This is a genomic window from Bilifractor sp. LCP21S3_F8 (assembly GCF_052117805.1).
Classification (GTDB): domain Bacteria; phylum Bacillota; class Clostridia; order Lachnospirales; family Lachnospiraceae; genus Bilifractor.
Map to the genome: position 1 here is coordinate 115344 of NZ_JBQKIK010000006.1, position 44469 is coordinate 159812.

Annotated in this window: 33 protein-coding genes, 1 tRNA gene and 1 rRNA gene; 34 read left to right on the top strand and 1 reads right to left on the bottom strand. The window is 50.7% G+C overall.

Translation table 11 applies throughout. From position 1 onward, the window contains the following. Positions 1–295 precede the first annotated feature (295 nt). The 18 genes from scfA to ACTQ3A_RS04870 all read left to right on the top strand — a co-directional run bounded on the left by scfA (position 296) and on the right by ACTQ3A_RS04870 (position 25378). Positions 296–442, top strand: coding sequence for a six-cysteine ranthipeptide SCIFF (gene scfA / locus ACTQ3A_RS04785; protein ID WP_441098732.1), 147 nt, complete (start codon positions 296–298; stop codon positions 440–442). 102 nt (positions 443–544) lie between these two features. Continuing rightward, entirely contained in the window at positions 545–1939 is a 1395-nt protein-coding gene (gene scfB / locus ACTQ3A_RS04790; RefSeq protein WP_441494184.1) for a thioether cross-link-forming SCIFF peptide maturase, read from the top strand. Between the two features lie 31 nt (positions 1940–1970). Next, on the top strand, positions 1971–4280 hold the full coding sequence (gene secD / locus ACTQ3A_RS04795) for a protein translocase subunit SecD (protein ID WP_441494185.1): 2310 nt from the start codon (positions 1971–1973) through the stop codon (positions 4278–4280). 334 nt (positions 4281–4614) lie between these two features. Then, positions 4615–6357 (top strand): single-stranded-DNA-specific exonuclease RecJ, encoded by a 1743-nt coding sequence (gene recJ, locus ACTQ3A_RS04800; RefSeq protein WP_441494186.1) that lies wholly within the window; start codon positions 4615–4617, stop codon positions 6355–6357. A 240-nt stretch (positions 6358–6597) separates the two neighbouring features. Next, entirely contained in the window at positions 6598–7122 is a 525-nt protein-coding gene (locus ACTQ3A_RS04805; RefSeq protein WP_441098728.1) for an adenine phosphoribosyltransferase, read from the top strand. Positions 7123–7227: 105 nt separating this feature from the next. Then, entirely contained in the window at positions 7228–9582 is a 2355-nt protein-coding gene (locus ACTQ3A_RS04810) for a RelA/SpoT family protein (protein ID WP_441494187.1), read from the top strand. A gap of 129 nt (positions 9583–9711) precedes the next feature. Next, positions 9712–10344 (top strand): MBL fold metallo-hydrolase, encoded by a 633-nt coding sequence (locus ACTQ3A_RS04815; RefSeq protein WP_441098726.1) that lies wholly within the window; start codon positions 9712–9714, stop codon positions 10342–10344. An 18-nt stretch (positions 10345–10362) separates the two neighbouring features. Next, positions 10363–11826 carry a coproporphyrinogen dehydrogenase HemZ gene (gene hemZ / locus ACTQ3A_RS04820; RefSeq protein ID WP_441494188.1) on the top strand — a complete coding sequence of 488 codons (1464 nt, stop codon included), beginning with the start codon at positions 10363–10365 and terminating at the stop codon, positions 11824–11826. Positions 11827–11835: 9 nt separating this feature from the next. Next, entirely contained in the window at positions 11836–12666 is an 831-nt protein-coding gene (locus tag ACTQ3A_RS04825) for an HD-GYP domain-containing protein (protein ID WP_441098724.1), read from the top strand. Continuing rightward, the gene (gene hisS, locus ACTQ3A_RS04830) at positions 12663–13913 is read left to right on the top strand and encodes a histidine--tRNA ligase (RefSeq protein ID WP_441494189.1); all 1251 of its coding nucleotides are present in this window, start codon (positions 12663–12665) and stop codon (positions 13911–13913) included. Before ACTQ3A_RS04825 ends, hisS begins: the two co-directional genes overlap by 4 nt. 238 nt (positions 13914–14151) lie before the next feature. Beyond that, positions 14152–15942, top strand: a complete 1791-nt coding sequence (gene aspS, locus ACTQ3A_RS04835; protein WP_441494190.1) for an aspartate--tRNA ligase — start codon at positions 14152–14154, stop codon at positions 15940–15942. Between the two features lie 207 nt (positions 15943–16149). Continuing rightward, positions 16150–16524, top strand: coding sequence for a GntR family transcriptional regulator (locus tag ACTQ3A_RS04840; protein WP_441098721.1), 375 nt, complete (start codon positions 16150–16152; stop codon positions 16522–16524). Then, the gene (locus tag ACTQ3A_RS04845; protein ID WP_441494191.1) at positions 16521–17423 is read left to right on the top strand and encodes an ATP-binding cassette domain-containing protein; all 903 of its coding nucleotides are present in this window, start codon (positions 16521–16523) and stop codon (positions 17421–17423) included. Before ACTQ3A_RS04840 ends, ACTQ3A_RS04845 begins: the two co-directional genes overlap by 4 nt. Then, positions 17398–19569, top strand: a complete 2172-nt coding sequence (locus ACTQ3A_RS04850) for a hypothetical protein (RefSeq protein ID WP_441494192.1) — start codon at positions 17398–17400, stop codon at positions 19567–19569. Before ACTQ3A_RS04845 ends, ACTQ3A_RS04850 begins: the two co-directional genes overlap by 26 nt. A gap of 51 nt (positions 19570–19620) precedes the next feature. Then, a complete protein-coding gene (locus ACTQ3A_RS04855; protein ID WP_441098718.1) occupies positions 19621–21048 on the top strand; it encodes an efflux RND transporter periplasmic adaptor subunit in 1428 nt (475 codons plus the stop codon). Positions 21049–21060: 12 nt separating this feature from the next. Continuing rightward, positions 21061–21846 (top strand): ABC transporter ATP-binding protein, encoded by a 786-nt coding sequence (locus ACTQ3A_RS04860; RefSeq protein ID WP_441098717.1) that lies wholly within the window; start codon positions 21061–21063, stop codon positions 21844–21846. Then, complete coding sequence (locus ACTQ3A_RS04865) at positions 21836–24061, top strand: hypothetical protein (protein ID WP_441494193.1); 2226 nt, start codon at positions 21836–21838, stop codon at positions 24059–24061. The genes ACTQ3A_RS04860 and ACTQ3A_RS04865 overlap by 11 nt, the downstream gene beginning before the upstream one ends. 42 nt (positions 24062–24103) lie before the next feature. Beyond that, positions 24104–25378, top strand: coding sequence for an ABC transporter permease (locus tag ACTQ3A_RS04870; protein WP_441494194.1), 1275 nt, complete (start codon positions 24104–24106; stop codon positions 25376–25378). A 141-nt stretch (positions 25379–25519) separates the two neighbouring features. On the opposite strand, the gene ACTQ3A_RS04875 is transcribed toward ACTQ3A_RS04870, so the two are convergent. After that, entirely contained in the window at positions 25520–26155 is a 636-nt protein-coding gene (locus ACTQ3A_RS04875) for a lactate utilization protein (protein ID WP_441494195.1), read from the bottom strand. Between the two features lie 203 nt (positions 26156–26358). On the opposite strand from ACTQ3A_RS04875, the gene ACTQ3A_RS04880 reads away from it, so the two are divergent. The 16 genes from ACTQ3A_RS04880 to ACTQ3A_RS04955 all read left to right on the top strand — a co-directional run. Further along, complete coding sequence (locus tag ACTQ3A_RS04880) at positions 26359–26844, top strand: CBS domain-containing protein (protein ID WP_441098713.1); 486 nt, start codon at positions 26359–26361, stop codon at positions 26842–26844. Then, positions 26841–28607: an arginine--tRNA ligase gene (gene argS / locus ACTQ3A_RS04885; RefSeq protein WP_441494196.1), complete on the top strand. Its 1767-nt coding sequence runs from the start codon at positions 26841–26843 to the stop codon at positions 28605–28607. The genes ACTQ3A_RS04880 and argS overlap by 4 nt, the downstream gene beginning before the upstream one ends. Positions 28608–28662: 55 nt before the next feature. Continuing rightward, positions 28663–29364 (top strand): HAD hydrolase-like protein, encoded by a 702-nt coding sequence (locus ACTQ3A_RS04890; RefSeq protein WP_441494197.1) that lies wholly within the window; start codon positions 28663–28665, stop codon positions 29362–29364. A 39-nt stretch (positions 29365–29403) separates the two neighbouring features. Further along, positions 29404–30198 (top strand): CPBP family intramembrane glutamic endopeptidase, encoded by a 795-nt coding sequence (locus ACTQ3A_RS04895; protein ID WP_441494198.1) that lies wholly within the window; start codon positions 29404–29406, stop codon positions 30196–30198. 126 nt (positions 30199–30324) lie between these two features. After that, positions 30325–30397 (top strand) — tRNA-Gln (locus ACTQ3A_RS04900). A 376-nt stretch (positions 30398–30773) separates the two neighbouring features. Beyond that, complete coding sequence (locus ACTQ3A_RS04905; RefSeq protein WP_441494199.1) at positions 30774–31487, top strand: acyl-[acyl-carrier-protein] thioesterase; 714 nt, start codon at positions 30774–30776, stop codon at positions 31485–31487. Between the two features lie 81 nt (positions 31488–31568). Then, positions 31569–32411 (top strand): CvfB family protein, encoded by an 843-nt coding sequence (locus ACTQ3A_RS04910; RefSeq protein WP_441494200.1) that lies wholly within the window; start codon positions 31569–31571, stop codon positions 32409–32411. Positions 32412–32416: 5 nt separating this feature from the next. Continuing rightward, the gene (locus ACTQ3A_RS04915; RefSeq protein WP_441494201.1) at positions 32417–35887 is read left to right on the top strand and encodes a DNA polymerase III subunit alpha; all 3471 of its coding nucleotides are present in this window, start codon (positions 32417–32419) and stop codon (positions 35885–35887) included. A gap of 151 nt (positions 35888–36038) precedes the next feature. Next, positions 36039–37031, top strand: coding sequence for a 6-phosphofructokinase (pfkA, locus tag ACTQ3A_RS04920; RefSeq protein ID WP_441101501.1), 993 nt, complete (start codon positions 36039–36041; stop codon positions 37029–37031). Between the two features lie 453 nt (positions 37032–37484). Next, positions 37485–38267 carry a TrmH family RNA methyltransferase gene (locus tag ACTQ3A_RS04925; RefSeq protein ID WP_441101505.1) on the top strand — a complete coding sequence of 261 codons (783 nt, stop codon included), beginning with the start codon at positions 37485–37487 and terminating at the stop codon, positions 38265–38267. A gap of 671 nt (positions 38268–38938) precedes the next feature. Then, positions 38939–39910, top strand: a complete 972-nt coding sequence (locus tag ACTQ3A_RS04930; RefSeq protein ID WP_441494202.1) for a cell wall hydrolase — start codon at positions 38939–38941, stop codon at positions 39908–39910. 173 nt (positions 39911–40083) lie between these two features. Next, a complete protein-coding gene (argF, locus tag ACTQ3A_RS04935) occupies positions 40084–41088 on the top strand; it encodes an ornithine carbamoyltransferase (protein WP_441494203.1) in 1005 nt (334 codons plus the stop codon). Positions 41089–41302: 214 nt separating this feature from the next. Then, entirely contained in the window at positions 41303–42109 is an 807-nt protein-coding gene (locus tag ACTQ3A_RS04940) for a biotin--[acetyl-CoA-carboxylase] ligase (RefSeq protein ID WP_441101498.1), read from the top strand. 217 nt (positions 42110–42326) lie between these two features. Next, positions 42327–42665, top strand: a complete 339-nt coding sequence (locus tag ACTQ3A_RS04945) for a DUF6145 family protein (RefSeq protein WP_441101497.1) — start codon at positions 42327–42329, stop codon at positions 42663–42665. Further along, complete coding sequence (gene dusB / locus ACTQ3A_RS04950) at positions 42665–43636, top strand: tRNA dihydrouridine synthase DusB (protein ID WP_441101496.1); 972 nt, start codon at positions 42665–42667, stop codon at positions 43634–43636. The genes ACTQ3A_RS04945 and dusB overlap by 1 nt, the downstream gene beginning before the upstream one ends. Before the next feature lie 619 nt (positions 43637–44255). Further along, positions 44256–44469, top strand: a 16S ribosomal RNA gene (locus ACTQ3A_RS04955); the annotation flags it as partial.

The following is a 44469-nucleotide window of genomic DNA, read 5'->3' on the forward strand; positions in this document are numbered from 1 at the left end:
CACAGCTGATTTTGCTTCTGCGTCAATATCCGGGTGCCTTCCATGAACGATCTTCAACTCGCGTGAAATTTTTAAAATGCACCTGAATTTATTCGAATTCTAACATAGGCTATAGTAAATAACAAGTCGTATGAACTGCCCCTTCCATTGAGCGGAGGCTTACCGGAAGGAGGCTTGTTAACCCGGATGAACCCGGATGAAGCATAGATAAAAAAACCTTTTAAAACAGTCTTTGCTATGATATAATCAATTGGAAATACCGGAAACAGGTATGCGAATAACGAGGAGGCAGAAAATGAAGCATATTAAAACATTAAATACAAGAAATCTTCAGAACTCAGTTAAGGACGGCGGATGTGGCGAGTGCCAGACATCCTGTCAGTCTGCATGCAAGACATCCTGCACAGTAGGCAATCAGACCTGCGAGCATGCAGCGAAGTAATTTTTGCATAACCGAACAAGTACAATGATGAGGTGTTCCTGTTCCAGCCGGAGCGGGAACACCTTCTTCTTGTAAGACCAGATGAAAGTTAGGAGAGCATTTTTGATACATTTATATAAAAACAACGGATACAATATCTGCCTGGACGTGAACAGCGGATCGGTTCATGTCATTGATGATCTCACCTACGATGTCCTTGAACGGATGGATCAGGGAAAGAGTGCGGATGAGATCCAGCAGGAGCTTTCCGGAAGATATGATACGTCAGATATCTCGGAGGCAATCAGCGAATGTGATATGCTGAAACGCCAGGGAATGCTGTTTTCAGAGGATTCCTACCGGGGAGCCATCGAGCATTTTTCGGAGCGTCCTACTGTAGTGAAGGCTCTGTGCCTTCAGATCGCTCACGACTGTAACCTCGCCTGCCGCTACTGTTTTGCGGATGAAGGCGAATATCACGGAAAGCGCGGACTGATGTCATACGAGGTCGGACGGAAGGCTCTGGATTTTCTGATCCGAAGCTCCGGAAACCGGCACAATCTTGAGGTGGATTTCTTCGGCGGAGAACCGACCATGAACTGGCAGGTGGTCAAGGACCTCGTTGCATATGGCAGATCCAGAGAGAAGGAATGCAACAAGAAGTTCCGGTTCACGCTGACCACGAATGGTGTCCTTGTCAATGAAGAAATCATGGATTTCTGTGACCGTGAGATGGGCAATGTGGTAATGTCCGTAGATGGCAGGAAATCGGTTCATGATCACATGCGCCCCTTCCGCGGGGGAAAGGGAAGCTATGATGTCATCATCCCGAAATTCCAGGAATGGGCGGAGAGAAGACATCAGGACAAGTACTATGTAAGAGGGACCTTTACTCATTATAATCTTGACTTTGCGGCGGATGTTCTTTCTCTTGCGGATCTCGGCTTCAAGCAGATCTCGATGGAGCCGGTTGTGGCACCGCCAACCGAGGATTATGCAATTCGTGAAGAGGATATTCCGAAGATCTGCGAGCAGTATGACATTCTCGCAAAGGAGATGATCCGGCGCGCGAAGGAGGGAAGAGGCTTCAATTTCTTCCACTTCATGATTGATCTCTCCGGCGGGCCCTGTGTATACAAGAGGCTCTCAGGCTGCGGATCCGGAGGAGAATATCTGGCGGTTTCCCCTTGGGGAGAGCTCTATCCCTGTCATCAGTTCGACGGCAATCCGGACTTTATTCTGGGAAATGTGGATGAGGGAATTCTCCGCCCGGATCTTGTACAGGAATTCAAGAAGGTAAATGTATATTCCAAGCCGGAATGCACGGCGTGCTTCTCAAGATTTTACTGTTCCGGCGGCTGCGCGGCGAATTCCTATAATTTTACCGGGGGAATCAACGACGTTTACAGAATCGGCTGCGAGCTTCAGAGAAAGCGGGTAGAGTGCGCACTGATGATCAAGGCCGCTCTCGCGGATGACGAGGGCAACACCGAGATGAAGATAGACGGGACAGATTGATAAAAGAAATTGTAACAAGAGGGAAAAAGAGATGAAAAAGAAACAGAGCATAGCGGTGCTGATTATCACAGCCGTTCTAACAGTGCTTCTCGGATATACGGTAATATTCGGATGGGGAAGCCACCACACAGGAGCAATGAAGAATATCCGGACCGGACTTGATCTTTCCGGAGGCGTCAGCATCACATATGAGGCGACGGAATCTAATCCGTCCGCGGAGGACATGTCGGACACCATCTACAAACTTCAGCAGAGGGTGACCACATACAGCACCGAGGCGAATGTATATCAGCAGGGTCTTAACCGGATCAACGTCGAAATTCCGGGCGTCACAAACGCGAATGAGATTCTGGACGCACTCGGAACACCGGGTTCCCTGACATTCCAGGACGGGAGCGGCAACACGGTGCTCGAGGGTACGGATATCGCGGACGCACAGGGTGTGTCCACGACGAAGCAGAGCACGGGCGCGCGAGAGTATGTCGTTGAGCTGACAATGACAAGCGCGGGAGCAGAGAAATTCCAGAAGGCGACCGCTGCGAACATAGGCAAGCAGATTTCCATTATCTACGATGGTCAGACGGTAAGCTCGCCGACCGTACAGAATGAAATCAGCGGCGGAAAGGCACAGATCACCGGCATGAGTTCCCTGGAGGAGGCACAGAAGCTTGCGTCCTTCATCCGTATCGGTTCTCTGTCCCTGGAACTGAAGGAGATTTACTCGAACGTAGTCGGAGCGTCTCTCGGTCAGGAGGCACTGACAACGAGTATTACTGCCGGCATCATCGGACTTCTGCTGGTGGCGCTGTTTATGATCATCATTTTCCGGATGTCGGGTGTGGCGGCCGCCTGGGCTCTGGTCATCTTCACCTTCCTTGACCTCGGCTTCATGAACGCCTTTGATCTGACACTTACGCTGCCTGGTATCGCGGGTCTGATTCTGACCATAGGAATGGCAGTGGACGCGAATGTCATCATTTACACGCGTGTAAGAGAAGAGCTGGCAACCGGTGTAACTCTCTATCGGGCGCTGAAGGCCGGCTTCCACAAGGCGTTTTCCGCAATTTTTGACGGACAGATCACTACTCTGATCGCGGCTGCTGTGCTTTATATTATGGGAACCGGTACGATCCGCGGATTCGCTACGACACTGGCAATCGGAACAATCCTTTCCATGTTCACGGCTCTTGCGATCTCCAGATGGCTGAGCTACGCATTTTACGGGGTCGGAATCCGGAATACGCGCTTCTACGGAACAACGACACACAAGAAAAACTTCCGTTTCGTTGAGAAGAGAGCCGTTACCATGACCATCGGCCTTATCCTGATGATTTCTGTACCGGTCGGCATGATCATGTACAGTGCAAAGGGAAAGCGCGCGATGAATTACAGCCTGGATTTCATCGGTGGAACTGCTACTACGGTTGATTTCGGAAAGGAGATGAGTCTGACCGATCTGGACAATGAAGTCGCTCCGGTGGTTTCGAAAGTAACCGGCAACAGCGACGTACAGTTCCAGAAGATATCCGGCAGCAACCAGGTCGTGATCAAGACCACAGAGCTTGATGCCGACGAAAGGCAGGCACTGAATGATGCTCTTGCCAAGAACTTCAGCACGATCGATGAGTCAAAGATTACAGCGGAGAATATTTCTTCCACGATTTCCGGAGAAATGAGGAGAAATGCGATTCTTGCGGTTATCATATCCGTTATCTGCATGCTCTTCTATATCTTTGTCCGGTTCCGTGATATCCGTTTCGCATCCAGCGCGGTTCTGGCGCTGTGTCATGATATCCTGGTAGTCGTTGCCTTTTATGTGTGGTCAAGAGCTGCGGTGGGAAGTACATTCATCGCCGTCATGCTTACGATCCTCGGATATTCCATTAACTCGACCATCGTTATCTTTGATCGTGTCCGTGAGAATATCCCGATCATGAGGGGAACCAGCTACAAGGAAATCGTTAACGCGTCCATTACACAGACGCTGACCCGAAGCCTGTACTCCAACATCACAACTCTTATCACCATTGTGGTGCTGTTTATCATGGGAGTAAGCTCGGTGCGTTCGTTTGCGCTTCCGATCATTATCGGTCTGGTAGCCGGCGCGTATTCTTCCATCTTTATCACCGGACCGCTCTGGTACATGATGAAGACCAGGAATGGAAGGAACGATCTTGCACCCGCCGCACAGGGAGCGTCAGGCAGGACCGCAGGAGGAGAGAAGAAGGCATCGGGAGATTCTTCAGATGTTCCCGGGACCGGCAGAAAGAAACATGTCAAAAAGGACAGGAGTGAGCTTTCAAGCGTGAAGCCGAAGAAAGGCAGAAACAGAAAGTTCTGAATCATAAAACTCTGAGAGGACGAGGGCAGTGGCTTCCGTCCGACGGCAGAACAGACGGCAGGCATCCGGACAGGGTCCGGGTGCCTGTCTTACTGTATAAGTCCAGTCGCAATGTTTTTGACCCACGGGGAGCTTGCTCACCAGTGGGCAAGAATATTAGCGACGACAACAGGTATGAGCACGAAGTGACGCGTAAGCGGCACGGAAGTGTGAATGCCTGTTAGCGGCACGGAAGCTGCGAAGCAGCGAAGTGACGCGGGGACTTATACAGTGTGTGGCACGACTTATCGTATGGCCGTTACTGTACACAAACAATCCCCGAAAGGAAAGAAGAATGGAAGAGAAGTGGGTGGTCGCCGCAAAACGGGCGGATTTTGGCGGTATCGGGAGAAGACTTCATCTGGATCCGGTTATCGTGCGGCTGATTCGTAATCGCGATGTCTTTACGGAGAAGGATGATCCGGAAGTTGCGGATAGAAAAATCCGGAAATATCTGGACGGAGGGCTGTCTGACCTGTATGATCCGTCACGCATGAAGGACATGGAGAGAGGCAGCGGAGTCATCTTTGACGCAATACGAGACAGGCAGAAGATCCGGATTATCGGAGACTATGACATCGATGGGATCATGTCGTCCTGCATTTTGGTCACCGGTCTCAGAATACTGGGAGCGGATGTGTCGGTGAGAATACCGGACCGTATCCGGAACGGATATGGTCTGAATGAAAGCCTTGTGCGGGACGCTCATGAGGACGGCATTAATCTGATTGTTACCTGTGATAATGGGATCGCCGCGGCAGAACAGATCCGTCTGGCCCATGAACTTGGAATGAAAGCTGTTGTGACGGATCATCATGCCATCCCATTTCGGGAGACGGAGAATGGAGAAATGGAATATCTGCTTCCTCCGGCAGATGCGGTGATCAATCCGCACCGCGCAGATGATTCTTATCCCTTTGACGGTCTCTGCGGAGCAGGAGTTGCATTTAAGCTGATCTGTTACATGTACGACCAGGCAGATATTGCGAACCGTGAGGAGGAGAAAGACAAGCTTCTGGAATTCGCGGCGATTGCAACCGTCGGTGATGTGATGGATCTGAGAGATGAAAACCGTATTTTGGTGCGGGAGGGACTGAAACGTCTGCATCGGACTGCAAATCCGGGCCTCTGTGCACTCGCAGAGCAATGCGGGCTGGAAAAGGAGGAAATCGGAACCTATCACATCGGTTTTATCCTCGGACCATGCCTGAACGCGAGTGGCAGGCTGGACAGCGCCGAGCGGGCACTTCGGATGCTCCTGACGGACAGCCGGAAGGAAGCGGAAGAGCTGGCAGCCGATCTGGTCAGCCTGAATGCCAGCCGAAAGGATATGACGGCAGAAGGACTGGAGACGGCACTCGAGATGGTGGAGAGCTCCGATCTGAAGAAGGACAGGGTTCTTGTCGTATATCTTCCGGAATGCCATCAGAGCCTGGCCGGCATCATCGCCGGACGGCTTAGGGAGCATTACTACAGGCCGGCTTTTGTACTTACCGGCACCGATGAGGTCAAAGGATCCGGACGTTCCATTGAAACCTATTCGATGTATGAGGAACTCTGCAGGGTTCGCGATGTATTTACAAAATTCGGCGGGCACCCCATGGCTGCAGGCGTGTCTCTTCCTGCAGAAAAGGTCGGGGAATTCCGCAGAAGAATTAACGAGGTCTGTACCCTCACCCCGGAGCAGCTGACGCCAAAGACGGTCATCGATGTTGCAATGCCGGTTTCCTACATACGGGAGGATCTGATCCGGCAGATGAAAATGCTGGAGCCGTGCGGCAAGGGGAATAGTCGGCCTGTTTTCGCGGAGAGTCAGATGCAAATTCAGTCGCCCAGAGTATTCGGGAAAAACCGGAATGTGTGCAAGATGAAGCTGTCAGACCGGAACGGATACAGGATTGACGCCGTCTGGTTCGGTGATGCAGACGAGTTCGTCCGCAGCGCGTCCGGACGGACGATATCGGTTACCTATTATCCGGAGATTGATACCTGGCAGGGAAGAAACCGTCTTCAGGTACGTATTCTGTCTTATCGGTGAGGATAATGACTGTTTTATTTACGCGAACAGTGAGCCGCAGCCGAATGCGAAGTATTAGTGTGCGGCGAGCGTCACGATAGCGAGATAAAACTCGCGCAGCGTGTTTTATCTCGTTACAGAAACAGTAACAACGGTAACGGCGTGTGTACGTGAGGGCAGTAAATATTGCGGCGGCAGAAATTTGATGCTATACTGAGGTTTACGGTCACCCGAAGAAGACAGAACAGGAGATAAAACAGGATGAAAGAGTTAAAAGATTATGTAACTACAATTCCGGATTTTCCGGAACCGGGTATTATGTTCAGAGATATCACCAGTATCCTTGACGACGCGGACGGCCTGCAGCTTGCCATTAATACACTTCAGAAGTTTCTTGAAGGATTGGATGTGGATGTAATCGCCGGAACTGAGTCCAGGGGATTTATCTTCGGTATGCCGATCGCGTATAACCTGCACAAGCCTTTTGTGCTCATCCGCAAGAAGGGCAAGCTTCCGAGGGAGACAATTTCGGAGACCTACGATCTTGAGTATGGTCAGGCGACGATCGAAATCCATAAGGATTCCATCCGGCCGGGGCAGAAGGTTGTGCTTGTCGATGACCTGATTGCGACCGGCGGCACGATCGAGGCAGCCGCGCATCTGGTTGAGAGACTTGGCGGAGAAGTGGTCAAAATGATTTTTGTCATGGAGCTTGCCGGACTTAAGGGAAGAGAGCGCCTGTCAAAGTATGATATTGATTCTGCCATTATTTATGAAGGAAAATAATTTCCGCGGCTGATTTTTGTTTACAGGAGCTTTGCGATAGCGGGGGAAACGTGTGAAAGGCATTTTGCCCCGCTTTTCCGGTATGCGGGGTCTGGAGAACATCATATGGATAACACGCAGAAATTAAACCCGATCGATAGAGAAAAGCTGCGCAGGGAAGATGAAAAGCTGAAGAAGGATGTGGCAGAGGTTGATGCAAGCCTCAAGACCATGGAAGATTTCTCGTCTCCGGAAAAGCTCTATGAGGAACTGGTCCGGAGCGTCAAAAAATACCATCCTTCTACGGATTTGTCCATGATTGAGAAGGCGTACAGGGTTGCGTCGGATGCTCATAAGGATCAGAAGAGAAAATCCGGCGAGCCGTACATCATTCATCCCCTTTGCGTTGGCATCATTCTTGCGGATCTTGAACTGGATAAGGAGTCCATTGCCGCAGGGCTGCTTCATGATGTTGTTGAGGATACAGTGCTTACCAAGGAACAGGTCGCCGAACTTTTCGGCGATGAAGTTGCACTGATCGTAGACGGCGTGACGAAGCTCGGTCAGCTGAGCTATTCGGCGGACAAGGTGGAGGAGCAGGCAGAGAATCTGCGTAAGATGTTTCTGGCTATGGCGAAGGATATCCGCGTCATCATGGTCAAGCTGGCGGACCGCCTGCATAACATGCGGACACTGCAGTATATGCGGCCTGAGAAGCAGCTGGAAAAGGCCAGAGAAACCATCGATATCTATTCCCCCATCGCGCAGAGACTCGGTCTTGCGAAAATCAAGAATGAGCTGGATGACCTCTCCCTGAAATATCTGGAGCCGGAGGCATACTATGATCTCGTGCACCAGATTAATCAGAAGAAATCCGAGCGAGAAGCCTTTGTCGAGGAAATCGTCGAGGAAGTAAGAGTTCAGATTGAAGATGCCGGAATTGAGGCACAGATTTACGGAAGAGCCAAGCATTTCTTCAGCATCTACAAGAAAATGGTCAACCAGCACAAGACGCTGGATCAGATCTACGATCTGTTTGCGGTTCGCATCATTGTGGAGACGGTGAAGGACTGTTATGCTGCTCTCGGGGTCATTCATGAGATGTACACCCCGGTTCCCGGACGCTTCAAGGATTATATTGCCATGCCGAAGCCGAATATGTATCAGTCTCTTCATACGACGCTGATCGGACCGAACGGAACCCCGTTTGAGATACAAATCCGGACCTTCGAGATGCACCGGGTGGCGGAATATGGTATTGCTGCGCATTGGAAATACAAGGAGGCATCGGACGGCAAGACGCCGGGGCCTGAGCAGGAAGAGGAGAAGTTGAACTGGCTGCGTCAGATTCTGGAATGGCAGCAGGATCTGTCGGACAACAGAGAGTTCATGAGCCTTCTGAAAAGTGATCTGAATCTGTTTAATGAAAATGTCTATGTGTTCTCACCGGCCGGCGATGTGAAGACACTGCCGGCGGGGTCTTGTACCATTGACTTTGCCTATTCGGTACATTCTGCGGTCGGGAACCGGATGGTCGGTGCCAGAGTGAATGGTAAGCTTGTTCCCATCGAGACCGAGCTTCACAACGGCGACCGTGTCGAGATCATAACCTCGCAGAACTCAAAGGGACCAAGCCGAGACTGGCTGAAGGTCGTGAAGAGCACACAGGCGAAGAACCGCATCAACAAATGGTTCCGGGAAGAGAAGAAGGAAGACAATATTCTCCGCGGGAAGGAACTTCTGACCAGTTATGCCCATTCGAAGGGGCGGACGATCAGTGATCTTCTGAAGCCGGCTTACATCGAAAAGGTGATGCACAAGTATGGCTTTCAGGACTGGGATTCCGTTCTGGCAGCGATCGGGCATGGCGGCCTGAAGGAAGGCCAGGTCATGAACAAGCTGGTTGAGTGCATGGAGCGGGACCGCAAGATGCAGATGACCGATCAGGATGTTCTGGACGCGGCCGCGGCGAACGCGCAGTCTCAGGATAAGGCAGGTGTGAATGATCCTGAGGTTCTGAAGCACAAGGGCGGGATAACTGTACGGGGCATTCATGACGTCGCGGTGCGTTTTTCCAAGTGCTGCAGCCCGATTCCGGGAGACGAAATCGTCGGATTTGTGACGCGGGGCCGGGGGATTACCATCCATAGGACAGACTGCATCAACATCATGAACCTCCCGGAGGCGGAACGAAGCAGGCTGATCGAAGCGGAATGGGCACCGGAGCAGGACAAGGGAGAGTCTTATTCTGTCAGCATCGTGCTTTACGCGAACAACCGCACGGGACTTCTGGTTGATATTTCCAAGATCTTTACCGAACGCGACATCGATGTATCGGCGATGAATGTGCGGACGAGCAAGCAGGGCACGGCTACTATCGATATGACCTTCCATGTGAGAAGTACAAATGAGCTGCGTGATCTTACCGAGAAGCTTCGTCAGATACCAAATGTTCTGGACGTAGAGCGGCAGAAGGGATAAAAATCTTATTTACGCGAACAGTGAGCCGCAGCCGAATGCGAAGTATTCGTGTGCGGCGAGCGTCGCGATAGCGAGATAAAACTCGCGCAGCGTGTTTTATCTCGTTTTATACAGAGCAGGAGAAGATTTATGTCTGAGATGGAAGTACAGAGCATGGTTCTCGGCATGGTCCAGACCAATGTATATCTGGTGAAAAACAAGACGACAGGCGAACTTCTGGTGGTGGATCCTGCGGACAGTCCGGATCGTATCACGCGGAAAGCCGGGGAAATGGATGGGAAGCCGGCAGCCATTCTGCTGACACACGGCCATTTTGATCATATCGGCGCCTGTGCGGCGCTTCGCGCAAAATATGGAATCATGGTTTATGCCGAGGAGCATGAAAAAGAGGTTCTGATGGATACGTCGAAGAATCTTTCTGGCTCCTGGGCATCTCCGGTCACGCTTGAAGCGGATCGTTATGTGAAGGACGGAGACATTCTGCGGCTCGCAGGTTTTGAGATTCACGTATATCACACCCCGGGACATACCATAGGGAGCTGCTGTTATTATTTCCCGGAGGAGAAAGCGCTGTTCAGCGGCGACACTCTGTTTTGTGAATCCTACGGAAGAACTGACCTTCCGACCGGAAGCAGTCATGATATGGAGGAAAGCGTTCAACGCATTTTGAGAGAAATTCCGCCGGATACCGCCGTTTATACCGGCCATGAGATGTTTACGACGATTGCCCGTGAACGGAAGTATAATCCGCTCGCCCGGTGACCGGAAATGAGGTGAAAGGTGCCTGCCAGATTTACGCTGCAATTCAATCAACGAGAATATGAATACGATGTCTATAACCTGATCCGTGCATTTTTTCCCTTATCGGAGATTACAATATGGTACGAGGGAGAGGAACGTCCCGAGGGGGATTTTGACGAGGATTTTGTGATCACCTATTACAGAACGTATGTCTCCTTTTCCTATGGCTCGAGGCGGGAGGAATGTTCCTTTTCCGATCCGGATGACAGGATTCATACGAAGAATGAGCTGAAGCAGCTTATCTACAGGACTTTATCGGACGCAACCGGGATTACGCTTCCGTGGGGGGATCTTACGGGTATACGCCCGACAAAGATCGCGATGAAGCTCCTGGAGGAGGGCCGGACCGATGAGGAAATCAGCCGCGAAATGCGGGAGAATTACTTCACATCGGACAGTAAGATCCGGCTGTCTCTTTCTGTGATACACAGAGAGAAGGATATTCTCGACAGGATGCACCTCAAGAAGGGCTACAGCCTTTATGTGGGCATTCCGTTCTGTCCGACCATCTGTCTGTATTGTTCGTTCGGCTCGCACCGGCTGGATCTCTGCCGGAAAATGGAGGAGCCGTATTTTCATGCCATGTACCGGGAGCTGGCATTTATTGCTGACGAGATGAGAGATTTTACCCTGGACACGGTCTATATCGGCGGCGGCACGCCGACCTCGGTCTCGGCGGAGCGTCTTGATGAGCTGCTGTCGGTTCTCGACCGGGAGTTTGATCTGCATCACCTGGCAGAATTTACCGTGGAGGCAGGACGTCCGGATACGATCACGGAGGATAAGCTCCGCGTGCTTCAAAAATATCCGGTGAGCCGCATTTCCATCAATCCGCAGACGATGAATCAGAAGACGCTGGATCTGATCGGCAGGAAACACACGGTAGAAGAGACAATCGAGAAGTTCCGGCTCGCGCGCAGAATGGGATTTGACAATATCAATATGGACCTGATCGTCGGTCTTCCCGGGGAGGAAGCAGACGAGGTGAGCCACACGCTGGAGGAGATCCGGAAACTGGATCCCGACAGCTTCACGATACATTCGCTTGCGCTGAAACGCGCGACGCGGCTGAATCTCTTCAAGGAGGAGTATGAACCAATTTCCTTCCGCAATTCCACGGAAATTATGAACCGCACACAGGCCTGCGCTGAAGAGATGGGAATGAGCCCTTATTATCTGTACCGCTACAAGAATATGGCGGGAAATTTCGAAAATGTCGGATATGCCAAGCCCGGTAAGGCGGGGATCTACAATATTCTGATCATGGAAGAAAAACAGAGTATTCTGGCAGCCGGTTCCGGAGCCTCCACAAAATTTGTTTTTGAGGACGGGAAGCGGATTGAGCGCGCCGAAAATGTAAAGGATCTTCAGAACTATACAGAGCGTATCGAGGAGATGTGCCGGCGCAAGAAAATTGGGATTGATTCTTATCTGAGGCAGTGAATACAAGGTATGAAGAAGAAAGACAGCAAATCCGGTGAAGTGAAGGACGGAAAAAAGGGGAAAGAGAAGAATCCAAAGAAGAAGCATAAGACGCGGGACGGACAGAAAACGTCAGACAGGCACAAGGCGCATGACGGGCAGAAAATGTCAGGCCGGGACAAGACGAAGAACGGGAAGAAAAAAGCGGACATAGAGGCGCTGAACGGGCCGAAACGATCTAAGACACAGAATAAGATTGCCGCCTATCACAATACCCGTCATCTGTTCGGCGCAAATATGTCTGAACAGCTGGAACACGGAGAAAATGTCAGCAGTCTTGCGTATGAGGTCGGCCGTGAGCTTGGACTGTCTGATAGGGAGTGCGAAGATCTGATCATCGCGGGATTTTTCCACGATATCGGAAAGGCTCAGATCTCGAACGAGGCGCAGGGAAGGGATTGCATGCTGGTGGAGGAGATGAATTCTGTCCGGCAGCACCCGAAGGCAGGATACGAAATACTGAAGCGCCACGGCTTCTCGGAGGAGATCTGCAGGGAAGTCCTGTACCACCATGAGAATATGGACGGGAGTGGCTATCCGGAGAGCCTGGAGGGGGCCAATATCCCGCTGGGGGCTTGCATTCTCCGTGTCTGTGATGTATTCTGTGCATTGATTCAGGATCGTCCTTATCGGAGTGCGTTTCCGCCCGAAACCGCTATGAAAATGATGATTGAAGAAGTGGAAAAGTATAATCTGAAAGTTTTTCTGGCATTCCAGCGGGTTCTGCACAGGAGTCCGGACGGCAGCATTGCCTTGCCTGAGGTACGGCCGGAAGTGAGAGGAGTTTGGAAGAAATTATGAAGCTTACAAAAAAACCTGTGACAGGAATGAAGGATATTCTCCCCCGGGAGATGGAAATCCGCAATTATGTGATTGGCCTGATCAACGACACCTATTCCAGATTCGGCTTCACGCCGATCGAAACTCCGTGTGTGGAGCATATTGAGAATCTGAACAGCAAGCAGGGCGGAGAGAATGAGAAGCTGATTTTCAAGATCCTGAAGAGAGGTGAGAAACTGAAGCTGGCAGAGGCAGAATCTGAGGCGGATCTCGTGGACAGCGGACTCAGATATGATCTGACATTGCCGCTTTCCCGTTTTTATGCCAATAACGCGAATGAACTTCCGAGCCCTTTCAAAGCGCTTCAGACAGGAAACGTGTTCCGGGCGGACCGCCCACAGAGAGGAAGATTCCGTCAGTTCAGACAGTGTGACATTGACATCCTCGGTGAATCCTCGAATCTTGCTGAGATCGAGCTTATTCTTGCCACGACCACACTGCTCGGGAAACTGGATTTCCGGAACTTCACAATCCGCATCAATGACCGCCGCATTCTGAAAGCAATGGCCGCGTACAGCGGTTTTCCGGAAGAATCTTACGATGAAGTCTTCATCATCCTTGACAAGATGGACAAGATCGGGCTGGATGGAGTGGAGAAGGAACTTCTGGAATCCGGATACGAGAAGGAATCCGTGGACAAATATCTGGAGCTGTTCCGCATCATCACTCCGGACGCTGCAGGGGTGAGGACGGCAAAGGAAAAGCTGACGGGCTTCCTGGATCCGGAATACGCGGATGGCCTGATCACCATTATGAACAGTGTCGACGCGGTCAAAACCGCTGATTTCCGCATGAAATTTGACCCGACACTTGTGCGGGGCATGTCCTACTATACAGGTCCGATCTTTGAGATCTCAATGGATGAATTCGGCAGCTCCGTCGGAGGCGGCGGAAGGTATGATGAGATGGTCGGAAAGTTCATCGGACAGCCGGTACCCGCAGTTGGTTTTTCCATCGGCTTTGAGCGGATCGTCATGCTGCTTCTGGAACGTGGATATCAGGTTCCGGGAACTGCTGTGAAGAAGGCATATCTCATCGAGAAAAAATGCTCCGGCGAGAAGATTCAGGAGACAGTCCGCAGAGCCATGCAGGAAAGAGCAGAAGGCAAGACCGTGAATCTTCTGGTCATGAAGAAAAATAAAAAATTCCAGAAAGAACAGCTGACGGCAGAGGGATACACAGAAATAGAAGAGATTTATACTGTATAAGCTCTTCGAAAACGCAGACAGGATCGTCACGCGCGAAGCGTGTGAAAGAGACTGGATGCGATTTCGAAGGCAACAGGTATGAGCGTGAAGCCGTGTGAAACACGGCGAAAACGCGAATGCCTGTAGGATTGCGGGAGTGCGAAGCACGGAGCAATCCGTAGCTTATACAGTTATTAAATAAGCTCTTCGAAGACGCAGACAGAATCTGATATAAAAGAAAATAAGGAGACAATTAACCATGGCGGAAAGTATGAAGGGAATGAAACGAACCTGCAGAGCTGCGGAGGTCACTGCGGATATGATCGGCAGCGAAGTGACTCTGATGGGCTGGGTACAGAAGAGCCGCAACAAGGGCGGTATTATTTTCGTGGACCTCAGAGATCGTTCCGGAATCATGCAGCTGATTTTTGACAGTAAGGAGACCGAGGAGGAGTGCTTCAGCAAGGCGACAAAGCTCCGGTCGGAATTTGTAATTGCGGTAAGGGGAACCGTCCGGAAACGTGAGGGAGCGGTGAATGAGAAGCTTGCGACCGGATCGATGGAGGTTCTCGTCAATTACCTGAGAATTCTGGCAGAGTCCGAGACACCGCCATTTCCGATCGAGGAGAACAGCAAGACGAAGGATGAGATTCGTCTTGCTCATCGATATCTCGACCTTCGTCGACCGGATCTCCAGAGAAATATGAAGCTTCGTTCCGATGTGGCTTATTATACACGTGAGTTTTTCCACGATGAAGGATTCATGGAGATCGAGACGCCTATGCTTGGCAAGAGTACCCCTGAGGGTGCCCGTGACTACCTCGTTCCGAGCCGGATTCATCCCGGAAGTTTTTATGCGCTGCCGCAGTCTCCACAGCTGTTCAAGCAGCTTCTGATGTGCTCAGGGTATGACCGGTATATTCAGCTAGCCAGGTGTTTCCGTGATGAGGATCTTCGTGCGGACCGCCAGCCGGAGTTCACACAGATCGATATGGAGCTGTCCTTCGTAGATGTGGATGATGTCATCGATGTCAATGAAAGATATCTGAAATACCTGTTCAAGAAGACGCTGAATGTTGATGTTCCAACACCTATCCCGAGAATGACCTGGATTGAGGCGATGAACCGCTTTGGGTCAGATAAGCCGGATGTCCGCTTCGGTCTTGAGCTTGTGGATGTGTCAGAGGTTGTAAAAGATTTTGACTTTGCGGTATTTAAAAACGCTCTGGCGTTGAAGGATGGTTCGGTTCGCGGCATCAATGTCAAGGGACAGGGCAACATGGGACGCAAGCAGATCGACAAGCTTGCCGAGATGGCAAAGGGCATGGGCGCAGGCGGTCTGGCATATATTCAGCTGAAGGACGATGGAACAGTGAAATCCTCCTTCTCGAAATTTATGACGGAAGATCAGGAAGCGGCTCTGATTGGCGCAATGAAGGGTGAAAAGGGTGACCTTCTGCTCTTTGCGGCGGACCGCAACAAGATTGTGTGGAATGTGCTTGGACAGCTTCGCCTGCATTTCCGTGATGAGCTGGGGCTCACCAGGAAGGATGATTTCCGTTTCCTTTGGATTGTTGAGTTCCCGCTTCTGGAGTGGTCTGATGAGGAGAACCGCTTTATGGCGATGCACCATCCCTTTACCATGCCGATGGAGGAGGACTGGGACAAGATCGATTCCGATCCGGGTTCCGTCCGCGCGAAGGCGTATGATATCACGCTGAACGGCAATGAGATCGGCGGAGGCTCTGTCCGGATTCACCAGAACGACATTCAGGAAAAGATGTTCGAGGTCCTCGGTTTCACGAAAGAACGCGCATGGGAGAATTTCAAGTTCCTGCTTACTGCGTTCAAGTACGGCGTTCCGCCGCATGCAGGTCTGGCATACGGACTTGACCGTCTCGTCATGCTGATGGCGCAGGCGGATACCATCCGCGACGTTATCGCGTTCCCGAAGGTTAAGGACGCATCCGATCTCATGACCGAGGCACCTTCCAGAGTGGATCAGAAGCAGCTGGATGAGCTGGGACTGGAGATTCCTGCGGAAGAATAACCGACGGGAAGCCGGGCATGGGTTCTGGCAGATACCCGCCCTGACCCGGCCATATCATGGTTATCATTTGAACAGTCACAGACCGCTGGATTCGCGCCGGCTGCAAACCGGGGCCGATCCAGCGGTCTTTTTCTTGACATCATGTGTACTGCGTTATATAGTACACAGTATACAGAGACTTTTTCTGAGGCGGAAGGAGGGAAAGCTTTGATTGCGATTGACTACCAGGATCGGCGTCCGATCTATGAGCAGATCGCGGATTACTACGAGATGCTGATTATTAAGGGCGTTCTGGCGCCGGATGAGAAGATTTCTTCCGTGCGGCAGCTGGCGCAGGAGTTGTCGATTAATCCGAATACAATTCAGAAGGCCTATGCGGTGCTGGAGAAAGAGGGTTACATTTACACGGTGAAGGGACGAGGAAACTTCGTTTCCGGCAATCCGTCTTCTCTGGCGGAGCGAAAGCAAAATATCTGGAAGGACAAGATGAAGGAATGTCTGAAGGAAGGCAGAGAGCTTGGGGTCGACCGGGAAGGCTGTACCCGACTTGTCGATGAAATCTTTGGAGGGGTACAGGAATGATCGAGTTAATAAATGTGTCAAAGAAGTTCCAGGACGTTCAGGCTCTCCGGGAGGTTACGTCCGCTATTAATAAGGGAGAGGTCTTCGGACTGGTAGGAACGAACGGTTCAGGCAAGAGTACTCTGCTTCGCATGATCGCCGGAGTGCTGAAGCAGGATACAGGAGAAATCCTTATTGACGGTATTCCGGTGTGGGACAATCCGGCGGCAAAGGCTGACGTCTGCTTTATTCCGGATCTCAGCTACTTCCCGGTGAATGCAACGCCGGTCACAATGACCAGCATCTGGAAAACCATTTATCCGGATTTTCAGGAAAAGCGGTTTCTGGAACTTCTCAGCAAAATCGGGATGGACAAGAAACGCAGAATCAACGCATTTTCCAAAGGAATGAAGAAGCAGCTGTCCCTGTTTCTCGGTATCTGTTCCGGTACAAAATACCTTCTCTGCGACGAGACCTTCGACGGGCTGGATCCTGTCGTCCGTCAGGCAGTCAAGGGACTTCTGGCTTCGGAGATTCTGGACCGGGAATTTGTCCCCGTGATTGCCTCGCATAATCTGCGGGAGATGGAAGACATCTGCGACCATGTAGGACTTTTACATCATGGAAAGCTTCTCCTGTCCAGTGCCCTCGATGACATGAAATTCAACATGCAGAAGGTGCAGGTTGTCCTGAGAGATCCCATGATGGAAGAAGAGCTGAAATCACGTCTCGATGTGATTCTGAGTGAGAAGAGAGGCTCAATTCTCACGATTGTTGCCAGAGGATCTTACCAGAATGTCATGGATATCATTGAAAGAATGAATCCGATCTTCGCGGAGAATCTGCCGCTGACACTGGAGGAGATCTTTATTACAGAAACGGAGGTGGCCGGGTATGATGTTCGAAGCATTCATTCATAAACAGAAATCCATGCGGGCGTCTGCCGGGAGAAGAAATCCCGATCGGAAAATCAGCCTCGTTCGGTTTATACGGCAGGAGGTCAGCCTCTCTTACTGGCTCCCGGTGCTGATCTCTGTGATTGCGTTTTTTGAATATCCGATGCGTCTGTATCTGGTTCTGAACATCAACAATCTATATGCCGAGAAAGGGAAAAACTATGCGGAGATGATCCGTTCCCTCCGGATAAAGGCACTTGAGTCAAGCCTTGGATCGGGTGACATTCCTACGATTCTTTCCGTCGGCGTTGCCGCACTCCTGTGTGCCTGCACGATGTTTTATTTTCTGGATTCAAGGGAGAGAACTGATTTTTACCACAGCCTGGCGCTTACCCGCAATGAGCTGTATTGTGTGAAGTTTGCGGCAGGATGGCTTGCGGCGGCAGTCCCATATCTCGTGAATGTGTTCGGCGGATATTTCCTGTTCGGGGGAGTCTACGGGCTTCTGACCCGGGATACGCTCCGGACGGTGGCGGGATCGGCGCTGTTCTTCCTCCTGGCTTTTTCTGCAATTTATGGGGTCTGCATCCTCGCGATGATTCTGACCGGAAGACTTCTGACAGGACTTCTGACGGGAATATTTTTTCTGGGATACGGGCCGACATGCTTCTATCTGATCAGTTCACTGATTCTGGAAAAATTCGTGACATACAGCAGCTATACAGATAGAGGCGGCAATGTGATCTGGCTTCTGTCCCCGTTTTCGCTGATGTGGCTGAGAAGTGACAGACTGTCCTCTCTTTTCGGAGCATTGCTTCCGGATCGGGTACATTCTCTGCTTCTTCCGGGTCTTTTCCTGACGGGATACTTCATTTTTTCAGTCATACTCGGATTGCTTCTGTACAGAAGGAGACGTTCGGAGGCAGCGGAAAATTCTCTCTGCTACCATGGCTTCGGGGCATGTGTAAAGCTTCTGGTAAGCGTTCCGGGCGGAATCGCGTTTGGAGCGCTGCTCTCGAGAAGCACGGACAGCAGCAGTGTGAGCTGGGTTGTGTTCTCTGTGATCGGAGTCTTTCTGATCAATGGCATCATCGAATTTATCTACAGCAGAGATCTGAAGAGTATTCCGAGACACTGGGTCTCCCTTGCCGCGGAGTATGCCGGAACAGCCCTGCTTCTCGCACTCATGATCGTAAATCCCTTTGGATATGACAGCTGGCTTCCGGAAACAGATCAGATTCTGTCGATGTCAATGATCCCATGCAGTGACGGAATCCGTATTCTCGGTGAGTACAGCTATTGGGATATGAGTCAGAATGCCATACCCATGCTGAAGAAAACGGAGACTGGAGATTTTATGTCCATCTATACGCTGGCGGAAGAGGGCGTGAAAAATGCGGAACAGGCAGGGGAGACAGAGTATGTTCCAAATATCTGTGTCATGTTCCATATGAAAAACGGCGGCGTTGTATACCGGCAGTATCAGGTGTCGGATAAGGCACTCCGGAAGGCAGAGAACGTGCTTTCGGCGGATTCTTCCTGGAGGAAGAATAATTATCCTGCCAATTTTGTGGATCCGTCCGCGATTGAAAGCGTTGAAATCTGTCCGTGGGAGATCGCGAAAGGCCCGGGGACGACACCGGATCTGTCTCAGGAGGAAATCCATGACCTGATTCAGGCGTTGAGAGACGATTCCAACGCAACGGATCTCACGGCGATTCAAAAGCAGGAACCTGTTGGTACCCTTCGGTTCACACCGAAGGACTGGTCCGATGGGATTTCCATTGATGGCAGACAGATGGATGTATATGAGCTGTATCTCTATCCGGAATACTGCAGGACATTGGAATTTCTGAAGAATCACGGCATCAATCTGTTGAAGGGCTCATCCGGAGACGAGGAGGGAATCAGCAGCGACATCCTGTCCGTGGATATACAGAGCGGAGAGAACAGTTATCTGCTGACGGATCCTGATGAAATTTCAGATTTTCTTCAGCATGTCACACAGATCCGCGGTTATTATACGGACGCAGAGGAAGACGGCTCCTGGTGGTACATGTCGGCTGCCTATCAGGGCGAGCAGGACGACAGAACCGTCTACTTCAATCCGGACGATGAAGCTTTGAAGATCCTGAAAGAAAATAAAATATCGGATCAGAATGCGCAGTGAACCTGAAATGGTTCAGTTCAGCGCAGCCATTCGTAAAACGAAAGGAGCATTATGAACAGGAAAAAAGCAGGCATTCTTGTGCTGATTATTGCCGCTGCGGGTGCTTTGACAGTCGGAGTCATCCGCATGCATGCAGCGAATAACAAAACGGATAAAACAGGAGAAACAGCGTACGTCGATCTGGTGTCAAACCTTGCTGATACCGGATCGCTCGGAACGAACAACTACTATGCTGGTACGGTGGAGACGCAGGAAACCTGGTCTGTGAACAAGAACACGGACGCTGAGGTGAAGGACCTGAAGGTCGCCGTGGGACAGGAAGTGAAGAAGGGCGATGCACTTTTCACTTATGACACGACAAAATACCAGCAGGATCTGGAGCAGGCAAATATCGATCTTCAGAGGCTGAATAACGAGTATACCTCAATGGGACAGACAATCAGTCAGCTGACAAAGGAGAAGGCCTCCGCTTCGGCATCGGAGCAGGCGGATTATACCATCCGGATTCAGGAACAGCAGCTCTCCCAGCAGCAGAAGCAACTCGATATCCAGAGCAAGCAGCAGGACATCCGGAAGCTGCAGGACAACATCAACAACGCGACGGTGACCAGCCAGATGGACGGTGTGGTTAAGAGCATCAATGACGGAACATCAGCCTCTTCTGACGGTACGGATACCTCCTATATCACGATAATCAAAACCGGAGACTACCGGGTGAAGGGCACCGTCAATGAACAGAATGTCGGAACGCTGTCCGAGGGGACGCCGGTCATTGTTCATTCCAGAGTGGACGATAGCAAAACCTGGAAGGGAACCATAAACAAAATTGACACCGAGAATACCGTCAGCAGCAATAACGATTATGGGTACAGCGGAGCGTCGTCTTCCGGAGGCACAAACTATCCTTTTTATGTGCAACTCGAGAACAGCGATGGACTCATGCTGGGACAGCATGTATACATGCAGACGGATACCGGAAGCAAAGTGGATAAGAGCAAGGGAATCTGGATCGGTTCGTATATGGTCGATCAGTCTGATGAGAAACATCCCTTCGTATGGGCGGCAGGGAAGAACGGAAAGCTCGAGAAGCGTGAGGTAAAGCTGGGAGAGAGCGATGATACAACCGGAGAGGTGCAGATCACAGAGGGAATCACCATGGAGGATTCTCTGGCAATACCATCTCCGGATCTGAAGGAGGGCATGGCAACAGCCCCGATGAGTGAGATGCCATCGGAATCCGGAACGGAAGGCGTGATGTCCTCGAGTTCGATTCCGCTCTCCGGAAATGACGTGATTTCCGGGAGCTACTACGACGATACGATTTCATCGTCAGAATATCGTGAGACCGAGAGCAGCAATAACCCGGAGCTGTCAGCGGCGCAGCAGGAAGCGGCGCAGGGATCGGAGGGCGGATCAGAAGGATACGCTGACAGCACAGATGACGGACAGGTAGCCGGCGGCGCCGTTGCCGCAGACTGAGGAGGTGCCGAAATGATCCTTGAATGCAGACATATCTATAAAAATTATATTCAGGGAAAGCTTGAAGTACCGGTTCTCAGGGATGTGAATTTTTCGATGGACGAGGGAGAATACGTGGCGGTCATGGGACCGTCCGGATCCGGAAAATCGACGCTGATGAACCTGATCGGCTGTCTGGATCAGCCGACCAGCGGTACGCTGATCCTGGACGGGAACGAAGTATCGAAACTTTCGGATAATGAGCTCGCGGACCTGCGGCTGGCAAAAATCGGGTTTGTATTTCAGAACTTTCAGCTGCTGCCGTACATGACCGCGCTGGAGAATGTGGAACTGCCACTGACCTATGCCGGCCTGCCAAAGAAAAAAAGACGGGAGCTGGCGAAGGAGGCACTGGCCCGGGTTGGCCTGTCGGAGCGGGTGGATTTCCGGCCAAATCAGCTCTCCGGTGGCCAGAAGCAGCGGACCGCGATTGCGCGCGCGATTGCGAACCGACCGAAAATTATTCTTGCGGATGAGCCTACCGGTGCCCTGGATTCAAAATCCGGCAGTCAGGTCATGGATCTGTTTCAGGAGCTGAACCGGGAGGGATCCAGTATTCTGATGATCACGCATGATCCCGGAATTGCGGCAAGGGCACAGAGACTCGTTGAGATCCGTGACGGCGTTCTATTTCTTCCCGGGCAGAAAGATCCTGTCGGGCATAGGGAAGAGAAAAGTGGTCAAAAAGAGGGGAAGATGTGGAAGGAAAGCGGACATACCGATGCAGGGGAAGGAGGGGATCCGGGCAATGAAGGCTAAGAAAGTAATATCTGTTATCCTTGCATCCGTGATTGCTGCAGGCGCCGGATACGGAATCTTCCGCGCGGTACAGGTGACGACCAGCCAGAGGACTGTCACAGTTTTCAATGCCTCTGACCTGAATTACAGCGGAGGCTACGGGTATGACAGCCAGACCATGCAGGGAGTCGTCACAACCGATGCCAGCCAGAACATTTACGTAACAGATACGGAGGATATCAAGCATGTGTATGTAAAGCAGGGACAGGCGGTTCGCGAAGGAGATGTCCTCCTTGCTTATGATACGACAAAGACAGGCCTGAACCTGGAGCAGGAGAAACTGAACAACCAGCAGATCCGGCTGAATATTGAGGTGGCGGAGAAAAACCTTGATACTCTGCGTCGAATGAAACCGGTCAGCAATGTGATTCCGCCGGACGATTTCGCGCCGGTGGATCCATCATCGATCGATGATGGAGACATTGTCCCTGATAACGGTCCGGATGACATTAAAGAACCGGGGCAGAACGAAGACGAAAAACCGGGCGGGAATGACAGGGAACCGATGAAGCTTGTGAAATACAGGGAGCTGACCGCTGATTCGGAGGCAAAGAATGAAATGACCGCGGACGGAACAGCAGAAAAACCCTATCTGTTTCTCTGCGAGCCGGACGAGGAAGGCAGGATCACCATTGGCACCGGATTTATCCGTAAGCAGCAGGAAATGGCAGACAAGACGGGCCAGAAACAACGCTATATTGTTCTGGAAATTCTTGACGCGGATGATCATGCTGTTTCCGCATGGATGCAGGATATCCGCAAGCTGGATCCGGACAGCCCGGTCACGGTGGATGCCACTACTGGAAATGCCGATTTTGCCGATCTTTCCGCAATGACTGCAGACCAGATCGCGAAGGCACTGGAGGGAATCCGTGATACGGACAAGCTTGCGGCTGCGCTGCAGAAACTGAGCGGAGATGAAGAAAAGCTGAATAACATCCTGAAGAAAATGGACAGAGAAACGAGGGAGAAGCTTCTGCAGGCGCTGACAGAGCTTCAGAAAGAAGATGATCCCCGGGATACGCCCGCACCGTCTCAGGAGCCGACCGCGCCGCCGAACCCGACACCATCTCCTACACCGCAGGGAGGTGAGGGGTCAGAGCCCGGGACTTCTCCACAGCCATCGCCCACAGAGGCTGCGGAGGATACTGAGCAAAGCGGAGACACCGTGCCTGCATCAGCTTCGCCCAAAATGAATGCATTTCGGGGAGTCTTTGCTGACTGCAGAAGCTATACGCGGATCGGCGGCGATGCAGACGATGCTGTTTTTCTGGGAGAAACGGCGGAATATTCACAGAAAACCGCGTCTGTCGGGAGCGGAGATTTTGGAATTCTGACGGCGGATAAAAGCGGGACATCCCTCGGATCGGATTCCGGAACGGACAGCGGTTCAGGCAGCAGCGGGCTGATTTCCCCTGATGAGGAATATAGCGCAGATGAGCTGAAGCAGGCGATCCGGGATCAGGAAAGTCAGCTTTCGGACCTGAGGCTCGATCTGCAGGAATCGGATCTGAAGGTGAAGAAAGCGCAGCAGGATGTCACAGATGGTGTCGTAAAGGCGAAGATGAACGGAATCATCAAGACGGTCGGAGATCCGAACAATCCTCCGACTGACGGCAGCCCGTTTCTGCAGCTGGCGGGAGCGTCCGGCCTGTATGTAAATGGAGGTGTTTACGAAAACCGTCTGTCTCAGATAAAGGAGGGAACGGAAGTCACGATAACCTCCTGGCAGTCAGGAAATACCTACCCGGCGACGGTAAAGAGCATCTCTTCGTATCCGGATACGAGCGGAATGTACGGTTCTGACAGCAGCAACTCCATATATCCGTTCATCGCCTATATCGACAGCTCCGACGCAGCTCTGACGAATGGCGAATATGTTCAGATCACCATGGATTCGTCGGGAATCACACCGGATAATACGGCGAATGGAGAATCCGACTTCTACCTGTACGGCGCCTTTGTTCTCGATGAAAACGGAAAAAAATACGTATATCTTCGCGGCAAGGACAAACGGCTGGAGAAGAGAGAAATCAAGACGGGCACATATGAAAACGGATCCTATCAGATTAAATCCGGGGTCAGTCTGTCTGACTGGGTGGCCTTTCCTTACGGGAAAGATATCAGGGAAGGCGCAAAAACGAGAGAAGGGACGATTGATGAATTGTACTCATGATTCATTCGGTACGGAACAAACCATGAATAGAAAGGAGGAGACATGGCAGAAAATCTGAAGTTTTCCTTTCAAAGCATATGGGCACATAAGATGAGGTCCTTCCTGACGATGCTTGGCGTGATTATCGGAATCGCTTCGATCATAGGGATTGTGTCAACCATCAAGGGAACCAATGAACAGATTCTGCAGAATCTGATCGGCGCCGGAAACAATAATGTAACGGTATCTTTGAAGCAGGGAGAGGGCGACTACTGGATGGACGGCGGTCTGCCTGACGGTGTCGTCCCTGTTTCCGATGCGCAGAAGAAGGAAATTCGGGAACTGGACGATGTTGCGGATGCATCTTTCTATCTTTCAAGAAGTTATGCGGACAGTATTTCAGCCGGAGACCAGACGCTGGACAGCGGACAGATGCTCGGTATCGACACACATTATCTTTCAACAACCGGTTACCGGATTTATTCCGGCCGTCCGTTTGTGGATGCGGACTACACGAAGTTCCGCAAGGTTGCGCTTCTGGACGAAACGGCTGCAAACATTCTGTATCCGTCCGGCAATGCTCTTGGGAACATCCTCAGCATAAAGGGAGAACCGTACACGGTGGTGGGGCTTGTGAGAAAAATACAGAAGACGCGGCCAAACTATGATTCCTTTCAGGATTATCTGACCTATGCAGAAGAGGAATATGGAAGGGTTATGATCCCCGACGCGGACTGGCCGATCAGTTACAGTTATGACGAACCGCAAAATTGTGTCGTGAAGGCCGTCCGGACGGAGGATATGAGTAATGTCGGGAAAGAGGTTCAGGATATCATGAATGAATCCGTCAGTGCCTCAGATACAGGAGGTGAGGATGAAAGCGGCAGCGCGATCCGATACAAGGCAGAGGATCTGCTGGAAAAGGCGAAGAACAAGCAGGAGCTTGCAGCAAGCACGAACAACCTTCTGATCTGGATCGCCAGCATCGCCCTTCTGGTCGGCGGAATCGGCGTAATGAATATCATGCTCGTGTCCGTGACAGAGAGAACGGGTGAGATCGGGCTCAAGAAGGCACTCGGAGCTAGAAAACGCCGTATTCTGGCACAGTTTCTCACAGAATCCGTTGTCCTGACGAGTATGGGAGGCATTCTGGGAGTCATTGTGGGAATCGTTCTCGCGGAAGTGATTTCCAGATCATCCGGAACCCCGGCGGCAATCAGCATCCCGTCGATATTCATCGGCGTCGGATTTTCGATGGCCATCGGCATCCTTTTCGGGCTGCTTCCCTCGATCAAGGCTGCGAACCTGAATCCGATCGATGCGCTTCGAAGAGAGTGACGGCGCCGCCAATTGTATAAGCTGCGGAATTACTCCGTGAACTCGCGAAACCGGTCATGACCGCTGCCGATGCACGCCAATTGTATAAGCTGCGGAATTACTGCGTGAACGGCAGCGATAAGGCAGGACCTCCGGGCTATGTCAGAAGCCGAGGTCCTCGCCTACCATTACAACCTTAATCCTGCCCGGATGTTTACTGTAGCGGGTGATGACTTCCTGACAGCAGATGGTTTCCGGACTGAGGCAGTTTCCGCAGGTTCCGGTCACGGAGCAGGGCGTCTTGCAGCCGAGACGGACACAGTTCGGCGGGGTGGCACAGTTGTGTATACGCTGGAAAGCCTCGGGAATATCAAAGGCAAGCTTGTTCATTCCCGTGACAACAATGACATGAGCTGGCCCCTGAATCAGAAAGCAGACCCGGTTGCCGTTCCCGTCGATATTTACAAGTTCTCCGTCCTTCGTGAAGGCGTTGGTGCTCATCAGAAAATAGTCGGCCATCATCTGCCGAGCCATCATTTCACGCTTTTCTTCAGGTGTTCTTGCATCTGTCCTCTCGATAAAAGAGTAATTGCCGGTTCTGACTGCGTCAAGGATTCCGCATTCATTTAGTGTCGCGGATCCGCCGTAAGTCACCGAGGATCCCTCCGGTATCAGCTCCAGTACCTTCGCTCTTGCCTCCTCCCGTGTCGCGGTGTAGAAGGCTTCGATATTCCGTTTTTCAAATTTTTTGATCATGCTCTCGCCGAGATGGCGGTAAATTAGTTCCTTCGGTGTCATGAGAAATCCTCCTTTACATGCAAAATCCCTTGTCTTGAAACTTATCGTTGTTTCCATTATACTATATTAGATCCGGTCTGTGCACGAAGGACATCGAAAACACAGTCTGGCAATATCTGCAGAGCGGGACGGAAGAAAATATCCTTTTGGGAGCACGGACGTAGTTTGAACGGCTTTGCAGAAGTCGGGGCAGGTAAAATTATATGAATATCTTGTTTTTTATCACGCCAAAAGCGGAATGCGCGTACATCAGTGCGGACTGTTCCCTGCGGCAGGCAATCGAGAAGATGGAATACCACAAGTATACGGCGATTCCGATTCTCGATGAAAGGGGACGATACATCGGTACGCTGACAGAGGGAGATCTGCTGCGCATCATCAAGGACAGGTATGATCTCAGCCTCAGGGACGCCGAGGAGATCCGTCTTTCCTCCGTTCCGCGGAGATGGAAGATGGACCCGGTCAATATCAACTGCGATATCGAGGATCTGATTCAGACATCGATGCGTCAGAATTTTGTACCTGTGGTCGATGACGAAAACGTCTTTATCGGGATTATCACCCGAAAGGCCATCATCCAGTATTGCTATGAACATTTCAAAAAATACAGGGATGAACTGAAGGAATTGCAGCAGCGAACGGAACAGCGTTCCTCCGGTGAAGAACCCAAGAAGGAAAAAGCAAAATGAAGAAAATAATCGAAGAAATCAGTGAAGTAGTAGCAGAAGCCTTTGAAAGGGCGGGATATGATGCCGGATTTGCCCGGGTCACTGTCTCAAACCGCCCAGATCTCTGTGAGTATCAGTGTAACGGAGCAATGGCAGCTAAAAAGCAGTACAAAAAGGCACCGATACAGATCGCCGGAGGTGTTGTAGCGTATCTTCAGGATTCTGAACTGATCGAGAAGGCGGAAGCCGTTATGCCGGGCTTTATTAACATCACGCTGAACCGGAAATCCCTTGCGGAATACCTTCAGAAAATGGCGGAGGATCAGGAACTCTCCGTCGAAAAGACGGCAGACCCGGAGACAATCGTCATCGACTACGGCGGCCCCAATGTCGCGAAACCTCTTCATGTCGGACATCTGCGTTCCGCAATCATCGGAGAAAGTATCCGGCGCATGGGCCTTCGGCTTGGCCATCACATGATTGGTGATGTTCATCTCGGAGACTGGGGACTTCAGATGGGCCTGATCATCACTGAGCTTCAGGAAAGAAAACCGGAGCTGCCCTATTTTGATGACTCCTATACCGGAGAATATCCGGAGGAGGCGCCATTTACCATCAGCGAGCTGGAGGAGATTTATCCGACGGCAAGCAAAAAATCGAAGGAAGATGACGCTTACAAGAATAAGGCACTTCAGGCGACGGCGGAACTTCAGAGCGGCAGGAGGGGATACCGGGCTCTCTGGAGACATATCATTTCCGTTTCCGTCACCGATCTGAAGAAAAACTACGAAAAACTGGATGTCCATTTTGATCTGTGGAAGGGAGAGTCGGATGCACAGGCCTATATCCCGGACATGGTTAAGATGATGAGGGACAAGGGATACGCCTACGAGGATCAGGGCGCGCTGATCGTGGATGTCAGGGAGGAAAAGGACCAGAAGGAGGTTCCGCCCTGCATGATCCTGAAATCCGATGGAGCAGCGCTTTACACCACTACTGATCTGGCTACGATTGTCGAGCGTATGCAGGATTTTGATCCGGATGAGATCCTATATGTGGTGGACAAGCGTCAGGAGATGCACTTTATCCAGACTTTCCGCTGCGCACGGAAGACGGGTCTTGTAAAGCCTGAGACAAAACTGACATTTCTCGGCTTCGGAACCATGAACGGGAAGGACGGAAAGCCGTTCAAGACCAGAGAGGGCGGTGTAATGCGTCTGGAGACTCTGATCGCGGATATCGACCGGGAAATGTTCCGGAAGATCGTGGAGAATAAGAGCGTCAAGGATAAGGACGCGGAGGAGACCGCGAAGATTGTAGGACTTTCTGCCATCAAGTATGGAGATCTCTCGAATCAGGCATCCAAGGATTATGTCTTTGATGTCGATCGTTTTACTTCTTTTGAAGGCAATACCGGGCCATATATCCTGTATACGATCGTTAGAATCAAATCCATCCTGAATAAGTTCAAAGCGGAGGGCGGAAGTCTGGAAGACGCGAAAATCCTGAACGCCGCAAGTGACATTGAGAAGAAACTGATGCTTCAGCTGTCGCGATATAATGAGGCGCTTACCGGTGCCTTTGAGGAAAAAGCACCACATCGTCTCTGCGCCTATATTTACGAGCTGTCCAATAATTTCAACAGCTTCTATCATGAGACCCGGATCCTGACCGAGGAGAATGAGGGGCAGAAGAAATCCTGGCTGCTTCTTCTGAAGACTGTTCAGAGGGTACTGGAGGATGCAATCGATGTCCTCGGTTTCAGTGCCCCGGAGGAGATGTGAGGAAACCTGAAGATCCGGAAGAACACAACAGGTCCTGTGCGTTCAGTGACCGGAAATGGATGAAAATGTGTTCGTGGGAGGAGAGGAGAAAATGGAGCGCCTGATCGTCTTCGATTTTGACGGCACACTTACAGATACGGGGCTCGGAATCACAAGGAGCGCCCAGTATGCGCTGGATCAGATGGGATGGCAGCATCGGGAGGCGGAAGAACTTGGATTCTTTGTCGGTCCGCCTCTGAATGAAAGCTTTGCGCAGATGGGTATGAATGAATCTGAGTGTGCTCAGGCAGTCCGTCTGTTCCGGGAGCGGTATGAATCGATCGGTAAGCTTGAGTACACGGTATACCCCGGGATCGGAGATCTGCTGCGCTCTCTGAAGGAAAGAAAATGGCGGATCGGAATGGCGACCTCAAAGCCCGAAAAGTTTGCGAGGGAAATCGCTGACGACTGCGGATTTCTAAGGTACTTCGATTGTGTGAGCGGGATATCTCTGACCGGGGAGGAGGGGACGATCTCCAAGGCCGGCCTGATCCAGCGGGTGCTGGACAGGACTGGCTTCTCGGGAAGAAGAGATGCGGCATGCATGGTCGGAGACCGGAAATATGATATTGAGGGCGCGAGAGCAGAGGAGCTTCTGGCTGTCGGTGCGGCCTATGGATACGGCGGGAGACAGGAACTGGAGAGAGCGGGGGCAGATCTGGTTTTTGATACGCCAGAGGAGATGGCTGAGGCTCTTCTGACCAACAGTGTCCTTTAAACGTAGAGTCTTTAAACATCCTGCTGCGGAGATAAGAAAATGACAAAGAGACAGAAAATCTGGGATGTGGTTTTTCCGCTGGTCTTTATCTGGCTGTGCATGGCGGCGGTTACGGTCGTCCTTCTGCTTGTGACGGGGCTGATCGTCGGAGAGTATGATCCGGAGAAGATCTATGACAGGGTCCGGACACTCCCGATGTGGATCAGCATCGCAGCATTCGGCCTCACGCTTCTTCTGCAGAAGAACAATTACCGGGTGGACTCCATGCGCTTTCCGATGCGGAACGGCGGGTGGAAGGCATGGCAGATGGTGTGTGGCTGTCTGTGTGTTACCTTTGCCGGTCACGTGTGGAGCAGCCTGATCACGGGAAGCGGTCTGGAACGGGTTTTCACGGGTTACACGCAGAACGCCGCACCTGCCTTCGAAAACCAGAATCTGCTGCTGCTGATCCTCGGAACAGTGATTCTCGGACCCGCGGCGGAAGAGATGATTTTCCGCGGCATGCTGTTCCGCCGCGCGGCGTACTATGCCGGTATGAGGAAAGGAATCCTGCTCTCTGCTTTATGTTTCGGTATCTATCATGGAAATGTGATTCAATTTCTCTACGCGTTCCTGCTTGGCTTTCTTCTGGCTTTTGTCTATGAAAGGAGCGGCGACCTCCGTGCTGCCGTTGCGGCACATATGAGCGTCAACGCCTGGGCTGTGTTCGGAGACCGTCTGATACGAAAGACTTTCCATGGATCTGTTCCCGCATCCTGTCTGGCTGCGGAAGCAGCTGCTTGTGTGACCTGCTTTCTCCTGCTTTATTTTCGGGGAAAACAGAAAAATGCCTGAAAGAATTCATGAACAATATGGTGTTCGCAGAAAAAAATACGAATATAAAAAATATCAAATTTCCCCTTGCATTTCCCGGGGATGTCTGATAGAATATCACATGTTGCAAGGCAATGCACAAAGCATTGGGCTATCGCCAAATGGTAAGGCAACGGACTCTGACTCCGTCATTTTCCTGGTTCGAATCCAGGTAGCCCAGTAAGAAGCGATTACATCCATGTGATGTAATCGCTTATTTTTATGTATAAAGCCGTCGTCAAGCTGGCAGTTTTGGGCATGCGAAGCATGCACAGAAAACTGCATGCTTGAACGACGCTAACATGTATGAGCATGGAGCGGTGTGAAACACCGCGAGAATGCGAATGCATGTGGCAGCTGCGGGAGTTGCGAAGCAACGGAGCAGCTGGCTTTATACATATTGTAGAGTTTGGCTTACGGAGCAATCCGTAGCTTATACAATAACATAATCAGAACCATTTTTCGAAAACGCAGACGGGTCGCCTGCCGCGAAGCGCGCGTAAGAGACCGGATGCGAATGCCTGTAACGACGCGAATACCATGAAAGGAAGAAAACAATGAAATATTATTATGAAGGAAGAGTCCGCTTCAGCGAAGTGGACGAAAATCAGCGCATGACTCCCTATACGATCCTGAATTATTTTCAGGACACCGCAACCTTTCATGGTGAGGACGCAGGGATTGGCATTGCTCATAACCGAAAGCAGGATCATGCATGGGTGATCGTGGACATGCAGGCACATATCTACCGATATGCCGGTTTCAACGAGAAGATCCGGGTAGGAACCTGGTCTCACGGATTCCGAAGCCTGATGGCGTCGCGTGATTTTTCCATGGAAAACGCTGACGGTGAGACACTGGTTCTCGCAACCTCGGACTGGGTATTTATGAATATGAAGACAGGAACACCGGAGGTAATTCCCGCGGAGCAGATCGAGGGATACGGATTCGATCCATCGTGGAAGATTCCGGAAGATCTGGGCAGACGAAAGATCCGGATGCCCGAAAACGGGGAGGAACAGAAGAAAATCATAATCCGTGAAGAACATCTTGATGTAAACGGCCACATGAACAATGCACAGTATGTGCGCCTCTCTAGGAGATTTCTTCCTGTCGGATTTGAGGTTCATCATCTTCGCGTCGAATGGATTCGGCAAGTCATGGAAGGCGATGTCATTGTTCCGATTGTAGGAAAACGGGATGGCAGCTTTTATGTACAGTTTAATGATGAACAGGGAGAGAAATACTTCATCTCTGAATTTTCGGAGTAATGAAACCGGTCTCCGGTTTCCCGAATGTGAAAATTATTGTCGCATGATTACAGGCTTCGGTTACAGAAAGGACGGAACAACATGTTGGAATTAGGAAAAAAACAGGTGCTGAGAGTGCTGAAGAGACAGGACTTCGGAGTATATCTCTCCGATGACCCGAAGGCTGGAAAGGAGCAGCAGGTGCTCCTGCCTGCCAGACAGGTGCCGGCTGGAGCGGAGATCGGCACCCCTGTCGAGGTATTTTTGTATCGGGATTCGAGTGACCGGCTGATTGCAACGACAAACACACCAAAGGTAGAACTCGGAGAGACTGCGGTTCTCAGGGTGAAGGAGACAACGCGCATCGGAGCGTTTCTTGACTGGGGGCTGGAAAAGGATCTTCTGCTCCCCTTCCATGAACAGACCTGCAGGGTCGAGAAAGACGACGATGTTCTGGTCGCTCTCTATATTGACAAGAGCGGGCGCCTTTGCGCGACAATGAAGGTCTATCACTATCTTCATACGGATTCCCCGTACAGTGTCGGCGATGTGGTGCAGGGAAGGGTATATGAACAGAGCAAAAACTTCGGCGTTTTTGTTGCCGTAGATGACAAATATTCCGCTCTCATCCCGAAAAAAGACGCGCAGGGAGAATTCCGGCCGGGAGAGATACTGAAGGTTCGGATCACACAGATCCGGGAGGACGGAAAACTGACTGTCACGACCAAGCAGAAGGCTTATCTTCAGATGGATACGGACGCAGAGAGGATCGAAGAAGCCATCCGCGAGGAGGGAGGCGTTCTTCCGTTTGATGACAAAGCGGATCCTGAACTGATCAACAGCCGCTTTGGAATCTCAAAGGCTGCATTCAAGCGCGCGGTTGGTCATCTCCTGAAGGAGAGAAAAATACGGCTCGATGACGGACAGATTTATCTGAAAGAGTGATCAGAATGAGTTTTGTACATCTGCATGTTCATACGGAATACAGCCTGCTGGACGGATCGAATAAGATCCGGGATTATGTCGCCCGGGTAAAGGAGCTCGGCATGAATGCCGCTGCGATTACGGACCACGGGGTGATGTACGGCTGTATTCAGTTCTACAAGGAGTGCATGGCCCAGGGAATAAAGCCCATCCTCGGGTGTGAGGTTTATGTAGCGCCCGGGTCAAGGTTTGACCGGGAACCTGCTGCCGGTGAGAATCGCTATTATCATCTGATCCTGCTGGCGGAGAACTTGCAGGGATATCACAATCTAATGAAAATTACCAGCCGGGGCTTTACAGAGGGCTTTTATTATAAGCCGAGAGTCGACCTGGAGCTTCTCAGAAAATATCACGAAGGGATCATCGCGCTTTCTGCCTGTCTGGCGGGAGAGGTTGCTTCCAACCTTGCAAGAAACCGTTACGAGGAGGCGAAAGCCGCAGCTCTCCGGTATGAGGATATTTTCGGAAGAGGCAATTTTTTTCTTGAACTGCAGGATCATGGAATTCCCGCGCAGAGAATCGTAAATCCACAGCTGCTGCGGATGAGTGAGGAAACGGGCATTGAACTTGTGTGTACGAATGACTGTCATTACACAAGAGCGGAGGATGCCGATGCCCATGACATTCTTCTGTGTATTCAGACTGGGAAAAAGGTCAGCGATGAAAACCGTCTGCGATATGAGGGCGGGCAGTATTATGTGAAGTCTGAGGAGGAGATGGCAGCTCTGTTTCCCTATGCCAGGCAGGCGCTTGACAATACCCAGAAGATTGCAGACAGATGCCAGGTGGAGATCCGTTTTCACGAGCTGAAGCTTCCGAAATACGAGGTGCCGGAGGGCTTTACTTCATGGACTTATCTTCATAAGCTGTGCTATGACGGCGCGGAACGGCTCTACCATCCGGTCACGCAGGAAATCCGCGACCGCCTGGAATATGAGCTGAATACAATCCGTACCATGGGGTACGTCGATTATTTTCTGATCGTCTGGGACTATGTTCATTTCGCGAAGGAGCACAACATTCCTGTCGGCCCTGGAAGAGGAAGCGCTGCGGGAAGCATGGTATCCTATACGATGGGAATCACGGAACTGGACCCACTGAAGTACAGTCTGCTTTTTGAACGTTTCCTGAATCCGGAGAGGGTATCCATGCCGGATATTGACGTGGATTTCGGGTTTGAACAGAGACAGGAGGTCATTGATTACGTCGTAAGAAAATACCATAAGGATCGGGTGGTTCAGATCGTCACCTTTGGTACGATGGCAGCCCGAAATGCGATTCGGGACGTCGGCCGCGTTATGGACCTGCCCTATGCGCTCTGTGATGCCACCGCGAAGATGATACCGAATGAGTTAAACATCACGATTGACAAGGCACTGACGATGAATCCGGATCTGAAGAAGGCATACGACTCTGACGAACAGGTACATCATCTGATTGATATGGCGAGAAAGCTGGAGGGACTGCCAAGGCACACCTCCATGCATGCTGCGGGTGTGGTCATTTCATCCAGACCGGTAGACGAGTTTGTACCGCTCCAGAGAGCGGCGGATGGCACCATAACAACACAGTACAATATGACGGAGCTGGAGGAGCTCGGTCTTCTCAAAATGGACTTTCTCGGACTCCGGACGCTGACGGTGATTCAGGATGCCACAAATATGGCGGAGAGAAGAACCGGACTGAAAATTGATCTGCGAAAGGTTGATTATAATGATCCGAAGGTAATGAAGATGATCGGAGAGGGCCGGTGCGAGGGGGTGTTCCAGCTGGAGTCCGCGGGAATGACGAGCTTCATGAAGGAACTGAAGCCCACCTCTCTGGAGGACATCGTCGCGGGTGTGGCGCTTTATCGCCCGGGACCTATGGACTTTATTCCTGACTATATCAAAGGGAAAAAACACCCGGAACTGGTACGGTATGACACCCCACAGCTCGAGCCGATCCTGAAGTCCACCTATGGATGCATTATCTATCAGGAACAGGTCATCAACATCGTCCGCGAGCTCGCCGGCTATTCCTACGGAAGTGCTGACCTGCTGCGGCGGGCAATGTCAAAGAAAAAAATGCATGTCATGGAGGAGGAGCGCCAGAATTTTGTCTACGGCAACGAGGAGAAAGATATACCGGGCTGCATCCGCAACGGAATCGATGAACAGACAGCAAATAAAATCTATGATGAGATGATCGATTTTGCCAGGTACGCGTTCAATAAAAGCCACGCCGCATGTTACGCGGTTGTGACCTTTCAGACAGCGTGGCTGAAATGCTATTATCCGGTTGAGTTTATGGCTGCTCTGATGACTTCGGTCATCGACAACGCGGGGAAATGTTCAGAATATATGCTGCACTGCAGGAAGATGGGAATTGAAATTCTCCCTCCGGATATTAACCGGAGCGAGAGCTCGTTCTCGGTGGAAGGCGGAAAGATCCGCTATGCCCTTTCGGCCGTGAAGGGAATCGGACGCCCGGTCATGGAGGCGATAGAAGCGGAACGGGCGCTGAATGGTCCGTTCAAGAGCCTGAGAGACTTTTGCGAGAGGCTCTCCGGCAGAGAAGTCAACAAGCGGACGCTGGAAAATTTCATCAAGGCAGGAGCCTTTGACTGCTTTGGCGGTACCCGCAGGCAGTATATGCAGGTGTACAGTCTGATCCTGGATCAGGTCAGCCAGGACAAGAAGAATAACATGGCCGGCCAGATGACGCTCTTTGATTTCATGGGCGAGGAGGCCGGAAAACAGTTTGAGATACGCCTGCCCGATGTCGGAGAATTTAACAAAGAGGAAAAACTTGCCTTTGAGAAGGAGGTGACCGGGATCTATATCAGCGGTCATCCTTTGGAGAAGTATGAGGAAAAGTGGAGAAAGAACATCACAGCGGTAACAACAGACTTCCTTCCGGACGAAGAGAGCGGGATCCCGAAGGTCGGAGACGGAAACCGGGTTACGGTAGGCGGTATGATCACCTCCAAGACGATCAAATACACAAAAACGAATCAGACGATGGCGTTTCTGACGCTGGAAGATCTTCTCGGCACAATGGAAATCATCGTATTTCCAAAAAGCTATGAGCAGTATTCAGGTATGGTTGATACTGACGCAAAGGTATTCATCCGCGGCAGGGTTTCTGTAGAAGAAGACCGGCCCAGCAAGCTCATTTTAGAAAGAGTGATTCCCTTTTCTGAGGTTCCGGCCGAGATCTGGATTCGCTTTCCGGACAGAGATGCCTTTGAACAGGCGGAGAAGGATATCCGGGATATTGCCGCGCCTTTCCCCGGAACGGACCGGGTCATTGTCTATCTGGAGAAAGAACGCGCGATGAAGAGGATGAACTGTTTTACTGACGCGGAAGATGCCGGAGGAGTTCTCGTCACTTTGAAGCAAAAATTCGGCGGTGACAACGTGAAAGTTGTTGAAAAGCGCATTGAAATGCAATAGAATTTGCATTAAAATATAACATGCTTGGGCAGACATTGGCCTTTTTCCGGTCTATCGCCGGAACAGGGACGTATGGGCAGCCCGGAAATCAGGAATTACAGTTATTCTGATACATCGAATACATCTAATGTGTAGAATCGGAGGAACGATAATGGCAGAAAGTAAAGTCAAAACAATAGGTATCCTTACCAGTGGCGGTGACGCGCCGGGCATGAACGCGGCGGTTCGTGCGGCTACCCGTCGTGCGATCGGCAAGGGGCTTAAGGTTAAGGGAATCCTGAAAGGGTATGAAGGACTGATCAACGAAGAAATTGTTGACCTGAATGCCAAGGACGTTTCTGATATTATCGGAAAGGGCGGCACAATTCTGTATTCTGCGCGTTGTGCAGAGATGCGCACTGACGAGGGAATTGACAAGGCAGTTGCCACATGCAATAAATACGGGATTGACGGACTGGTTGTTGTAGGCGGCGACGGTTCCTTCGCGGGAGCCCAGAAGCTTGCGGACAAGGGGATCAATGCCATTGGTGTCCCTGGAACCATCGATCTGGACATAGCCTGCACAGAGTACACGATCGGTTTTGATACTGCGGTGAATACGGCGATGGAAGCCATCGATAAGGTACGCGATACCTCGACCTCTCATGAGAGGTGTTCGATCATCGAGGTAATGGGAAGAAATGCGGGCTATATTGCACTCTGGTGCGGTATTGCATCCGGAGCAGAGGACGTTCTTCTGCCGGAGAAATACGATTACGACGAGCAGACAATTATCAATCATATCATTGAGACCCGTAAGAAGGGCAAAAAACACCATATCATCATCAATGCAGAGGGAATCGGACACTCACAGGCTATGGCAAAGCGGATCGAGGCAGCTACCGGAATCGGGACACGTGCCACCATCCTCGGCCATATGCAGCGTGGAGGAAGCCCGAGCTGTAAGGACAGAATGTACGCTACCATCATGGGAGCATACGCGGTGGATCTGCTTATCAGTGGAAAGACTAAGAGAGTTGTTGCATACAAGAACGGACAGTTTGTCGATTTCGATATCAATGAAGCACTTGCGATGAAGAAGTCTCTGTCTGAATATGAGGTTGAGCTTGCCAAGACCCTTTCTTATAACTATGTCATGAAATAACAGGCGCATAGCTTATGAATTTATGTCATGAAATAACAGGCGTATAGCTTATGGATTGCAGGGGCTGCCACGCGAAATGCGGAGAGAGATCTCTTCCGGACCCATTTCGTGTGGCGGCCTTTTTGCATTCCGTGCGGGAACTCATGATAAAAGCGCTGTGACCCGCAATTGATGCAGCCATAGCAGAATATTCATTCTTTGCCGGACAGAGTGCTGTTTAATTACGCGAACAGTGAGCCGCAGCCGAATGCGAAGTATTCGTGTGCGGCGAGCGTCGTGATAGCGAGATAAACTCGCACAGCGTGTTTTATCTCGTTGCCCGGATCAATTGATGTACCGGGTACGACTTTATGAATTGCCACCTTGTAAAATAATTGGCCTGATATTTTCTGAATGTTTTACCAGATTCCAAAATATTACATTAATTTTGACAGAACAGAGAAGCGGGAGAAGATGACGGTGATCACCAGTATAACAAATGCCCATGTTAAGAGAATAATCCAATTAAATAATAAATCCAGGGCCCGCAGAGAGGAACATTGCTTCATTGCGGAGGGCCTTAAGCTTTTTCGGGAAACCCCGGAAAAGCTGCGGAAAAATGTATTTGTTTCCGAAACATTTTTGAATGAACACAGATCAGACGATACTTTGAAGGGAATCTCGTTTGAAACCGTCTCAGACCCGGTTTTTGAACGAATGTGTGATACGAAGACACCTCAGGGCATACTGACGGTTGCCGGTATGCCGGAGTACACACGGGAACAGCTTCTCGGAGGATCCGGACGTGCATCTCTCGTGATGATTCTGGAGGACCTTCAGGACCCGGGGAATCTCGGAACAATCCTTCGAACTGCAGAAGGAGCCGGCGTAAGCGGAATCTTTATGAGCAGCAGGACTGCGGATGTATTTCAGCCCAAGGTGATCCGGTCTACAATGGGATCAATTTACAGGGTTCCGTTCCGCAGAGAAGACGACCTCGCAGATGTCTGCAGCTGGCTGAAGGAGAAGCGGGTGAAGATTTTTGCCGCTCATCTCAAGGGGAAAAATACCTATCGCGGCGAAGATTACACCGGCGGAACTGCCTTTCTGATCGGAAATGAGGGAAACGGTCTCAGCGATCAGCTTTCCGCAAAGGCTGATGTGCTGATCCGGATCCCTATGGAGGGAAAGGTAGAATCTCTGAATGCGGCTGTCGCGTCCGCTCTTTTGATGTATGCGGCGCATGATCAGAGATGACGGAACCCATCCCGCCCTGTGTGACTTAGAAACAGAAGTTTCATCTCGCAGGGCGAGGCAGATTTTTATCCATATGATTCATATCTCTTTCAGAAAACTTGCCTGAATCATCCGGTCTCTTTTTCAACTCGGGAAAATGCTGCAATCCGCAGACCTCTTTTCAATTCCCGAGAATACGCAATCCGCAGACCTCTTTTTCAATTCCGAAAATGCTGCAATCCGCAGATCTCTTTTCAATACCGAAAATGCTGTAATCCGCAGATCTCTTTTGAATCCTGATAATACTTTGTCGTAATAATTACTCCCATCAATACCGGCAGATATAAGCAGATGATATGTCTGACAAAAAGGACAAACACGCAAATATATCTGATGTTATATCCAATATATCTACATAAAACCGGCGTATTCTGAATTAATCATATCAAAACCCGGCCGTTTTTTGGACGGCTTGACAAGCAAAAACCGCAATGCTATAATGCCGAACTTGTAGTTGGTTTCCATTTTGTAACAAATATTAACAAATATGAAATAATCTTAAATCTGATTTCAATATTATGAGCAGATTTCCGTGAGCCGGAGCTGTGGCGAAAGACGAGGGGGATGCGTCTGTCGGGGCCGGCCAAGCCGGGATTTATTCCGGAGATTATCTCATTCCACAGGAGGATTTTATGAAAAACAAAACGAAAACGATTGCAGTATGTGGCTGTATTTTTGCGATGACTACGGCGATGACAGCACCGGTGTACGCAGATACGAATGCGTCGGTATACAACAACCCGTATTTTGTAGAGAACTGGGCGGACAAGGCGGTCGCGGATCTTACCAGTTCGAATGGTTATACACTGATTCGTAGCGGAGAGGATTCTTCCAGCGACTGTGTGGGGGTTCTTACCCCGGGAGCCCTGGTAACTGTCGAGGGTGAGGAGAATGGCTGGACGAAGATCTCCTCCGGAAATATTGAAGGATACGTAAGTTCCGATCTTCTGGTAACTGGCGCGGAAGCAGAGGCAGAATACCTGGAGGAAAATACGGTCTATGGTACTGTGAACATAGCAGGTACACCGGTTTATTCCGGTGAGAGCACGGGAAGCCCTGTTCTCATGACGCTGGAGGACAAGGCGGGCGTGACACTGATCAGCGCAGACAACGGCTGGTTCAAGGTGAAGGTAAACGGCCAGACCGGTTACATCTCTACCGATGCCGTTGCCATCAATGCGGATACGCATGACGCGGTTACGCTTGCAGAATTTGAAGCGGAGACCGGAATTGTGCCGGACACCACGACGAATACCGTGGACAGCTCCTATTCACAGGATGATATCAATCTTCTCGCTGCACTGATTCACTGCGAGGCGGGAGGGGAGAGCTATACCGGAAAGGTTGCAGTAGGAGCGGTCGTTCTTAACCGTGTTAACAGTGCCTCTTTTCCGAACACCATCTCCGAAGTTATTTACCAGAGCGGGCAGTTCACCCCGGCGTCGAGCGGAGCCCTCGCAGCCACTCTTGCGTCCGGAGTCGATGCAGACTGTTATGCCGCGGCACAGGATGCGATCAACGGTGCGAATCCCGTGGGCAGCTGTCTCTACTTCCATGCGGGCGGCGGAAGCGGACTTACCATCGGAAATCAGACATTCTATTAATCACATAACAATTTTCCAAATTAACCAATCAGATATAAGGACAGAAGGACCAGAAGGAGGCTGCGCAGTCAGCCTCTTTCTTGTTTTTTTAATGGATATGAGTTAAAATCAAACCATATGACTCGGAAGTAGAGCCGAAACCGCACAGCATCTATCCGGAGGAGGAAAATGAGATGAATTTAAAGGGACGTAATTTTCTGACACTTAAAGATTTCACACCTGAGGAAATCACCTATTTACTTGACCTCTCGGCGAAATATAAAGAGAAGAAGAAAAAAGGAATTCAGGTAGATTCTCTTCGCGGAAAGAATGTTGCGCTTATTTTTGAAAAGACGAGTACACGAACCCGTTGTTCCTTCGAAGTGGCCGCGCATGACCTCGGAATGGGAAGTACCTATCTGGATCCGTCTGGATCGCAGATCGGTAAGAAGGAAAGCATCGCTGATACTGCGCGCGTGCTCGGACGAATGTTCGAAGGTATTGAATACCGCGGTTTTGGTCAGAATATCGTAGAGGAGCTCGCAAAATATGCCGGGGTTCCTGTCTGGAATGGACTGACAAATGAATATCATCCGACACAGATGCTGGCGGATATGCTGACGATTCGTGAACATTTCGGAAAGCTGAAAGGACTGAAGCTGGTCTATCTTGGTGACGCGCGCTACAACATGGGCAATTCTTATATGGTAGTCTGCGCGAAGCTGGGGTTGAAGTATGTTGCCTGTGCGCCGGAGAAGTATTTCCCGGATGCCGCGCTGGTGTCCCAGTGTGAGAAGTGGGCAGAGGAAAGCGGCGGTTCCATTACGCTGACGGAAAATGTCAGTGTAGGCGTACGTGACGCGGATATTGTGTGCACTGACGTATGGGTATCTATGGGAGAGCCGGACGCTGTCTGGGAAGAAAGAATCCGGGACCTGACACCTTACAAGGTTACAAAGGAGGTCATGCAGACAGCCGGACCGGATGCGATTTTCCTGCATTGTCTTCCGTCCTTCCATGATCTAGGCACAAAAATCGGAAAACAGATTCATGATAAATATGGTCTGAATGACATGGAAGTTACCGATGAAGTTTTTGAATCGGAGCAGTCTCTCGTATTTGACGAGGCAGAGAACAGAATGCACACGATCAAAGCAGTCATGGCCGCAACTCTCGGAGCGGACCGCGGCATGCTCTGATCTGGAAGCTCATCATACGAAATGCCAGAGCTCTGGCAGATGCATACACGGCTGCCCGACATGTCGAAAAACGATTGTTCTCACATGCGGGTCTGGCAAGCAGTCAGGCATGAAAGTGCCGCGCGATATGACAGACAAACCTGCGTAACGCACAGAAAGAGCAGCAGTGACAGTCAGGTGTGGGACAACCGAAGAAAAAACAGGAGAGTTGATCTTGGAGGAAGAAATAAACAGTCATCTGAGTGCAGACCGGATACAAAGCATGCTGCGCACGGATCGCTGGACCATTCACTACAGGGAATCTGTGGATTCCACCAATAACTGGGCCAGACAGGAGGCGGAAGAAGGCGCTCCCGACGGGAGCGTGTACCTTGCGGATACGCAGACGGCAGGTAAAGGAAGCCGCGGCAGATCATGGGGATCTCCGGAGGGCACTTCCATATCGATGAGCCTCGTTCTGCGTCCGGAAATTGAAATGAGCAGGATTTCGATGATCACTCTTGTAATGGGACTAGGAGCGGCGGACGGAATCCGTGATGTGACCGGAATTGATACCGGGATCAAATGGCCGAACGATGTCGTGTGCAGAGGAAAGAAGCTCTGCGGCATTCTCACGGAAATGGGACCGAACGGGGATTATCTGGTTCCCGGAATCGGCATAAATGTGAACATGGACCGTTTTTCACGGGATCTGAGCGATAAAGCAACTTCCGTATTCCTCGAGACGGGGAGAAAATGTGACCGCGATCGCATCGCGGCCGGGATACTGGAATCATTTGGCAGATATTACGATGTTTTTCTTGAGACCGGTGACCTGACAGGTCTGATGGACCGTTACCAGGCGATCCTTGCAAACCGGGGCAGGAAGGTCAGGGTCATGAATCAGAGCAATCCGTACAGCGGCACCGCATTGGGAATCGACCGGTTTGGTGAGCTGCTGGTGAAGAGAGAAGATACCGGAACGACAGAGAAGGTTTTTGCCGGCGAGGTATCGGTTCGTGGAATTTACGGTTATGTCTGAGGATTGGCACATGATGTCTGTAGAAAAGCGGACAGAGAATGGCGTCTATCAGATTCGGGATAACGGACACCAGATGAATGGATGGATAAGATAGAATCCATCATTCGAAACAGCCGGTACAGAACATATAATTGAGAGCAGAAATCAGAGGATATAATCCGATAAAAAGATCCGGTCACACCGGTCAAATCGGAATCATTTGATAACAGAACAGAGAATGAACGATAAAGATAAGAACAAGAATATTGTGCTCTGCGGAGCAAATTATTACGATAAAAAATACTATTTTAATGACAGTTTTTCCATACTTCCCCAGAAGATCCGTGACGAACTGCAGATCACTTGTGTCACCTTTACTGAGCAGTGCGGAGGAATTATCGTCCTGGAGTTTGATCCGGAGGGCAATCTTGAAATTCGTACCGAGGCGGAGCCGGCAGATGCTATGTATGACGACATAGGAGCAGGTCTTGCAGTGAAGAAGCTTCGCGAGGAGAAACAGGAGCTCTTTGAATCTATGGAACTGTTTTATAAAATATTTGCGGGCGGTGGTAACTGATGAAAATTCGGCCATTGAAAATCGGTAATGTTATAATTGATCATCCCGTAATACTCGGACCGATGGCAGGTGTCACAGACCTGCCATTTCGTGTTTTGTGTCATGAACAGGGAGCAGGCCTTGTCTGCACGGAAATGGTGAGCGCAAAGGCTATACTATATAAAAACCGGAATACCCAGGCGCTGATGAGAACGGATCCAACGGAGCACCCTGTCTCGCTCCAGCTTTTTGGAAGTGATCCGGACTCTGTGTCAGAGGCGGCAGCAATGATTGAGGATCTTCCTTTTGAAATCCTGGATTTTAATATGGGCTGTCCGGTACCGAAGGTCGTTAACAATATGGAAGGCTCGGCGCTGATGAAGGATCCGAAGCGTGGAGCGGCAATTATATCCGCTGTTGTGAAAAGAATCCGGAAACCCGTAACCGTAAAGATCCGAAAGGGATTTAATCTGGACTCGGTGAATGCGGTAGAGGTGGCGAAACGGATGGAGGATGCCGGCGTTTCCGCAATTGCGGTACATGGAAGAACACGGGAACAGTATTATTCCGGGGAGGCGGACTGGGAAATTATTCGCCAGGTAAAGAATGCGGTTTCGATCCCTGTAATTGGAAACGGTGATGTGGATTCTCCCCGCAAGGCAGAAAAAATGATGCGGGAGACCGGTGTGGATGGGGTTATGATCGCGAGGGCTGCCCGGGGAAATCCGTGGATTTTTCATCAGGTTATTCATTATTTGGAGACGGGCGAAATTATTTCAAAGGCAGCGCCGAAAGAAGTATATGACATGATTCTTCGCCAGATGGATCTGATGGTTCAATATAAAGGGGAATACACTGGCATCCGGGAAATGCGGAAGCATATTTCCTGGTACACGGCAGGATTCCCGAACTCTGCATCCCTTCGCAGGCGAATTAACGAAGCGGATACGGGCGACGAGATGCGAGAGCTGCTGAGGGAAACACTTATATAGCGATATCCATGACGCGCTTAATTTCGAAAGCAACCTTTTTCCGAAAACTGCTTTTTTCTGAAGGCAACCATTGACACGCACGCGTTATGCAGTTTGAGACGCCCCGCCTGCGACGCAGGGAACAATCCGCAGCTTATGCAATTTGTGACGCTCCGCCTGCGGAGAAGCGAACCATCTACAGCATATACAGTTTTTGGAGTGCCCTGCTTTCGGGGGCATGACGGCATGGCGGTTTACTGCATGAAATCCCGGATTTGCATGATGCTCATATGAAGGTTACTATATATTGGGCTGAATTCTGGGTAAAAACACAAGTTTTTTAAAAAAGAGAAAAAATTTAAAAAGGCTGTTGACTTTTCCCTGGGACTCGTGGTATTCTAAGTGAGCTGTCGCAAGAGAAACGATTTCATCTACGACAGACAATGAACATTGACAACTGAACAGTAAAACACATCCTCGAAAATTCAAATGAAGTTTTATAAAATTTTTGTTTGAACGATCGAAAGTATTCAACGGGTTATCGAACTGTTCGCGGGGAGATAACGAATTGATTACGATCCTTTAAAACAGTAAAAAGGGATGAATTAGCCAAGTGTTAATTCTGAACGAATCAATCTTTTTTTATGAGAGTTTGATCCTGGCTCAGGATGAACGCTGGCGGCGTGCTTAACACATGCAAGTCGAGCGAAGCACTGAAGAAGATTTCTTCGGAATGATTTTTCAGTGACTGAGCGGCGGACGGGTGAGTAACGCGTGGGGAACCTGCCTCATACCGGGGGATAACAGTTGGAAACGGCTGCTAATACCGCATAAGCGCACAGTACCGCATGGTA

Coding starts and splice junctions, on each gene's coding strand:
- scfA (WP_441098732.1), top strand. CDS start 296: ATGAAGCATATTAAAACATTAAATACAAGAAATCTTCAGAACTCAGTT.
- secD (WP_441494185.1), top strand. CDS start 1,971: ATGAAAAAGAAACAGAGCATAGCGGTGCTGATTATCACAGCCGTTCTA.
- recJ (WP_441494186.1), top strand. CDS start 4,615: ATGGAAGAGAAGTGGGTGGTCGCCGCAAAACGGGCGGATTTTGGCGGT.
- ACTQ3A_RS04805 (WP_441098728.1), top strand. CDS start 6,598: ATGAAAGAGTTAAAAGATTATGTAACTACAATTCCGGATTTTCCGGAA.
- ACTQ3A_RS04810 (WP_441494187.1), top strand. CDS start 7,228: ATGGATAACACGCAGAAATTAAACCCGATCGATAGAGAAAAGCTGCGC.
- ACTQ3A_RS04815 (WP_441098726.1), top strand. CDS start 9,712: ATGTCTGAGATGGAAGTACAGAGCATGGTTCTCGGCATGGTCCAGACC.
- ACTQ3A_RS04825 (WP_441098724.1), top strand. CDS start 11,836: ATGAAGAAGAAAGACAGCAAATCCGGTGAAGTGAAGGACGGAAAAAAG.
- hisS (WP_441494189.1), top strand. CDS start 12,663: ATGAAGCTTACAAAAAAACCTGTGACAGGAATGAAGGATATTCTCCCC.
- aspS (WP_441494190.1), top strand. CDS start 14,152: ATGGCGGAAAGTATGAAGGGAATGAAACGAACCTGCAGAGCTGCGGAG.
- ACTQ3A_RS04845 (WP_441494191.1), top strand. CDS start 16,521: ATGATCGAGTTAATAAATGTGTCAAAGAAGTTCCAGGACGTTCAGGCT.
- ACTQ3A_RS04850 (WP_441494192.1), top strand. CDS start 17,398: ATGATGTTCGAAGCATTCATTCATAAACAGAAATCCATGCGGGCGTCT.
- ACTQ3A_RS04855 (WP_441098718.1), top strand. CDS start 19,621: ATGAACAGGAAAAAAGCAGGCATTCTTGTGCTGATTATTGCCGCTGCG.
- ACTQ3A_RS04860 (WP_441098717.1), top strand. CDS start 21,061: ATGATCCTTGAATGCAGACATATCTATAAAAATTATATTCAGGGAAAG.
- ACTQ3A_RS04865 (WP_441494193.1), top strand. CDS start 21,836: ATGAAGGCTAAGAAAGTAATATCTGTTATCCTTGCATCCGTGATTGCT.
- ACTQ3A_RS04870 (WP_441494194.1), top strand. CDS start 24,104: ATGGCAGAAAATCTGAAGTTTTCCTTTCAAAGCATATGGGCACATAAG.
- ACTQ3A_RS04875 (WP_441494195.1), bottom strand. CDS start 26,155: ATGACACCGAAGGAACTAATTTACCGCCATCTCGGCGAGAGCATGATC.
- ACTQ3A_RS04880 (WP_441098713.1), top strand. CDS start 26,359: ATGAATATCTTGTTTTTTATCACGCCAAAAGCGGAATGCGCGTACATC.
- argS (WP_441494196.1), top strand. CDS start 26,841: ATGAAGAAAATAATCGAAGAAATCAGTGAAGTAGTAGCAGAAGCCTTT.
- ACTQ3A_RS04890 (WP_441494197.1), top strand. CDS start 28,663: ATGGATGAAAATGTGTTCGTGGGAGGAGAGGAGAAAATGGAGCGCCTG.
- ACTQ3A_RS04895 (WP_441494198.1), top strand. CDS start 29,404: ATGACAAAGAGACAGAAAATCTGGGATGTGGTTTTTCCGCTGGTCTTT.
- ACTQ3A_RS04905 (WP_441494199.1), top strand. CDS start 30,774: ATGAAATATTATTATGAAGGAAGAGTCCGCTTCAGCGAAGTGGACGAA.
- ACTQ3A_RS04910 (WP_441494200.1), top strand. CDS start 31,569: ATGTTGGAATTAGGAAAAAAACAGGTGCTGAGAGTGCTGAAGAGACAG.
- ACTQ3A_RS04915 (WP_441494201.1), top strand. CDS start 32,417: ATGAGTTTTGTACATCTGCATGTTCATACGGAATACAGCCTGCTGGAC.
- pfkA (WP_441101501.1), top strand. CDS start 36,039: ATGGCAGAAAGTAAAGTCAAAACAATAGGTATCCTTACCAGTGGCGGT.
- ACTQ3A_RS04925 (WP_441101505.1), top strand. CDS start 37,485: ATGACGGTGATCACCAGTATAACAAATGCCCATGTTAAGAGAATAATC.
- ACTQ3A_RS04930 (WP_441494202.1), top strand. CDS start 38,939: ATGAAAAACAAAACGAAAACGATTGCAGTATGTGGCTGTATTTTTGCG.
- argF (WP_441494203.1), top strand. CDS start 40,084: ATGAATTTAAAGGGACGTAATTTTCTGACACTTAAAGATTTCACACCT.
- ACTQ3A_RS04945 (WP_441101497.1), top strand. CDS start 42,327: ATGAACGATAAAGATAAGAACAAGAATATTGTGCTCTGCGGAGCAAAT.
- dusB (WP_441101496.1), top strand. CDS start 42,665: ATGAAAATTCGGCCATTGAAAATCGGTAATGTTATAATTGATCATCCC.